The sequence below is a fragment of the Arthrobacter sp. 05T420 genome (assembly GCF_056396305.1).
This window is the reverse complement of the sequence record NZ_JBFTLG010000013.1, coordinates 115,343-162,562: the sequence shown is the minus strand read 5'-3', so window position 1 is coordinate 162,562 and position 47,220 is coordinate 115,343. Positions and strand designations below refer to the sequence as shown.

Sequence of the window (47,220 nt, the reverse complement as noted above, 5' to 3'; positions counted from 1 at the left end):
AAACGCCCGGTCCCATCCCGAACCCGGAAGCTAAGACCCACAGCGCCGATGGTACTGCACCCGGGAGGGTGTGGGAGAGTAGGTCACCGCCGGAACACCATTAACGGTCGAGGACCCCCAACCACGTTGGGGGTCCTCCCGCATTTAACGGCACTTCACAACTGACCCGCAGCAGGGGCCGTTTTGGAGGCCCAGAACGGCCCCTGCTGCCAGCCAGTTGGACAAGAACCGCCGACGAACCGGGCGCCGCCGTCGCCCCCATACGCGGGGGAGCCTCGCCGCAGGGGCGCCTCACTGCAGGTCACCAGACGAACACCATTGACGGTCGAGGACCCCCAACCACTTCGGGGGTCCTTGCGCATTTAAGCCCCAGACTGGACCTCAGTCACCAGACACGCCTCGTCAGCAGCCCACTGCGGACAGAGGCGGTGCAGGAGGTTGTGACACTTCCCACCGCAGGCCCTATTGAGGTGATGCCGTTAGCCGGTGGCCGGTTGCTCGCCTAGAATTGGGGGAGATGTACGGACTTCGAAGCGCTTGATTTCGGGTTGCGTAGGAAACGAAACACGGAACAGAGCGGCTGCGATTGCGCCAGTGGTCAGCTCTCAACAGGAGGAATCCCAGCATGGCTGAGCACAATGATGGCAACCGCGGCGGCAAGGCCCCCGACAACTCTGGCGGACGCAGTTCCGGTGGAGCCCCTTTCCGCGGCACGAGCAACTCGGGCGGCGATCCCCGTGGGTTCCGTTCCAGGGAAGACCGTGACCGCAAGCCGTATGGGGATCGTGCTCCGCGTGAGGGCGGCGGCGAGCGTAAGCCGTACAGCGGGGGTGAGCGTAAGCCGTACAGCGGCGGTGGCGCCGGGGGTGAGCGTAAGCCGTACAGCGGCGGTGGCTCCGGCGGTGAGCGTAAGCCGTATGGTGACCGTGCCCCGCGTGAAGGTGGCGGCCAGCGCAGCTTCGGTGGCGATAGCCGCCCGTCCTATGGTGACCGCAAGCCCTACAGCGCCGGCGGTGAGCGTAAGCCGTATGGTGACCGCGCTCCCCGTGAGGGCGGGGATCAGCGTAGTTTCGGTGGCGGCGATCGCAAGCCGTATAGCAGTGGCGGCGCCGGTGGCGAGCGTAAGCCGTATGGTGATCGTGCCCCCCGTGAAGGCGGTGGCCAGCGCAGCTTCGGTGGCGACAGCCGCCCGTCCTATGGTGACCGCAAGCCGTACAGCGGTGGCGGGGCTGGCGGCGAGCGTAAGCCGTATGGTGATCGTGCCCCTCGTGAAGGTGGCGGCCAGCGCAGCTTCGGCGGTGGCGATCGCAAGCCGTACAGCGGTGGCGACAGCCGCCCGTCCTACGGTGACCGTAAGCCCTATGGTGACCGCGCTCCGCGTGAAGGCGGGGGGCAGCGCAGCTTCGGTGGCGACCGTGACCGCAAGCCGTACAGCGGTGGCGAGAACCGCAAGCCGTTCGGCAACCGCGAGGACCGTCCGGCACGGAGCTTTGACCGTGGCGACTCAGGCCCCCGCCAGTACGGGCAGGACCGCCCGGAAGACCGTCCGGTGCGGGTGCCCAATGCACGCGATCTCCGCAGCGCCAACCGTCCGGACCGGGAGCGCTCACCGCAGATCGACGAGGACGTCACGGGCAAGGAACTTGACCGCGCCACCCAGCACCAGATCAAGACTCTCGAAGGCACCAGCGCCGAATGGGTGGCCCGCCACCTCGTCATGGCAGGACGGCTTCTGGACGAAGAGCCGGAGCTTGCCTTCCAGCACGCCCTGGCGGCCAGCCGCCGCGGCGGACGCCTTGCATCCGTCCGCGAGGCTGTTGGCCTGACGGCCTATGCAGCCGGCCACTATGGTGAAGCCCTCCGGGAATTCCGCACCTACCGCCGGATCAGCGGCTCCAACATGCACCTGCCGGTCATGGCCGACTGCGAGCGGGGCCTGGGCCGCCCGGACCGTGCCCTGGACATGGCCCGGTCCGACGAAGCCAAGGATCTCGACGCCCCCGGCAAGGTGGAGCTGGCCATCGTGGCCGCCGGTGCCCGCACCGACCTGGGGCAGCTCGACGCCGCGGTTTCCGAGCTGGAAATCCCGCAGTTGGACATCAACCGCGCCTTCTCCTACAGCCCTCGGTTGTTCCGCGCCTACGCTGACGCTCTGACGGGAGCCGGCCGCGGCGCCGAAGCCGGCAAGTGGCAACGCCAGGCCATCGTGGCCGAGAACGCGCTGGGCCTCGGGGAGGACGAGGAACCCGACATCATCGATCTCGGCTGGGACGAGGAAGAAGAGGCCCGCGAGGAGGATCGGCAGCGCCGCCTCCGTGCGCAGGAGAATGCCGACATGCACGCCGGAACTGAAGAGCGCTCCCCGCGTGCCGCCAGTGCTGCCGCCGCGGCAGAAGCCGCCGGCACAGCAGCTGGCCTGAACGCGACCGACGATGACGCGATCGACGACAATGCCATCGACAACAGCGCCGACGACGCCGAGGCTGACTACTTCGAGTCCGACGACGCCGAGTCCGACCAGGATTCGGTGGAGGCCGACGTGCTCGATGACGCCGATGGAGAAGCTGACTCCGAAGCGGACGCTGAATCCGAGGGGGAGCCGACGGCTGAAGCGGAGCAGGAACTCCTTGACGACTCAGAGACTGCCCAGCGTGAACGTGTGGAGGACTAGCCGAATGACGGATACCGCCCTGATTTCCACCTTTGATGCCCTGCTCTCCGACCTCGACGGCGTCGTCTATGCCGGCGCCCATGCCATCCCCGGCGCCGTCGAGTCGCTGCGCCGGCTGGCCGGTGTCGGCGTCGGGCTGGGCTACGTCACCAACAATGCATCTCGTTCTCCGGCGCAGGTAGCGCAGCATCTGCGCGATCTCGGCGCCCCCGCCGAGGACCATCAGGTGGTGAGTTCCTCGCAGGCGGCGGCAGCGCTGCTGGCCTCGCTGCTGCCGGCCGGGGCACACGTGCTGATCACGGGCAGCGCCGCGCTGGCCCAGGAAATTGAGCTTGTTGGCCTGGTCCCCGTCCGCGGCGCGGAGGATGACCCGGTCGCCGTCGTGCAGGGCTTTAGCCCGGACATTGGGTGGAAGGACCTCGCGGAGGCGTCGTACGTCGTCGCCGGCGGGGCGCTCTGGGTGGCGACCAACATGGACTGGTCCATTCCCCAGGCGCGTGGCATTGCCCCCGGCAACGGGACGCTCGTGGCCGCCGTGGCGGCCGCGACGGGCAAGAGCCCGCTCGTGGCGGGCAAACCTGAGGCGCCGCTGTTCCACACCGCCGCCAAGCGGCTGGCCTCGGACCGGCCGCTGGTGGTCGGTGACCGGCTGGACACCGACATCCTGGGCGGCAACAACGCCGGCTTCGCCACGGTGGCCGTGCTGACCGGAGTGGACACCAGGGAATCGATCCTCGCCGCAAAGTCGATGGAACGCCCCGATTTCCTCATCAATGACCTGACCGGCCTCTACGCGCCGTACCCTGCCGTGGAGCACGACGCCGGCCGGTTCAGCAGCGGCGCGGCCTCGGCGATCGTACGGGGGCAGTCCGTCCACATCAGCGGCGACCCCGCCGACCTCGATTCATGGCGTGCCGCCTGTTCGGCCTGGTGGGCCGCGAACCCTGAGACGACCAGCGCCTTGGCTCCGGTCCTCGAGTGGCTCGATCACTAGGCTGGAGACATGACCGAGCTAAACCAGCAACCAGACTCTGCGCTGAACCCCGCGCTGAACCAGGCCCTAAACCAGCTGCCAGCTGAGGCGGAGGCGCCGGACCTTGCGGCCGACGTCACCTGGCCTGACCTGGCGTCGCGGCAGCTCTCGGCAGAACCGTCCGGGCCCGCGGCACAAGAACAGCAGACGCAAGGACAGCGCGCAAACGTCCAGGACCAGGCCGTCAGCGTTGTGCTGGACCGTCTGGCGGCTCTGCGGCAAACGCCCGTGTCCGAGCACGGAGAAGTTTATGCAGGCATGCACGACGCACTGCTGGAGGCCCTGAACGAGGACGTGGCCGGCCACGCCGGCGTGGCGCGCCGGATCCATGCGGCGGGGGACGGGGGATCGTGAGCCGGCTGGACCAAGCGCTCGTCGGCCGGGGGCTGGCGAGGTCCCGGACGCATGCCGCCCGGCTGATTTCCGAGGGCAAGGTCAGCTCCGGCGGCGAGGTCCTCGCCAAGGCATCACTGCAAATCCCGGATGACGCCCCGCTGGACGTCACGGCCTCCGCCGAGGACGGCTACGTCAGCCGTGCCGGGCACAAGCTGGCCGGCGCGCTGGATGCCTTTCCCGCCGTCGACGTCGCGGGCAAACGGTGTCTCGACACCGGTGCCTCCACCGGGGGGTTCACGGACGTCCTGCTACGGCGCGGAGCCGCCCACGTGGTGGCTGTGGACGTTGGGCACGGCCAACTGGTGCCGGAAATCCGGAACGACGCCCGCGTTGCCGTGCACGAAGGACTCAACGTCCGGTACATGACGCCCGCGGAAATCGGCGGGCTGGCCGCGTTGACGGTGGCGGACCTGTCCTTCATCTCGCTGACCCTTGTGGTGGCGCCGCTCAGGGCCTGTACCGAGCCCGGCGGCGACCTCGTCCTCATGGTCAAGCCACAATTCGAGATCGGCAAGGACCGCCTGGGCCGGACCGGGGTGGTTACCTCGGAACGGGAACGCCGGATGGCCGTGGGCAAGGTGGCAGCTGCCGCCGCGGACGCGGGGCTCGAATTGAAAGGGCTCGCCCAGAGTCCGTTGCCGGGCCAGGACGGCAATGTCGAATACTTCCTGTGGATAAAACGCGCGATGTCGGAAGTCCCGCCTAAGATCGAGGAGCGGGACGCAGCCGTTGCTGCGTTGCTCGGAACAATCTGGCCGAACCACTAGTACCACCAGAAGGCGGAACCCGATGAGCAGGCGTGTCCTCATCCTTGCCCACACAGGGCGCGAGGAATCCCTCAAGGCTGCCTGGGAAGCGTGTGCCCTGTTGCACGAATCCGGGCTGGTCCCTGTGCTGCAGGAGAACGAGCTCGGGGACATGGTCCGCTTCTTCGGCCGGCTCGACCACCCCGTCGAGGTCCTCCACGACCACGTGAAGCTGCCAGAGGTGGAACTCGTCATGGTGCTGGGCGGGGACGGCACCATCCTCCGCGCTGCCGAGCTGGTCCGCGAAGTCGACGTGCCACTGCTCGGGGTCAACCTCGGCCACGTGGGGTTCCTGGCCGAGAGCGAGCGGGCCGACCTCGCCCAAACCGTCGAGTGGATCGCCAGCCGCGACTACACGGTGGAAGAGCGCATGACGATCGACGTCCAGGTCTGGGTCCGCGGACAGAAGATCTGGCACACCTGGGCCCTTAACGAGGCCGCGATCGAGAAAGGCAACCGGGAACGGATGCTGGAGGTGGTCACGGAAGTCGACGAACGCCCCCTGACCTCCTTCGGTTGCGACGGCGTGGTCCTGGCCACGCCCACCGGCTCCACGGCCTACGCGTTTTCCGCCGGCGGTCCTGTGGTGTGGCCCGAGGTTGAGGCCCTCCTGATCGTGCCGATCAGTGCCCATGCCCTCTTCGCGAAGCCGCTCGTGGTCTCGCCCCGGTCCAGGCTCGCGGTCGAGATCCTGAATCGGACCGACGCCCAGGGCGTCCTCTGGTGCGACGGCCGCCGCTCGGTGGATCTGCCGCCCGGCGCGCGCGTTGAAGTGACTCGCTCCGCGACGCCCGTGCGGCTGGCCAGACTGCGTCAGACCCCCTTCTCCGGCAGGCTGGTGCGCAAGTTCGAGCTCCCGATCCAGGGCTGGCGCGGCCCCATGCCGCAGGCCGAGGCGATCCACACCGGACCCATCCCGATCATCCGCACGCCCCGCCCCATGCCGCCGCTGCCCTCGCCGCGCCACTCGGAACCCGGTGACGCCCCCGATCCCTCGACTGATCCCTCAACCGAGAAGTGAACCATGCTTGAAGAACTGCGTATCCGCGACCTCGGCGTCATCACCGACGCCACCCTGCCGCTGGGCCCGGGCCTCAGCGTGGTGACCGGTGAAACCGGTGCCGGCAAGACCATGGTGGTCACCGCCGTCGGCCTGCTCCTCGGTGCCAGATCCGACGCCGGCGCAGTCCGTAGCGGGGCGAAGAGCGCCTCCGCGGAAGCCGTGCTGAAGCTCGACGCCGGGCACGCCGCCGTCGTGCGGTCCCGCGAGGCCGGGGCGGAGGTTGAGGAGTTCGACGGCGGTGTGGAACTGCTGCTTGCCCGCAGCGTCGGCGCCGACGGCCGCAGCCGTGCGTACCTGGGCGGACGCGCCGCGCCGGTCGGGGTGCTGGCCGAAATCGGCGAAACTCTCGTGGTGGTGCACGGGCAGTCGGACCAGATCCGGCTCAAGAGCCCGGTGGCGCAGCGCGGCGCCTTGGACAAATTCGCCGGCGAGAGTTTTGCGGGCACGCTGGCCGCCTATCAGGCCCTCTATGCCCACTGGCATGCCAGCCAGGGCGAGCTGGACGCCTTGCGCAGTGCCGCCCGTGAACGCCTCCGCGAGGCCGAGTCGCTGCAGGCTGCGCTGGCCGAGATCGACGCCGTGGACCCGCAGCCGGGGGAGGACGATTCCCTCAAGGCCGAGGCCGTGAAACTGGCCAACGTCGAGGAACTGCGCATCGCGGCCAGTGCAGCCCACCAGGCGCTCATCGCCGAGGACTTCGGCGAAGAAGCCGACGCCACCACCCTGGTGGACGCCGCCAAGCGCACCTTGGAGCATGTGGCCGAACACGACGAGGAGCTGGGCTCAGCCGCGGCGCGCCTGGCCGAGGTCGGCTTCCTGCTCAACGACATCGCCGCGGAGCTCGCCAGCTACCAGGCCGCCCTGGACACGGAGGGGCCGGAGCGGCTCGCCGAGATCGAGGACCGCCGGGCTTCTCTGGCCAAGCTGGTCCGCAAGTACGCGCCGAGCATCGACGAGGTGCTGGTCTGGGCCGAGGCCGCCCGGGCCCGGCACGAGGAACTGCAGGACGACTCCACCCGGATCGAATCGCTGGACGCCGAGGTGGCCCGGGCCGAAGCCGAGCTCCGGAAGAAGGCCGCCGCGATCAGCAAGGCGCGCACGAAGGCCGCCAAGGACCTCTCCGCACGGGTCAGTGCCGAGCTGACCGCACTGGCCATGGCCGACGCCACCCTGGTCATCAACGTGGAGTCCGCAGCCCAGCTGGGGCCGTTCGGGGCCGATGAGGTCTCCTTCCTGCTGCAGCCGCACTCCGGCGCGCCGGCCCGGCCGCTGGGCAAGGGCGCGTCGGGCGGTGAACTCTCCAGAGTCATGCTCGCCATCGAGGTGGTGCTGGCCGCCGTCGATCCCGTCCCGACGTTCGTCTTCGACGAGGTCGACGCCGGCGTGGGCGGCCGGGCCGCCGTCGAGATCGGGCGCCGGCTGGCGATGCTGGCCCAGCACGTTCAGGTCCTCGTGGTGACCCACCTCCCGCAGGTGGCCGCGTTCGCGAACCAGCACATCAGGGTCACCAAGACCTCCGTGCGGGGCGCCGACGGCGCTACCGCCACGGGCTTCACCTCCAGCGACGTGCAGCTGCTGGACGAGTCAGAGCGCGTCCGCGAGCTGGCCCGCATGCTGGCGGGCCAGGAGGACTCGGAATCAGCCCAGGCGCACGCACAGGAGCTGCTGGACGACGCCAAACTGCTGCCACAAATCTGAGCGGCCCGGCAGGGACGTCCGCAAGGATTCCCGCAGGGACCGCTACTAGGACAACAATCACATCGGGATCCCGCCAAGGAGCCCGTGGAAGGCCGAATTGATGATAAGCTCAAACCCCGTGGTGCAGCGATCAAACTCTCGTGTAAATTCCCGGTTTCCGGGCTCGTCCAAGACGACCAAACACATCTTCGTCACCGGTGGTGTAGCGTCCTCGCTCGGTAAGGGACTGACGGCTTCGAGCCTCGGCCACCTCCTGCGGGCACGCGGTCTGTCTGTAACAATGCAAAAGCTCGATCCTTATCTGAACGTGGATCCGGGCACGATGAACCCCTTCCAGCACGGCGAAGTCTTCGTCACTGACGACGGCGCCGAAACGGACCTGGACATCGGCCACTATGAGCGCTTCCTCGATGAAAACCTCGAAGGATCGGCCAACGTCACAACCGGCCAGGTCTACTCGACCGTCATCGCCAAGGAACGCCGCGGCGAATACCTTGGCGACACCGTCCAGGTCATCCCGCACATCACCGATGAGATCAAGCGGCGCATGCGGCTTCCCGCCGAGGGTAAGAACGCCCCGGACGTGATCATCACCGAAATCGGCGGCACGGTGGGCGACATCGAGTCCCAGCCGTTCCTTGAATCCGCCCGCCAGGTCCGCCAGGACATCGGCCGCGGGAACGTCTTCTTCCTCCACGTATCCCTCGTGCCGTACATCGGCCCGTCGCAGGAGCTGAAGACCAAACCGACGCAGCACTCCGTCGCCGCGCTGCGCTCCATCGGCATCCAGCCGGAGGCAATCGTGATCCGGTCGGACCGCGAAGTTCCGCAGCCGATGCGCGACAAGATCGGCCGCATGTGCGACGTCGACATCGACGCCGTGATCGGCTGCCCGGACGCACCGAGCATCTACGACATCCCGAAGACCCTGCACTCCCAGGGCCTGGACTCGTACATCGTACGCGCCCTGGACCTGCCGTTCAAGGATGTGGACTGGACCAGCTGGGACAAGCTGCTCGACGCCGTCCACAACCCGAAGCACGAAGTTGAGATCGCGCTGGTGGGCAAGTACATCGATCTGCCGGACGCTTACTTGTCCGTCACCGAAGCCCTGCGTGCCGGCGGCTTCGCCAACGACACCAAGGTCAAGATCCGCTGGGTCCCCTCTGACGAATGCGAAACCCGCGAGGGCGCTGTGCAGTCCCTGGCGGGCGTCGACGCCATCTGCGTTCCGGGCGGCTTCGGCATCCGCGGCCTCGAAGGCAAACTCGGCGCCCTGAAGTACGCCCGCGAAACCAAGCTCCCGGTCCTGGGCCTTTGCCTGGGCCTGCAGTGCATGGTGATCGAGTACGCCCGCAACGTGGTCGGCCTCGAGGGAGCGTCCTCGTCCGAATTCGAGCCGGACTCCAAGTACCCCGTCATCGCCACGATGGAGGAGCAGTTGGACATCGTCGACGGCAAGGGCGACCTCGGCGGCACCATGCGCCTGGGCCTGTACGAAGCCAAGCTTGACGAAGGCTCCGTCGTCGCCGAGACCTACGGCGCCACAAAGGTCAGCGAACGGCACCGCCACCGCTACGAAGTCAACAACAAGTACCGCGATCAGATTGCCGCCAAGGGCCTGTCGTTCTCTGGAACGTCGCCCGATGGCAAGCTGGTCGAGTTCGTGGAACTTCCCCGCGAAGTCCACCCGTACTACGTAGCCACGCAGGCGCACCCCGAGCTCAGCTCGCGGCCCACGCGCCCTCACCCGCTGTTCGCGGGCCTGATCGAGGCTGCCCTGGGGCACCAGCGGGCCGCCGACGCCGCGCCCTCTGCAAGTATCAGCGCCAGCGCCAAGGCCGATGCTCCGGCTGCTGCGCCGAAGCCCTCGTCGGCAGCAGTGTCCAAGTAATTTCCAACTGAATCAAAGGACGGCGCGATGCCCGGTATGTCTGAGACCCCCAATGCTGCACGGCAGGTTTCGGATGAGCCGAGCCCGCGCCGTCTTTTGTCTTCCCGGAAGGTTTACGAAGGCAGGATCTGGGACGTCGTCAGCGACAGTTTCCAGCTCAGCGACGACGGCGACACCCTGGTCCGGGACTACATTGACCACCCCGGTGCGGTGGCCATTCTTCCGATGAACGACGCCGGCGACGTGCTGCTGCTCCGGCAGTACCGGCACCCCGTCGGCATGGACCTCTGGGAGATCCCCGCCGGGCTGCTGGACGTCGAGGGGGAGGACTTCGTCATTGGCGCCGCCCGCGAACTGGCGGAGGAAGCGGATCTCGTGGCGGACCGTTGGAACGTGCTGGCGGACTTCTTCAACTCCCCGGGATCCTCCAGCGAGGCCATCCGCATCTACCTGGCCCGCGGCCTGAGCGAGGTGCCCGGACATGAGCGGCACGTGCGCACCGATGAGGAAGCCGAAATCGAACTGCACTGGACCCCGCTGGACGAGGCCGTGCGGGCGGTCCTTGACGGACGCCTGCACAACCCGTCCGCCGTCGTCGGCGTGCTGGCCGCTGCCGCCGCCCGCGGCGACAACTTCGAAAGCCTCCGCCCGGCCGACGCGCCTTGGCCTGCCCATCCCAGCCAGCGCCAATGACCGATGCGCTGACTGCCGAGCCTCCGGCCCCGGCACAACTTTCGGCCTCTGCGCAACTTCCGGATCCTGCTGAACTTCCGGACTCTGCTGAACTTCCGGACCCTGCGCAACCGGAGGCAGCCACTCCCGAACCGCCGCCCGCCCGGCGGCTCACAGCGATAGACCGCGCAATAACTGACTATTTGCAGCACATGGGCGTGGAACGCGGACTTGCGGCCAACACCCTCTCGGCCTACCGGCGGGACCTGGCCCGCTACGCCCGGCACCTTGCCCACGCGGGCCGGGAACGTCCCACCGAGATCACCCGGCACGACGTCACCGGCTTCGTCCAGGCCCTCTCCGACGGGTCTGACGGCGGCTCCGCCCTGGGCATCCGCTCGGCGGCACGGACGGTGGTGGCCGTGCGCGGACTCCACAAGTTCTGGGCCCTCGAAGGCGTCACGCCCACCGACCCAGCCAGCGACGTCCACCCGCCCATGCCCGGCAAGCGGCTGCCCAAGGCCATCAGCGTGGACGAGGTCACCCGGATCCTCGAGGCGGCCGGCACGGACACAGCAACCGGCCTGCGCGACCGCGCGCTGCTTGAGTTCCTCTATTCCACCGGTGCCCGCATCAGCGAAGCCGTGGGCCTGGACGTCGACGACATCTCCCTGCACACGCCCGAGCAGGCCGGCGAAGCCGATGGGCCGGCGATCGTCAGGCTGTTCGGCAAGGGCTCCAAGGAACGCCTCGTCCCGCTCGGCTCCTACGGGGCCCGCGCCCTCGACGCCTACCTCGTGCGCGGCCGGCCCCTGCTGGCAGCCAAGGGCAAGGGCACCCCTGCCCTGTTCCTCAACGCCCGCGGCGGCAGGATCAGCCGTCAAAGCGCCTGGACCATTTTGAAGGCGGCGGCGGACAAGGCCAACATCACCAAAGACGTTTCCCCGCACACCCTGCGGCACTCCTTCGCCACCCACCTGCTTGAGGGCGGTGCCGATGTCCGGGTGGTCCAGGAACTGCTGGGGCACGCCTCGGTAACCACCACGCAGGTCTACACCCAGGTGACGGCCGATACGCTGCGGGAGATCTACGCCGCCGCGCACCCGCGCGCCCTGGGCTAAGCCGCTGCTGCCCAGAGACTTCCTCCTCACAAAGAGTGACGTCGCCGGCTTCGACGGGTCGCGAGGCTCTACCTTGACCATATGCCGGGCGCCTGAGCCATAATCGAGCCGGGCACCAGAGCGGGGCCGCAGAGAAGAGCCGACGGATGGCGCCGCAGGAGCAGCCGCCGGAGCAGAGGAGTCCTCGAATGACGAAGTACCTGATCTCGTTTCCCGGTGAGGCCATGGATTTCCCTGAGGAGGACTTCGAGGCGGTGGTCGAAGCCTCGCATGCCGTCATCGACGAGGCCAAGGCGGCGGGCGTGTACGTCTTCGGCGGCGGGATCGATGAGGACGTGGACCCGGTGCTCGTGGCCGGTGACGGCACTGTCACCGAGGGCACGTACCCAGGCCACAAGGTGCCCAACGGCGGCTACACCGTTCTCGAGCTGCCCTCGCGGGAGGCGGCACTTGAGTGGGCCGCGAAGATTGCCGCCGCCTGCCGCTGCTCGCAAGAGCTCCGGCAGTTCCAATACGACCCGGCCAGCTGACGAGGGCAACCTCGGCCAGAGTCGATCGTGCGACTGCACCGCGGCTGGTTTCGGCAAAAATGTCGGTGGCTCCTGATTTGATTGGGGTATGGAAAGCAGCGCAGCATGGAGCGCGGAAACCTGGAGCGCGGAGAGCAGGGCGGCCCTGGAGGCCGTCGCCGCGTCCGCTGCCGAGCTTGCTGCGCTGACACGCGCCGGCGTTGGCAGGTCCGATGCGCCCGGCGCCGATCCGCTGTGTAATGCGGATCCGTTGCGGAGCCGGGCGGACGGGTGCCTGGACGGGCTCGCCGAGGTGGCCGGATGGAGGCCCGGACCGCGGCGCTGAAGGTGCGGCTGGCCGCCGACTACGCGCGGGCGACCGTGGCCCTGGCGCCGCCGGCGCCGTCCCCGCAGGACCGCACCGCCCAGGGAATGGCGCTGGTCGCCGAGCTCGCCTGTGTGCTGACCGTGAGCGAACGAACCGCCGGCGCCCTCCTGTCCGATTCCCGGGCACTGACCACGGCGCTGCCGCTGACCCTGGCCGCCCTGCAGGCCGGGACGATCTCCTGGCAGCACGCCCGGATCATCATCGACGAAACCAGCGAATTGGATCCCGCCGGAGCGGCCGGCCTCGAAGCGCACTTCCTGGACCCCGAAGCACCCAACCCGGCCCGCGGCTGCGAGGCCGGGGACCTCGTGCCGTCCCGGTTCCGGGCCAAGGCCCGCGCCTGGCGCGAACGCCACCACCCGGTCAGCATCGAAGAACGCCACACCAAGAGCGCCGAGGACCGGCGGGTCGACTACCTCCCGGACCGGGACGGCATGGCCTGGCTCTCCGCCCACCTCCCGGCCGACACCGCCGCGGGGATCTGGGAACGGACCACCGCCGCCGCCCGCGCCCTTCAAGGCCCGGACGAGGCCCGGACCCTCAGCCAGCTCCGCGCCGACATCACCGCCACCTGGCTGCTCACCAGCCATGGCACCGGCCCCGGCAGTGGCGGCACCGCCGACAGCGGCAGTGGCGGCAGCGGAACGGCCAGCGGCGGGAGCCCCGGCGGGGGCACAGCCGGCGCCGGCTGTGGAAGCGCCAGCGGCGGACTGGCGGCAGGCGGAACGGGCTTGGGTGCGAGTTTCGTCGGGGGTGTTCCGTCGCCGCGGGCGCAGGTCCTGGTCACCGTCCCGGTCCTTTCGCTCCTGGGCGTCACCGAGGAACCGGCGACCCTGGACGGGTACGGGCCGATCCCGCCGTCCATGGCCCGCCGGCTGATCGCCGACGGCGCCGGGTCCTTCTACCGGGTCCTGACCGACCCCCGGGACGGAGCCCCGCTGGAAATCGGCCGGACCAGCTACCGTCTCACGAGGGCCCAGCGGCACTGGCTCCGGCTCCGCGACGGCAGGTGCCCCTTCCCCGGCTGCGGCAACCACTCTTTGGACAACGAGGCGGACCACCTGCTGGCCTGGGCCGACGGCGGCACCACCGGCATCTCCAACTTGGGCCAGCCCTGCCCAAAGCACCACCGCCTCAAACACGGCTCCGCCTGGACACCGTCCGGGGCCAGCAAGGACCACCCGCCGGGCTGGACCTCACCGTCCGGACGGCACTACCCCAGCGAACACCAGGACTGGGAACCACCCGAATGGCCGGACGACATCCCGGCCACGGACGAAAGCCCAGACGATGGACTGCCCGCGGTCCTTGGCCTGACCGCAGGTCCGGGACGTCATGGCGAATTGGAGCCGCTTCCGGATGAGGATCCCGGACTGGAACTGCCGCCGGACCCCTTTCCGGACTGGCATGCCTTCACGGTCTGGGACGATTTCTCCGCCGCGGACACAGGTGATCCGCGCTGGTCCGAGCCCTTGGGAATTCCCTCGTTGGAAGACTGCCTTCTCTAACCAGCCTGATCGACCAGTAGGGGGCCGTTCGGCCGGATAATTTCGCCAGACTTTTTGTTGGTGTGGATTGTGACTCGTAGCGAGAGCTGGCGTTCTTTCGGGCTTGAGGGGAAGTGCCACTGAGGCGGAGACTTGGATTTACGCCCTCAGCCATTGCGTCCCCTCGCATTTCAAGCTGCTCTGCTTGCGACCTTTCGGCCGCCAGGTCCGCCTCGTTGGAGAACTCTGTCCGGGCGGATGTTGGCTCACGCAATTGCGAGTGAGTGAAAGTCTTTCCACGGCACGGATTGGGCGGTGTCTGGAACATGATTCTCAGACGACCGACGTGAGAAGAACTCCTCAGGAAGCAAATGAGAGTAAGCATCCAGCCCAGTGGATACGTGCAGTTCGCCGAGAGTAGCGGTGCGTTCGGGAGCGCGGCTCGCGGAGCGTGGTGGACCTCACAACATGCGCCAGAAATCTCGTTCCTGCGAACTTTTTTGCTGACCCGTGTAAGAAAATACCTTTCACTGGACACTTAGACATCTAGAAGGGAAGTCATCGATGTCCGGGGGAACCACCATGTTGGCTGCCAAAGAGCAAGCGTTCATTGATCTGCACACCCAGCACTCCGCGCGGGTATACCGCTACATTGCCTGCCGTATCAGTGACCGGCACCGCGCCGAGGAACTAGCTGCGGACGTCTTCAGAATTGCTTGGGAAAAGGAGCTGTCGGAACCGCCCGGCATTGGCTGGCTGTTGGCTACGGCCCGGAACGTGATCGGCAATGAGTACAAAGGCCGGCGACGCCGTCAGGAACTTATTGACAGGCTGAAAGAGGAGGCCCGCACCCAAGTCCCCGCCTCAAACGGTGGAGAAGGGGCGGCCGTGGCAGATGTGCTGGTGCAGCTCAGGGAGCGGGACCGCGAGGTCCTCATGCTCAGCTACTGGGACGAGCTGACCATCGCTGAACTGGCGCAGATGCTGGGATGTTCTTCTTCCGCCGCTGCGGTCCGCCTGCACCGGGCACGCCGGGCGTTCGCGAAAGCTGCGCCCTCATATCTCATGACCGAACGGAAGGACTAGCCATGGACCGCATCGAACAGCTCATGAAGGACGCAAAACCTCGGGTGGGAGCTCCAGACGCGGCGCCGGAAGGCGACTCTGCCCGATCGATTGCCTTTTCCACGGATCCGGACCTTGTTCGTTTGGCAGGGCGCACTCCGGCACGTCGCAATGCCGTGCGGGCTACGGCCGCAACTGTGCTGGCCGCTGCAGCTGTGGTTGGCGCAGTGGTTGTCGGCGGCCATCTGATGCCGCAACCGGCGCCCGGACCGGCCCAGACGGGCATCCCAACGCCGACTGCCTCCGCCAGCCCCTCGCCCGATTCCCCACGCCCCTCCACTGCCGCTCCTGCCGCCACTCCCACTCAAGCGAGTACCGCAGCCGGAGCCTTGAGCACCGGCGGCGTCGCGTGCACCATGGCCAACGTCGACCAGCAACGCAATGACCAAGTTCGGGCTATCAAGGCAGTACCCGCCGTTGAACGGCACTATTACACGGTGCTGGGCTGCGCCGGCGGATGGATCGCCTACTCCATTTCCGGTGACGGGATCCGGGCACTCCAGCTCGATGGCGGCAACGCCTGGTTCAAGATCGCCAAACTGCAGAACGGCCGATTCCTCTGCGATGTCCGGCAGGAGTGGTCCAGCGTATACAACTGGGAGTTCCAAGCCACGAACAACCAGGGACTCACCCCGCAGCAGGCCATGGACAAGGAATTCGCGGACAAGGGGATTCCGGTCGAACTGCGGCCACAGCTTGTGGGCGATGGTCCTGCAGCCGGATAGCCTCGGCAGCCAGCGGCAGCTATAGGCTGGAGCACATGAAGCTCACGCCTGTCACTCTTTGCTTCCCGCTCCGTGACGCGGAGACCGGCACCGAGGTGCTGCTGGGCATGAAGAGGACCGGTTTCGGCATCGGCAAGATCGTGGGCATCGGCGGCCACGTAGAGCCGGGAGAAAGCGACGCCGAGGCCGTGGTCCGCGAAGTTTGGGAAGAGGCCGGCATCGTGGTGCTCCAAGAGGACTTGACCCACGCCGGCCTCGTCGAGTTCATCTTCCCCGCCAGGCCTGAGTGGAACATGTCGTGCCGGCTCTTCACCACGCGGCGGTGGGACGGCGAACCTGCAGAGAGCCCGGAAATCACGCCCGAGTGGTTCGACTCCGGGTCGTTGCCGCTGGAGCGGATGTGGCAGGATGCGGCGCACTGGCTGCCCCCAGCGCTGGCAGGCGGAACGATCGACGTCGTCGTGGTCCTCAACGAGGACAACGAGACCGTCGCGTCAGTCCGGTATCCCTCCACGCAGCGGTGAACAGGGCTCCCGCGCCGCCGGTTTCCGCGACTCGAAATCGTGTTGCGGGCAATGCCGCGGCCTGACCGGTAGCCTGAGGTTCGAACATCGCGCCGCGGCGATCCACGCACTTCCATCGCACACCTGCGAGCGGCACACGGGCAATTTTGGGGGCAAGGCATGGACTCAAACAATCACGACCTTCCGGGTAGGGATCCCTGGGACGAGGAGCCGTCCAAGGACGCCGCGTCACGCCGGCACTGGCCGTGGGCGGCCGCCGTCGTTGCCCTCGCCGTGGTGGCCGTGGCTGGCGGAGTTGCCGTGGCCGGAAACATGGGATCCGTTGACCGGACTCCCGCGGCCGCCTCGACGGCCGCAGTGATCACATCGACAGCGTCCACTGCCCTCACGGCGACGCCGTCGCCGGACGCTGCGACGTCGGCGCCCGTATCGCCGTCGTCCTCCCCAACGTCTGCTGCGGCTGCCCCGGCACCGTCCGCCGGGGCCTGGCTGACCTTTACCAGCGCCGATTCGAAGGTCAGTTTCGACTACCCGGCCGCCTGGCGTGTCACCGACGTCTCCGGGGGTTCCGGTGGGGTCGATGTTGACGTGGCGAACGAGGCCGCTGTGGTGGTGGCATCCCTGCATTTCGGACCGTCCGGAGGGATCGGCGGCGCGTGCCAGGGCGCCGTTCCCTATACGGTGCTTGATTCGGCAGAAGTGGATCTTCCGCACCAGCCCGCCAAGGGCTCTGTCACGCCGAGGTTTGCCTTCCGGGCACTCCAGGAAAAGGACCGCGTCACGGCGTCCTACGGACTAACCGATACTCCGGCCGGCCAGAACGGCAGCACCTGCATGTTCTATAACGTAGTCACCGGGCCGCCCGAGTCGCCGCTGTTCTCCTTCGCCGATGCTTTCCAGGTCAATGTGGGGGGCTCGGAGGAAAATCCCACGCACAAGGGAGCCAAGACGTTCCCTTCGTTGGACGCAGCCCGGGCCTACATGAAGACCCCGGAGTACCTGAATGCAAAGCGGATGATTACCTCGCTGAAGATCAACGAGGGCTAGCAGGCTACGCACGGCAGCAAAGGGCGCGGGCCGTCCACCTTCAAAGGTGGCCGGCCCGCGCCTTTGCTTGCTGGCGTTTCTGCCGCAGAGGGCCCTCTTAGGCCAGGTGCCGTTCCTCGACGCCGTTGTACTCGCTCAACGGTCGGATCAGGGAGTTCGAATCCAGCTGCTCCATGATGTGCGCCGTCCAGCCGGTGATGCGGCTGGCGACGAACAGGGGAGTGAACGTCGCCGTGTCGAAGCCCATGAGGTGGTAGGTGGGTCCGGTCGGATAGTCGAGGTTCGGTTTGATGCCCTTCGCCTCGTCCATCGCCGTCTCGAGCCCGTTGTAGAGGCCCAGCAGCTCGGGCCGGCCGTAGTGCGCGATCATCTTGTCCAGGGCCGACTTCATGGTGGGGACCCGGGAGTCGCCATGCTTGTAGACGCGGTGGCCGAAGCCCATGACCTTCTTCTTGTGGGCCAGGGCGTTTTCCATCCAGGCCTTGGCCCGGACGTGAGCCTCTTCCAATGACTCCTCAGTCCGGATGCCGATCTCGTCAAAGGTGTGCATGACGGCCTCGTTCGCACCGCCGTGCAGCGAGCCCTTGAGGGCGCCGATGGCGCCGGTCACGGCCGAGTGCAGGTCCGAGAGCGTGGAGGTGATCACCCGGGCCGTGAAGGTGGAGGCATTGAAAGAGTGCTCGGCGTACAAAATCATGGAGACGTTGAACGCGTCAACCACCTCGGGGACGGCCTCCTCACCGAAGGTCATCCAGAGGAAGTTCGCGTCGTAGCCCAGATCCTCGCGAGGCTCCACCACATCCTGGCCATGACGGCGGCGCTGGTCGTAAGCCACGACGGCGGGCATCGCGGCGAACAGGTCGACGGCCTTGGCCAGGTTGGCTTCGCGCGAGGAATCCTCGGCCAAGGGGTGCCGGGCTCCCATGACCGACGTGGCGGTCCGGCACACATCCATGGGGTGCGCGGTGGTGGGCAGCGCGTCGATCACCTGTTTGACCACCGGGTCCAGGGCGCGGCCCGCACGTTCCCGGGCGGTGAACTCGGCCAGCTGGTCTGGAGTGGGCAGTTCGCCGTTCCAGAGCAGGTAGGCGACCTCCTCGAAGCTGCACTTGGCGGCCAGTTCCTGCACGGGGTACCCGCGATACAGCAGCGAGTTGGTCTCCGGGTTGACCTTGGAGACCGCGGTGTAGTCAACCACGACGCCGGCGAGGCCCTTTTTGATGTCCTGTTCAGCCATGCTGAAACTCCTTTGTCTCTGACGCCTGTACCGGCACGAGCCGGTGGTTCTGTGTGGGCTTACTTACCGGGGATCTGGAAATTGAACACCCCGGTGTCGAAACGGTTGTAAGCCTCATAATCAACAAGATCGTACAAACGCGCACGGGTCAGCATGCTCCCAACCTGTGCCTCCTGGGTTCCGTCGGCCTTAATCGATTCCAGAGTACGCTCCGCAGCGCCCATGGCACTACGGAGCAGCGTCACCGGATAGATCACCATATTGACGCCGACGCCGGCCAATTCCTCCACGGTGAACAGGGCACTCTGGCCGAATTCGGTCATGTTGGCCAGAATGGGGACGTCGACGGCGTCGCGGATGGCCTGGAACTCGCTCAGGTCCTTCATCGCCTCGGGGAAAATCGCGTCCGCACCGGCCTCGACGAGGGCCCGGGCGCGCTCCTGCGTGGCCTGCAGGCCGTCTGTGGCGCGGATGTCGGTCCGGGCCATGATCAGGAAGTTCGGGTCGCGCCGGGCGTCGGCCGCGGCCCGGATCCGCTTGGTGGCGGTGTCCAGGTCCACCACGTTCTTGCCGTCGAGGTGGCCGCAGCGCTTGGGATTGAACTGGTCCTCGATGTGGCAGCCGGCCAGGCCAGCGTTCTCGAGCTCCTGGACCGAACGGGCCACGTTCATGGGCTCGCCGAAGCCGGTATCGGCGTCGACGATTGCCGGCAGGTCGGTCATCCGGGCGATCTGCCCGGCGCGGGTGGCCACCTCGGTGAGGGTGGTCAGGCCGATGTCCGGCAGGCCGAGGTCGTTGGCGAGGACTGCACCGGAAATGTACACCCCGGCGAAGCCCTTCTCCTCGATCAGCCGCGCCGAGAGCGGGTTGAACGCGCCGGGGAACTGCTGAATCGTGCCAGAGGCGAGGAGTTCGCGGAACCGGATCCGCTTCTGCTCCGGCGTGACCTTCGAATACAACATTAGAAGAGTCCCTTCGGGGCCGCGGCGAGGTCGATCACGCCGTCGGCCGCCTGGATATTCAGCTGGTCCAGCTCGCCGGCGGCGAGCTTGGGGAGCCGGGCGGCAGCGGCGAGGAAGCGCTCGATCTCCTCGTCGGCCACCAGGCCGGCGGCGAGGGTGCGGAACTTGTTCACGTACTGCTCCCGCGCGAACGGCCGGGCGCCCAGCGGGTGGGCGTCGGCGACGGCGATCTCATCGGTGATGACGGTGCCGTCCGTGAGCGTGATCTCCACAGTGCCGCCGAAGGCCTTCTCGGCAATGTCCAGGGAGTGGTAGCGCCGGGTCCATTCCGGGTCCTCGACCGTGCTGACCTTGTGCCAGAGTTCCACGGTGTCGGGGCGGGCGGCGCGTTCCGGGGCGTAGGAGTCCACGTGGTGCCAGCGACCGTCCTGCAGGGCGACGGTGAAAATGTACGGGATCGAGTGGTCCAGCGTCTCGCGGCTGGCCGTGGGATCGTACTTCTGCGGGTCGTTGGCGCCGGAGCCGATCACGTAGTGCGTGTGGTGGCTGGTCTTGATCAGCACGGAATCGACGTTGGCCGGGTCCGTGACTTCGGGGTGTTCGCCGTTGAGCTTGCGGGCGAGGTCGATCCACGCCTGGGCCTGGTATTCGGCCGAGTGTTCCTTGGTGTACGTGTCCATGATGGCCCGCTTGGCCTCGCCTGCCTCGGGCAGCGGCACGGTGTAGGAGGCGTCCGGGCCGTCCAGCATCCAGGCGATCACGCCGTCTTCGCCCTCGTAGATCGGCACCGGGGAGGTCTGGCCGCGCATGGCACGGTCCGCGGATTCGACGGCCATTTTGCCGGCGAACGCGGGGGCGTGGGCCTTCCAGGTGGAGATTTCGCCCTTGCGGGACTGCCGGGTGGCGGTGGTGGTGTGCAGCCCCTGGCCGACGGACTGGAAGATGGTCTCGACGTCGAGTCCCAACAAGGTGCCGATGCCGGCGGCGGCGGACGGGCCGAGGTGCGCCACGTGGTCAATCTTGTGCTTGTGCAGGCAGATGGCCTTGACCAGGTTGACCTGGATCTCGTAGCCGGTGGCGATGCCGCGGATCAGGTCCTGGCCTCTGGAACCGGCGTGCTGGCCGACGGCCAGGATCGGGGGGATGTTGTCGCCGGGGTGCGAGTAATCCGCGGCCAGGAAGGTGTCGTGGTAGTCGAGTTCGCGGACCGCGACGCCGTTGGCCCAGGCGGCCCATTCGGGGGAGACGCGTTCCTCGATGCCGAAGACCTTGGAGCCCTTGCCGCCGGTGCTGGGGCCGTGGGTGAGGGCCTGGGCCCGGGCCGCGACGATCGGGGCCCGGTTCAGCGACGCGATGGCCACCGAGGCGTTGTCGATGATCCGGTTGATCACCATGTCGGTGACCTCATCGGTGACCTCCACGGGATCCGCGGCCACCTTGGCGATCTTGTAGGCGAGCTGGTCCTCGCGGCCCAGGTTTTCCTCGCTCTTGTAAACGCGGACGTGGTGTTCCTTAACCATGGTGCTCCCTTTGCTGAGGTGTATGGGTGGCTTTGACGTGCGAAAGGCTGCGGTGCAGGTGAAGCGTGGTGGCGGCCTCGGCCAGCCGCGGGTTACCGGCGGCGATCGCCTCGGCGATGGCGGCGTGCTCGGCGGCGGCGGCGGTGAGCCGGGCGGCGTCGTCCGCGGCCAGGCGCCGGACGCGCACGAGGTGGACGCGGAGGCTTCGCATCGCCTGGACGAGGTAGGCGTTGGAGATCGCGGCGTCAATGGCCGTATCCAGCCGTCCGACCAGCGCGTAGTAGTCGTGCAGGGCCGGATCCCGGCCACCGATCAGCTCCGGGGCCTGGAGCAGCTCGCGCCGGAGCTGTTCGAACGTCGCGGGGTCTCCGCGCTCGGCGGCCAGGGCGGCGGCCCTGCCTTCGAGGGTCTCGCGCAGTTCGAACAGTTCGTCGATGTCGTCCAGCGAAATGTCGGTCACGACGACGCCGCGGCCGCCCGTCGTCGTCAGGCCTTCGGCTGTAAGCCGGCTCAGGGCCTCCCGCAGCGGGGTGCGGGAAATGCCGAGGCGCTCCGACTGTTCGACTTCCGCGAGCACGGTCCCGGGCAGGAGACGCCATTCGATGATGTCGTCGCGGAGGGCCGCGTAGGCCTTGTCGCTGGCGCGCATCCTGCCCCCTTCGGTGACGGCTCTGTAACGGTGGAACATCAACAGTGTATACACGCGTGGCTGATTTGCCCAGCAAATCAGGCCACCGGCGGTGAAAAAGATGAGCTGTGTATACAGAAACTCTTGTAACGCCGGACCGCTCCGGTTTACCCTGTCTATCATCGGTTGCATCACAACGTCGTGGACAGGATGTACGTCATGGTCACCAAGAGCTACCAGGCCGCCTACGAACGGAGCCTGGATCATCCCGCAGAGTTCTGGCTGGAGGCCGCGGACGGGATCTCCTGGCAGACGCCACCGAGGCAGGCCCTCGATCCCAGCCGGGCACCGCTCTACGACTGGTTTCCCGACGGTGTCCTGAACACGTCCTATAACGCCCTCGATCGCCACGTCGCCCAGGGCAGGGGCGCGCAGGACGCCCTGGTCTACGACTCGGCGATGTTGGGCACGCAGCAGAGCTACACGTATGCGGAACTGACGGACCTCGTGGCCCGGTTCGCCGGAGTCCTGCGCCGCAGCGGTGTTGGTAAGGGCGACCGCGTGGTGATCTACATGCCGATGATCCCCGAGGCCGTGATCGCGATGCTGGCCACCGCACGGCTCGGCGCCGTGCACTCGGTGGTCTTTGGCGGGTTCGCCCCCAAGGAGCTCGCCGCCCGCATCCGCGACGCCGCACCCGCCGCGGTGGTCACGGCGTCCGGTGGCATCGAGCCCTCGCGGCGGATTGAATACCTGCCCGCCGTTGCCGAGGCCCTGGGCATCGCCGGCGCCACGGACACTCCGGTGCTGGTCAAGGCCAGGGAAGGCTTCGCCTCCACTGCGGCCTCGATGGCGGCCTCTACGCCGGCCGAACAGTCCGGCTGGCTCGACTGGGACGCCGAGATGGCCAACGCCGAGCCTGCCGCGCCGGTGGCTGTGGCGGCCACAGATCCGCTGTACATCCTCTACACCTCCGGCACCACCGGGGCGCCGAAGGGCGTGGTGCGGGACAACGGCGGCCATGCCGTGGCCCTGAAGTGGACCATGGAAAACATCTACGACGTCGGCCCCGGGGACGTCATGTGGACCGCCTCGGACGTCGGCTGGGTGGTGGGTCACTCCTACATCGTGTACGGGCCGCTGCTTGCCGGCGCCACCACGGTGCTGTACGAAGGCAAGCCGGTGGGGACGCCCGACGCCGGCGCGTTCTGGAGGGTCATCCAGGACCACAAGGTCAATGTGCTGTTCACCGCGCCCACGGCACTGCGTGCCATCCGGAAAGCCGACCCCGAGGGCCAGCTCGTGGACAACTACGACATTTCCAGCCTGCGGACCCTGTTCGCGGCCGGCGAGCGGCTGGACACCGACACCTTCCACTGGGCCTCCCGGGTCCTCGGCGTTCCGGTGGTCGATCACTGGTGGCAGACGGAGACGGGCTGGGCCATCTGCGCCAACCCCCGCGGCCTCGACGGGCTGCCGATCAAGGCTGGCTCGCCGAGCGTCCCGATGCCCGGCTTCCGGCTCAACATCGTCGACGGCGCGGGCGGCGACGTCGAGGCCGGCACGGAAGGCAACATCGTCCTGGGCCTGCCCCTGCCGCCCGGCACTCTGACCACGCTGTGGCGCAACGACGAACGCTACATCTCCTCCTACCTGCAGGCGTTCGAGGGCTACTACGCCACCGGCGACTCCGGCTACCGGGACGGGGACGGCTATGTCTTTGTCATGGGCCGAACCGACGACATCATCAACGTCGCCGGACACCGGCTCTCCACCGGCGCCATGGAACAGGTGATCGGCCAACACCCGGCGGTCGCCGAATGCGCGGTGATCGGCCTCTCCGATCCCCTCAAGGGCCAGCGTCCCAGCGGCTACGTGGTCCTCAAATCCGGGGTGGACATACCCGAGGACGTTTTGGCCAAGGACCTGATTGCCCTGGTCCGGCGGGACATCGGGGCCGTGGCGGACTTCAAGCACGTCACCGTGGTGGAGGCCTTGCCCAAGACCCGGTCCGGAAAGATCCTGCGAAAGACCATGCGGCAGATCGCCGACGGCGAGACCTACGTCGTGCCGTCCACGATCGAGGACGCCGGCGTGATCGACCGGCTGCTCGAAACCTTGCGCCCCGCCAATCCGGAGTGAGTCCCTCGTCGAGACGACACTTGGCGGCAATGTTTCCGGGAATCATTGCCGCCAAGTGTCGTTTCAATGACTGGAACCACGGCGGCGCGGCCCTAGATTGTACTGTTAGGGCCGCGGCCGAGTCCAGCGGTATTCGTTCTCCGGCCGGCCGGGGGCACCGTAGCGGGCGGCCCGGGAAACCGTTCCGGCGTCGGCGAGGTATTCGAGGTAGCGCCGGGCGGTAACCCGGGACATGCCGAGCGCCTCCATGACCTCGCTGGCGGAGACCGCCCCGTCCTGGTCCTTGATGTAGTCCTGGACGGATTCCAGCGTGGATACGGCCAGGCCCTTGGGCAGCGACACTTCGGAGGGGGCGCGCAGGCTGGCGAAGGCCTGGTCCACATCACTTTGGGACGCCCGGGATCCTGCGACGCCGGTCACCGGCGAAGCCAGTTGCTCGCGGAACTGCCGGTAGCTGGCGAGTTTGTCTGCAAACGTTGCGTAGGTGAACGGCTTGATCAGGTACTGGACCACACCGGTGGCCACTGCACTGCGGACGATGTTCAGTTCCCGCACGGCGGTGATGGCGATGATGTCCGCGAAGAGCCCGGCCGCCCGCATCCGGCGTGCGATGTCCAGCCCGTGCAGGTCCGGGAGATTCATATCCAGCAGCACCAGCTCCACCGGGTTGCCCGCCGCCGCGAAGTCCGTGAGCAGGCGAAGGGCGGACTGCCCGTCCGGCGCGGAACCCGCCAGGGTGAAACCGTCCAGCCTTTCGATGTAGGCGGCGTGCGCCGCAGCGGCGATGGGCTCGTCTTCGACGACGAGCACCCGGATGTCGCTCATGGCTGTCCCTCTTTTGTGACCGGCGGTGTTGTGGTCGGCAGCGTGACGCGGAACAGCGCCCCGGCCGGGCTGGTGATTGTCATGGTACCGCCCAGCCGCTGCACGGCCTGGCGGACCAAGGCCAGCCCAAGGCCGCGCCCGAAAGGCCCCGGCGCCTTGGTGCTGAAGCCGTGACGGAAGACGTCGTCCACGGCCGCGGGGTCGATGCCGGGGCCGCTGTCTTCCACGGTGATCTCGAGGGCGGTCCCGGTGGTCTCGACGGTCAGCTCCACGAGCCGGGGCGCCGGGGCCTCGGCCGCGGCGTCGATCGCGTTGTCCAGCAGGTTCCCGAGGATGGCCACGAGGTCCTGCACGGCAAGTCCGGTCACCGCCGTCGAACCCGACGTGTTCAAGGTCAGTTCGACGCCGCGTTCGTGCGCCTCGGCTGCCTTGCCCATAATCAGCGCACCGAGCACGGGTTCCTCGATGGAACTTACGAGGTCGTCCGTCAGCCGCTGGCTCAGTTCCATGTCCTTCGTGGCGAAGTCCAGCGCCTCGGGCGCCCGGCCCAGTTCCATGAGCGAGACGATCGTGTGGAGGCGGTTGGCGTGCTCGTGGGTCTGGGCCCGAAGGGCGTCCGAGAGCGTGCGCATGGTTTCGAGTTCGCTGCCGAGGGATTCGATTTCGGTGCGGTCGCGGATAGTGGCGACAGTTCCGTACACGTGGGCACCGGAAGCCGCTCCCCGCTGGCGGCCTGTGGCGGATGCAGGGCCCACCGCAGGGCCCTGGTTGACCACCAGGACCCGGGAGCCGGTCAGATGGATCTCGTCGAGCGCCGTCCGTCCGGATTCAAAGAGTTCCTTCAGGCTGGGTGCCAGCGGCAAGTCCGCGAGGGATGGCGCGGTCTGGCGCCCGCGTCCTGCGCCGGCGGCCGTACTGGCAGCATCCGTCCCGGCAGCGGCAGCGCCGTCGGCTGACTGCTTCGGCAACCCCAGCAGGTCGGCGGCCTGGTCGTTGTACATGACCACTTTGCCCTGCGGGTCGATGAGGATCACGCCCTCACGCACCGAATGCAGCACTGATTCGTAGTACGCGAAGAGCTGGCCGAGCTGTTCGGGTCCCCAGCCGCGGGTCACCCGGCGCAGATACCGCCCCAGCAGCCAGGATGCCAGCGAACCACCTGCCAGCAGCGCCAGGGCGATGGCCAGCACCGCCGGCAGCCTGCCGGAGACCGCCACATCTACCGTCCGGACCGTCACGCCCGCGGCCACGAGTGCCCGCACCTTCCCTTCCGCATCTTTGACCGGGGCGATGGTGCGCACAGACGGGCCGAGGGTTCCGGTCGTGACCTCCGTAAAAACCTGGCCGTTGAGGGCTGCGTCGATGGAACCGATGTATGGCTTGCCCAGTTCCTCATTGCGCGGATGGGTCCACCGCGTCCGGTCCGGGGCCATGATCGTGACGAAATCCGCGCCGGCATCGTTCATGACCTTCAGGGCATACGGCTGGAGCAGGGCTGACGGGTCGGCGGCGCTCGCCGCCTGCAGGACGAAGGGCGCGTCGGCCACCGTGGTGGCAATGCCTGCCATCCGGCGTCCGGCCTCGTCATAGGCCTGATCGCGTGCATCGACGAACGTGGCCGTGCCCACGATGGCCGTCAACGCCACGATGAACAGCAGATTGGCCGCAAACAGCCTGCGGGCGATGCTCCAGCGGTGGATCATCAACACCTTCCATGACCAATATGAACGCAAGGGTGATGCGCGTCACCTTGTCATCAATGATGGGGGTACACGCAAGAACGGACCGAGCGGACCACAGAGTGGGCCTCACGAAAGTCCAGCCTATCCAAGGAGAAACACCATGGCCTCTCAACGAGGAGAGTCGGCAGCACCGGCCGCAACGACGGCCAAGAAGCGCAAGGGACTGGACAAGTCCCACTACCTCTACATTGCAGTCATCGTCGCCGTGGTTGCAGGCGCCGTTGTCGGCCTGCTCTTTCCCGAGGTCGGCAAATCCCTGAAGCCGCTGGGCGACGGCTTCATCAAACTCATCAAGATGATGATCGGCCCCGTGATTTTCTGCACGATCGTGTTGGGCATCGGCTCCATTGCCAAGGCCGCCACGGTTGGCAAGGTCGGCGGACTGGCCCTCGTCTACTTCATGGTCATGTCTACCTTTGCCCTGGCGATCGGCCTCGTAGTGGGCAACCTGATCCACCCGGGTGAGGGCCTGAACCTCGCGCCCTACGATCCGAACAAGAAGGCGGCGGTCGACAGCACCGTTGACTTCCTGCTCGGCATCATCCCGGGCGACATTCCCGTGCTGCCGACGCTCCTCGCCGCGATCCTGGTCGGCTTCGCCCTGCAGAAGATGGGCCCGCAGGGAGCCCCAATCCTCAAGGCCGTGGGCTACGGGCAGGCCCTGGTATTCCGCATCCTCATCATGATCATGTGGCTGGCCCCCGTCGGAGCCTTCGGTGCGATCGCCGCCGTCGTCGGTGCCACCGGCTTCCAGGCCATCATCAGCATGGCCACCCTGATGGGCGCCTTCTACATCACCTGCGCCCTGTTCATCGTCGTGATCCTCGGCGGCCTGCTCAAGGTGGTCACCGGAGTCAGCATCTTCAAGCTCATGAAGTACCTCGGCCGCGAATACCTGCTGATCTTCTCCACGTCCTCCTCCGAGGCCGCACTGCCCCGCCTGATCGCGAAGATGGAACACCTCGGCGTGTCCAAGCCGGTGGTCGGCGTGACCGTCCCCACCGGCTACTCCTTCAACCTGGACGGCACCGCCATCTACCTGACCATGGCCGCGCTGTTCGTCGCCAACGCCATGGGTACGCCCTTGGACCTGGGCGCCCAGGTTTCCCTGCTGGTCTTCATGATCATCGCCTCCAAGGGTGCCGCCGGCGTCACCGGCGCCGGCCTGGCCACGCTGGCCGCCGGACTCCAGGCGCATGCCCCTCAGCTGCTTGGCGGCGTGGGCATGATCGTCGGCATCGACCGCTTCATGTCCGAGGCTCGTGCACTGACCAACTTCACCGGCAACGCCGTCGCCACGGTGCTGATCGGCACCTGGGTCAAGGAGATCGACGGCGAACGCGTGGACCGTGTCCTCGCCGGTGCCGAACCGTTTGACGAAGAGACCATGCTCGCCGGCCACAGCGGTGTACAGGACACCGTCGAAGAACCGGCACAGCCGGTCCTGGCGCACGCCTGAACCCTGTCTCTGAACCCCGTCGTTCAACAATGGCCGTCGTTCAACAACGGCCCAAGTTGAGCGGACACACCACCGCTAGATGACGCCCGAAGCGCCCGGCAGCTCAGCTGCCGGGCGCTTCGGCGTTCGAATCAGCCCCCGTCCGCGCCGAAATCTGTGCCGAAGGGGGTGACCACCGTCCGGCGGGGCGTCCCGGCGTCGTCGTAGTTCAGGGTGCTGACGCGGACGCCGTACAACGCCGAGAGTTGCGCATCGGCGAGGAGCGGCCCGGCAGGACCAGTCACCACACCCTCGGCGCCCATGAGGACCACCGAGTCTGCGAGGAACAGGGCGTGGTCCGGGTGATGGGTGCTCACCAGCAGCGACATCCCGGTCCGCACGAGTTCCCTCAGGAGTTGGAGCACCCGGACCTGGTTTTTCAGGTCCAGCCCGGTGGACGGCTCGTCCAGGACAAGGAGCCGCGAACCGCCCGCGACGGCCCGTGCAATGAGGACCAGCTGCTGCTCGCCCCCGCTCAGGGTGGGAAACAGCCGGTCGGCCAGGGCCGCGATCCCCACCCGGTCCATGGCCTGGAGCGCGGCAGCCCGGTCCCGGGTGCCGGGGGACCGGAAGACGCCGATGTGGCGGGCACGGCCCATGACCACCATGTCCAGGGCCGGGTAGCCGAACGTGCTGCCGCGGGCCTGCGGAACGTATCCGGCCGTCTCGGACCTGCGCACCGCCCCCTCCTGTACTGCCAGCAGGCCGGCCGCGCAGCGCACCAGTGTCGTTTTGCCGCTGCCGTTTGGTCCCAGAACCGCAGTCACGGTGCCCGGCGGCACCGAGAAGCTCAGATCCTTGAACACCCAGTTCTGCGGTGAGTAGCCAAACCCGGCCCCGCGCAGCTCAAGCACCGTCCCAGATCCTCTCCCGGTTCCGGCGCAACAGCACGAAGAAGACTGGTGCCCCGATCAGCGCGGTGAGGACGCCCAGCGGGATTTCGCCGGCCGTGGCGGTGCGCGCGATGGTGTCGATGGCGACGAGGTACGCCCCGCCGAGCAGGAATGAGACCGGCAGCAGGACCCGGTGGTCCGGGCCCACCCACATCCGCGCCAGGTGCGGGATGACCAGCCCCACCCAACTGATGACCCCGCTGACGGCCACGGCACCGGCCACCATGAGGGCCACGGCGGAGAGGACCGTCCAGCGCAGCGGCCGCGGCCGGAGCCCCAGGGCCGTGGCGTCGTCGTCGCCGAGCGAGAGGACGTTGACCCGCCACCTCAGCGCCAGCAGGACGACGCCGCCGGCGGCGATCGGAATGAGGGCCACGAGCACCTTCCCCCACGTAGCGGTGGAGACGCTGCCAAGCAGCCAGAAGACGATCGCGGGAAGGGTGGTGAACGGGTCCGCCAGATACGTCACCAGGGCCACCAAAGCGGAGAAGAACGACGCCGTGACGATACCCCCGAGGACGACCATGAGGATGTGGGCCCCGCCCCGGCCGGAGGTGATGAGGAAGACGATGGCCAGTGCCAGCAGCCCGAAGCCGAACGATCCGCCCACGAGGGCCACGGGACCCAGTCCCAGCAACAGGGCCAGGGCGCCCCCGAAGGAGGCCCCGGATGAAACGCCGATGACCTCAGGGCTGACCAGGGGGTTGCGGAACACAGCCTGCAGCGCGGCCCCGCCGATTGCGAGGCCACCACCGACCAGCAGGGCCAGCAGGACCCTGGGCAACCTGACCAGCAGCACCACGTTTTCCTCAGCCGCGGGCAGGGTTGATCCGATTGGAAATACCCGGGAGGCCAGGATTTCCGCGACATGGGGGAGGGACACGTTGTACCGGCCGCTGGCGAGTGCAAGGGCCGACACTGCGGCCAGGACGGCCAGGGAGAGCAGGCAGGGCCCGAGAACCTGGCGCAGCCCTGGTCCGCGGCGGCCGCCAAGGTATCCCGTGGTCAGAGGCTGGGCCTCACGAAGCATCGAACTGCCGGTAGTTGGCCGAGGCGCCATTGACGTCAGTCCACAGGATCTTGTCCATTTCCGGCGCTGACGGCCGGTGGCGGTACAGGAAATCGAAGTAGTCGCTCGTCTCGTCCCGCAGCGCGGACCGGTTGCCGGAGGGGAAACTGATGTCGCTGAGCCAACGCCACATGAGCGGCGATTCCTGGCTGGGGGGATCCCAGCGGTATCCGCCCAGCGGGACCTTGTAGACGCGCTTGGAACGCACGGCGGACACGCTTTGCCACACCGGGTTGCCGTAGAGGTCCCCGGGCATTGCTTCGTCGAAGTTCCCGAGGAGAATGACCTCCGGATTCCAGGCCAGGACCTGTTCGACGTCCACGCCCACCATGCCCTTGCCCTGGAGCCCCTGCGGGCCGGTTGCCGGATTGTGTGCGCCGGCGAGCTTGATGTAGAAGTCGTTGTAGCTGCCGTTTCCGGCGACCTTGAGCCCGCCACTGAACCTGTTGAAGTAGATGATGCCCGGGCCGCCGGTGGCGCGCGAGGCGGCCTCGGCCTGAATGGACTTCTGGTGCTCGTCACTGCGCGCCTTCATCTGCACAGCGCGGTCCGGCTGCCCCAGCATCGTTGCGAAGAGCGAGGTCCAGGTGTCCACGTCCTGCTGCGTCCCGGAGTTGGTGATTCCCAGGACTTTCATTCCTGCCTGTTCCAGCGAGGCTGTCAGTTGCGCATCGCTCCACTGGACCACGACGTCGGGGTTCAGAGCCCGGATGCTCTCGACATTGGGCGTGAAATCGGTCGTGGCGATGTCGTGCGGGATATTCAGGGCCTCCGGGTACATGGTGCCCATGATGCCGTCGCGCATGGCGGCCCAGGAGGCGTTGTGCATCCCGGCGAGATGGCTTGCGCCCTGGTCGACGGCGACCAGTAGAGAGGCGGCCGGCATGGGGATGGTCACGACGCGGGTGACCGGACGGTCGAAACTCAGCACGGTCCCGCGCTGGTCCGTCACCTGGATCCCGGCCGAACCGGAGGCGGAATTCGGTGGTGCCGTGCCAGACTGTGCCGTACCTGCCGACGGCGACTGTGGCGACGCGCTTCCCGGGGCACAGGAAGCCAAGAACAGCGCCCCTCCGCCGTAGAGGGCCGCTGCCAGTACTGATCGTCGGTTGGCTTCGGGGATGTTCATCGGCCTACCTCCCGGGAAGGACCGCACAGCGGCGGCCATCCGCTCCGCGCCGGCAACACCAATGATCCCGGGACGGCATTCCCTCACAGCATCTGCCGAATGCGCAGGGGTGTCAATGCATGTAACTCGGGCATTGTTAGTGGTCGGGGGCGGTGCTAGCCTCGCACTTATCCCCTGTGAAACGAGGCCACGGGATGCAAGTCAACGGCGCTCAACTCTTTGTCCGGTACGCATATCCGCCGAATTCGCGGGGCAGTTGCGGACCGCCTGACAGCGATGCGCTTTTGCACTACGGCCAGTCCGGGGTGACCGACGCGGGCTTGCGCGAACTTGCCAAGGGGTTCGCCGGTGCGTGGCCGTACCTGGAGCTCATCGCAGGTGCCACAGGCAACCCGGACCCGCTTGATTACGGGGTGGTGGAGGCCTATTGGGTGGGAAACGCGCTGCTGGACTCCGTGGGTGTGCGCAGCATCGGCAATTCCATGGAGGACAGGTTCCGCGCACGGACCGGCCATCAGTTTCCGCACCTGATGGAAGGGGTCATCGCCGGCGGCGTGCCGCACCACAGCTTCCATGTGCTGGAAATCTATCCGTGGCTCGGACTCCTGCGCGATGATCGACGCTCATCCACGGCACTGAACGTCCTTGACCAGTGCCGCATCCGGTGGGGCGAAGTGGTGGCCGTCGAAGGGGACAACGCCCTGGTGCGCTCAAGGCCCCTGGTTTGGGACGGAATAGCGCTCTCGCTCGGCGAGCCAGTGGTCGAGACAGCCAAGTACGCCGTGGCCGGGACCGGGTTCATCGCCGACCTCACGGCGGGCGACATGGTGTCCCTCCATTGGGACTGGGTATGCGACCGGCTGACGCCCGGCCAGCTCCACCGGCTCCAGCACTACTTTGCCCGCCACCTCAAGATCGCCAACTCCGGCGTGGAGCACCGCGGTGCCGCGATTGCCCTGGAACAGTGAAATCCGGACAGTGAATCCCGGATAGTGAATCCCGACAGTGAGCCCCGGACACCTGAGCAGGGAACAAGGCTAGGGAACGGTGTCGGTAGGGTCCGGGCCTCGGCCCATGAGCTCAAGTCCGTTCATCGCACGGTCGGCGCCATCCTGGTCCACACGCTCCAGGGCGAAGCCCATGTGGATCAGGACCCACGTGCCGCACTCCAACGGACCGTCGTCGAGAAGCCCGATGTTGATCTTTCGCTGCACGCCTGCCACATCCACGAGCGCCAGTTGCCCGTTGTAGCCGTCGATCACTTCAATAATCCGGCCCGGTATTCCCAAGCACATCCGCGCATCCTCCTCAGCCTGTTCTTCTCACCCTGCAGCATCTGGGCCCGCGCTCGCAGTCGCTGCGTCCGCGGACGATAGGCGGGCCGAGACCAAGGTGCGCACTGCCTCCACGGCTGCGGGGACGGCACGGGACACTTCCTCGGACAGTTCCATGCCGTCGTCTGTGCGCCCTGCGATGCAACCCACCAGGTAAGTCTCGGGCAGCGATCCGCCCAGGACGCGGAGGCGGCGCAGGACAGCCAACGGGTCCATGCCATGCGGATCGAACCCCGGGTTGACCGGCAGGCCGGCTGGCGTGAGCGGGCCGCCAGGCTCCAGATCCTCCGCCCGGATCTTCAGGATCCGGAGCGCCCCGGCGCTGGTGCTCCCGTCCGCCGGGGCCGGAAGCACATCCACGAGCACCAGCGCATCCACCCCGTCCAGGAGATCGTAGGCTAGGTGCAGCCCGCGGACCCCGTAGTCCCGCACCTGAACGTCCTCTGGCGCCCATCCGGGCAGGCCGGACACCTCCTCCGCCAGGCGGCGGGCGACGGCCGGTCCGAATCCGTCGTCGCTCAGGAACACGTTCCCGACGCCGGCCACGAGAACCCCGCTCACATCGGGCCTCACATCCTGGAAATTCGCACGTAGCGCTTGATGTCAGGAATCGAACGCAGTCCGACGACGGCTGCTGCCAGGCCCGCGGCCAGCAGGAGCACGACGGTCATGATGCCCAGACCTTTCATGATGATGGTTCCTTTCCGTTATCCGGGGGCGGCGCCGCGGTGAGCGGCACGAGCTCCTCGGGGGCGAAATACAGGTATCGGCCGTACCATTCCTGCAGTTCGGCCGCCGGGTCGGCCTCGAGGACCACCGCGACGTGCGTTCCGCCGTCGACGTCGAAGTGTACTCCTGTGACGCGCCCCGATTTCCCGGCGAAGAAGAGGTCCTGGGCATCGGCGCGGCGCAGCGGAACAACCCTCACCCGGCTGCCGCGAGAGACCGGGACGCCGTCGATGAAGACGGTGTCCGATTCCGGATCGACGGCGGCGTCCCGGGCCGGATCCCACCAGGGCGTATCGGCGCCGGTGGTCTCATCGCGGGTCTCGTCGGTGGTCTCGTTAACAGCACCGTCGCCCGGAACGGAGAATTCGGGGACGGAGAATTCGGGGCCGGAAAATTCCGTATCTGAATAGTCCGGGACCGCAAAGCCGGGGAAGTCTCCGTACCCGGAGGTCCCGGGTCCGCCCGGCGAACCGGTGTGCGGGTTCCGCAGGATGCCGTGCAACTGCTGCAGCTCCTCGGCTGTCATGTTTTCGCAGCGTTCGATGATCGCCGCCGCCCGGGCATCGGTTGACCGGGCCTCCGCCTTTTCCTCATCGGTCAGCGTGAGCACCCGCAGGGTCAGGATTTCATCGATCTCCGTCGCGTCGAACAGCTCCACGGTGCTCTCCGGCGCCACCGCGGGATGGTCATAAAGGATGATCGGGGACAGCAGCAGGACGTCGCGCTGCCCCTTGGGGCCGGCGAGCACGGGCCAGCAGCGGCGCTGGCGACAGGAAGCCGCCGCGGACGACGCCCACTCCGGCGGATCGATCACCGAGAGGAAGTCGGCATCGTGGACAGCGAGCAGGACATGGGCACCGATGAACGAGAGCTCGATGGCGGAACGTTTGTCGGCGGTGGCCGCCGCCGTGTTCTCGACCGTGACCCTGAGACGCCAGAGAGGGCCATGCGCCGGCACGGCCGTGCTGCCGGCAGCGGCCGGCACCTGCGCCGGCATCTGAGTCGGCACTTGCATCGCCATCAGGCGCAGCTCGCCGCTGAGGTGCCGACGCCGGCGCACCAGCCGGCCGGCCGTGGCGCCGTCGGCATCCAACACCGGCTCGATGGCCTCGGACGCCGGGACGTTGAGCGGCGCGCGCACGCCCGCGGCAAGCTGGCCCAGGCTGTACGGCCCGAGCGTGATCTCCTGATCCGTTGCCTCGTCCCAGCTGAGCCACCGGGACGCACCGACGGTCAGTTCTTCGACAGGCGTGAAACCGCTGTCATCCGCGCGCTCGGCGGACCGAGTCTGTAGGTGCAGGAAGCGAAGATGGACGTCCACCCGGGCTACGGGTCCCGGCTCGAGGAGGCAGTCGGCAGCCATGTCCGGCTCTTCACCGGTGCCCGCGGCTGCAGCGCCCGGCGGCCCAAGCACCCCGAACTGCCAGCGCGCCTGGTTCTTGGCAGACGAGGCGCGGTACGGGTACAGGAGGTACCCCTCATAGAGGACAGCGTCGGCGACGGCGCGTGCCAGGCTGAGGCCGGCGTTCACGGTACCGGGTCACCCGCCCCGGCCAGCAGACCCTCGATGGCGGCCTCCCAGGACGTCAGGCCGTGGACGGCCTTGTATTTGGCCAGGGCAGCCAGGACGTCGCGGTCCAGCCGTATCCATCCCTGGTTCGGGAAGAACGCGTCCATCAGCGCGCGCCAGGCCGCCACGGGCAGGGCGTACCGGGCTTCCCGGTCCCAGGGGATCTGCTCGACGCCGAAGCCCGCCGCGCCGCGGGTGAAGACTGTCCCGGAGAAGAGGAATTCCAGCGGAATGGTCCCGTCCCGCAGGGAGTTCAGGTACTTCGCCGCGGAGACCTCGAAGTCGAAGGTGCAGGGGAGCGGCAGTTCCACGTCAACGCTGTCCGCAAATCCCTGGACCAGAACGCCGCTGTGCATCCACATGAACGGCTTGAGCGTGATGGGCCACCGCCCGCGGCCGCCGAAGAGTTCCAGCAGCCCGGCTTCCTCGTCGGCGTCGTAACCGCGGCGCTGGGCCAGGATCCGCACCTGGCAACGCAGGGCCATGGCATGGATGGCGGCACCGCTTCGCTCCTGGATCCGCAGGCGAGCGCTCAGCTGGGGTGCGGCCGCATAGAGCTCCGGGGCGATATCCAGCACGCTGAATTCGAGGTCAACCATGGCGTGCCTCCGGGTCTGCTGCGGCCGGAGCGGGGGCGGGCCTGCTGCGGCTGCTGATCCGGTCGAAGAAACCGACGAGCTCCTGGCGGGACTCCTGGCCGCCGTCGAAGCCCTTCCACACCCGCCGCAGGCGGCCCACCAGCTCGTAGCACGCATCGATGGGGACCAGATGGCAGTCCGCCCGCTCCCGGTCGGGGCCGGGGGAGCGGATCAGCAGGGCCTCCGTGTCCGGGGCGAGCACGGTGATGGCCGGGTTGGCGGCCTGGACCGATGCCCAGGCGTTCAGGGGAAGTTCAGACTCCGTGGCGCCCGCCGGGCTCGGATAGAAAGCAGCGGTACGGCCTAGAGCGGAGTTGAAGAAGAAGAAGGCCAGGCCCACCGGGATTTCCAGCTCGTCCCATTGGGCAGGGCCGAGTTCGAAGGGCTCGAAGGAAAAGTAGCGGTCGGGGACGGAACGGTAGCGCAGTTGGGCCGACGAGTCCGTGAACAGGAGATAGCAGGGCCTGCACGTGCACAGCAGCGAGCGGCTCTCCATATCCACCACGTGCTGGTGGGCCTCCGCAATGGGCTCAGCACACATCTCGCAGCGCTCGCCGGCGGGCTGGGCCGGACGGGTGGAGGCTATCCTGCGCAGCACGGCGAGCGCCGACGCGCTGTTGATCCCGGCCCTGTTGATCCCGGCGCCGCTGACTCCGGCACTGCCGGGGTCTGTGCCGCTGGTCACAGCGGCTCCGCCGTGGTGGGGACGGCCACGGAGGGAACACCGTCGCGGAGCAGCAGTGGAAGGGGATCAAGATGAAGCGCCTTGTCCTCGAGGCAGGCCCCGGCCTTCCGGACGTCGAAGTGGCTGCGGCAGTGCGGGCAGCGCAGCAGCCCGCCGCCTACCGGGGCGGCCAGCGCCCGCTGCAGCGAGGCGCCCGGCATGGAGTGGGTGCAACGGGGGCACCGGTCCACGAACGCGTAAACGTCCGGGCCGATCCGGCACGTGAGCACCTCGACGCCGGCCACCAGGAACCCTGCGACGCCTCCGGACTCCAGCTCGGCGAGGGCGGGGACCGCCTGCCATGCGCCGGAGGCCGGCGTGGCGGCTCCGTGGGCCGCCCACTCCGGCGCGTCGCCGGGTGCGCCGGCGCCCGGCGGGCCGCCCAACCCGTCCAGCCGCGAGCGCAGGGCGCCGACCGGGATCAGGGCAGGAACGGAGGCGGGGGCCGCCTCCTCCACCTCGATGCCGGTCACCTCGGGCGCCGCGGTTTCAATGGCGTCCTCGACGGCGAGTTTGAGGGTGACCGACGACGACGGACAGCCTTGGCAGCTGCCCAGGAGCCTCAGCCGGACCACGCCTTCTTCGCTGATGCCGAGCAGTTCCACATCCCCGCCGTGCGAGCCGAGGTAGGGCCGGACAGAGTCGAGGGCTCCCGCGACTCTCCCGGGCAGGTCCACGGGGTGCAGCCCGTGGATCAGCAGTAGGCCTGACACCAACGGGTCGGACGTGAGGGCGGAGACCGTTCCGGGGCCGAGCACACCCTGCGAATCCAGCACTTGCAGGATCCGTTCCAGCCCGGCACCGTACAGCTCCGTTACCTGCCGGACCAGTTCCTCTGCCCGGTCCCGGGCCACAGGACCGCCGGAACCCAGCGCATCGAGGAGGGAACTGATCCGTTCACCTGCCGAGCCCAACAGATTCTCCCGGTCCATGGCTGACTACTCACCGGTCAGCGACTGCGTCGGGGAGTGCAGCAGGTCCAGCGTCTGCCCATCCCCTAGATACATGTGGACGCCGCACGGCAGGCAGGGGTCGAAGCTGCGGACGGTGCGCATGATGTCGATGCCCTTGAAATGATCGCGGTCGTTCTCCTCGAAGATGGGCTGGCCCTGTACCGCGTCCTCATAGGGACCCGGCGTTCCCTCGGAATCGCGCGGGCTGGCGTTCCACGGCGTCGGCGGGTAGGGATGGTAGTTGGCGATCTTGCCGTCGCGGATCACCATGTGGTGTGAGAGCACGCCGCGGACGGCTTCCGTGAAGCCGCAGCTGATGGCTTCATCCGGCACCTCAAAGGACTCCCAGGTCTTGGTGCGGCCCGCCCGGATCTCCTCGAGGGCCTTTTCGGCGAAGTGCAGTGCCGCGGCGGCTGCGTAGGCCTGGAAGTAGGTCCGCGCACGGTTGCGCTCCAGTGTGTTGCTCCACTGTGGGATCTTCCATTCCAGAGTCACCGGGCCCTTCAGCGCAGTCTTGGGCAGCTCGATCTGGACGCTGCTGCCCGTTGACTTCAGGTAGCCGGTGTCGACCAGTCCCGCGAGGGCGGTCGACCAGAGCCGGGCCAGCGGGCCACCGCCGGTATCGAGCGCCAGGTTGCTTTGGCCGTCAGACCACCGCGGTGACATGACCCAGCTGTACTTGTCCTCCAGGTCGCGCTTCTGCGGCCGCGGATTGGTGTGCTGGTTCCAGGGGTGCCGGCGGTCCACCGGATTGCCCAGTGGATCGCGGGTGACGAACATTTCCTGGTCGCCCCAGTCCTCGTAGTACGACGAGCCCAGCATGATCCGGATTCCCAGGTTGATCCGCACCAGGTCCGTGGTCACGAGTTTTCCGTCCACCACGACGCCGGGGGTGACGAACATCTTCCGGCCCCACTCCGTCATGTCCTTGTAGGCGAAATTGCAGAACTCCGGATCCTGGAAGGAGCCCCAGCAACCCAGCAGGGTGCGCCGCAGCCCCACCTGCTCGTACCCGGGCAGGGCCTCGTAGAAGAAATCGAAGAGGTCATCGTGCATCGGCACGACCTTCTTCATGAACTCCACGTAGCGCATGAGTCGCGTGAGGTAGTCCGTCATCAGCTGGATGGTCGCAACGGTGCCCACGCCGCCGGGGTAAAGCGTGGAGGGATGGACATGCCGGCCCTCCATCAGGCAGAACATTTCCCGGGTCATCCGGCTGACCTGCAGCGCTTCGCGGTAGAACTCCCCGGTGAACGGGTTCAACGAGCGCATGATGTCCGCGATGGTGCGGTAGCCGTGGTCGCCTGCGTGCGGGGCCGGCGTGTTCTCGGCTTTGGCGAGCACCGACGGGTTGGTTTCGGAGACCATCTTCTCGCAGTAGTCAACGCCGACCAGGTTCTCCTGGAAGATGTTGTGGTCGAACATGTACTCGGCGGCCTCGCCCAGGTTTACGATCCATTCGCCGAGGTGCGGCGGCTTCACCCCGTAGGCCATGTTCTGCGCGTAACAGGAGCAGGTGGCGTGGTTGTCGCCGCAGATTCCGCAGATCCGGCTCGTGATGAAGTGGGCGTCCCGGGGGTCCTTGCCGCGCATGAAGATGGAATAGCCGCGGAAGATCGATGACGTGCTGTGGCATTCCACCACTTGATTGTTCTTGAAGTCGACCTTGGTATAGATGCCGAGGCTCCCGACGATCCTTGTGATCGGGTCCCAGGCCATCTCCACCAGGTTCTCGCCCGCGGAACCGTCCGCCGGGGGCATCGGAATCGTCGAAGTCATTGCATTGCCTCTCTGCCTAGCGTCCCTACCAGGTCCGCTTGGCGCCGGTCAGCAGATCATTACCGGGTTTGCGCCAGCGTGGTTCCTGGTCCAGCGTGTGCTTCGTGATGTTCCGCAGTGTCCTGATGGTCTTGCCGTAGGGCATGACCGACGCGGTAGACAGCTTGCCGCCAGGAGGTTCGTCCATGAACGGCATGAACTTGTCCGGGAATCCCGGCATCGTGCAGCCGATGCAGATACCGCCCACGTTCGGGCACCCGCCGATTCCGTTCATCCAGCCACGCTTGGGCACGTTGCACTTGACCACAGGTCCCCAGCAGCCGAGCTTGACGATGCATTTCGGGGACCCGTATTCGGTGGCGAAGTCGCCCTGTTCGTAATATCCCGCGCGGTCACATCCCTCGTGCACCGTCTGGCCAAACAGCCATGTTGGCCGGAGCGCCTCGTCAAGGGGAATCATGGGTGCCTGCCCGGTGGCCTGGTACAGCAGATACGTCATGGTTTCGGACAAGTTGTCGGGCTGGATGGGGCAGCCCGGGACGCACACGATCGGGATCCCGGCCTTGGACTTCCAGTCATAGCCGAGATAGTCGGGCACGCCCATGGCCCCGGTGGGGTTCCCGGCCATGGCATGGATGCCGCCGTAGGTCGCGCAGGTTCCCGCCGCGATGATGGCCGTCGCCTTGGGGGCCAGCCGGTCCAGCCACTCGCTGGTGGTGATCGGCTGTCCGGTGTCGAGGTTGTTGCCGAAGGCCGCCCAGTAGCCGCCCGGGGCGTGCAGGTTCTCATTCGGGATGGACCCCTCAACCACCAGCACGAAAGGTTCCAGCTCGCCGCGGTCCGCCTTGCGGAACCACTCGAGGAAGTCGTCGGCCCCCTGCTGCGGGCCGCATTCGAAGTCGATCAGCGGCCAGTGCATGGCGATCTTGGGAAGTCCGGGAAGTGCACCGAGGGCTATCTCCTCGACACTTGGCTGGGTTGCCGCCGTCAGGGCCACGGAGTCACCGTCGCAGCTGAGTCCGGCGTTAATCCACAGCACGTGGATCAAAGTTTCTTCCGCTTTCAATGCAGTAGCTGTAGGCATCGTTGCCTCCTTCGGAGCCCCGCCCTGCGGCTGCGGCTCGAATGTTGCGTCAGCAGGTCAAACGCGTAATCCACCGGAGCGCGGCGCGCCCCCGGCGGCAGCCGCCGCCAGATGGGGATTCTTCCGGATCCACTCCAGCCAGCCATCCATGCCGTCGCCGGTGGTAGCTGACAGGGTCAGGACGTCGACGCCGGGATTCAGCTGGCGCGCCTGGCGCACGCAGCGTTCGACGTCGAACTCCACATAGGGGAGCAGGTCTGCCTTGTTGATGATCACCAGGTCGGCAGCAAGGAACATGTGGGGGTATTTCTGCGGTTTGTCATCGCCCTCCGTAACTGAGATCACGACGACCCTGGCCGATTCGCCGAGGTCGAACAATGCCGGGCACACCAAGTTGCCCACGTTTTCGATGAAGAGTGCCGAGCCGGGCACGGGGTCCAGCGCGTCCAGGGCGCGCTGCAGCATCCCGGCATCGAGGTGGCAGCCTGCTCCGGTGTTGATTTGGATCACTGGGCGCCCCGTGGACCGTATCCGGTCGGCATCCAACGACGTCTCCTGGTCCCCTTCGATGACACCGATGTCCAGTTCCCCGGCCAGTTCCTGAATAGTCCGCACCAGCAGCGTGGTCTTGCCGGCCCCGGGGGAACTCATGACGTTAAGGGCCCGAATGCCGCGTCCTTCCAGCCATCCACGGTTGCGTGCGGCGAGGAGGTCATTCTTGGCGAGAAGATTCTCTTCCAACGAAATGACGGTCCGTCCGTCCGGCGCGTGGCTGTGAACATGGTCGTGATCGTGCGGATGGTCGTGGTCGTGGTCGTGATCGTGCGGGTGTTCGTGATCGTGATCGTGGGGGTGCGGATGCTCGTGCGGGGCTGCAAGGGGGTGTAACGTTCCCTCGACATCGGAAACCCTGGTCCCGGCGTCGTCGCCGCATCCGCACGTGGCACACATGTCTACGCAACCTCCACCGAGGTGACCACGAGTTCCCGGCCACTGACGATTTCGACATCGGCACTGCCGCACGGACAGAGCAGAAACATGTCCTCAAGGACGAATTCGTCGCGGCAGCTTCGGCACCTGGCCCGGCCCTCGGACTCATCGATCGTGAGGACTGCCCCGGCCAGCGGCGTGTCAGCTGAAACGACTTCGAAGCAAAAGCGCACGGCATCCGGCAGGACGCCGCTCAAGGGGCCAATCCGCAGGTTAACGCCCGTGACGGGGCGGTCGCCGGTCCGGTTCAGGACCGCCTCCACAAGACCTTCGGTAATCGCAAGTTCATGCATGAGCCGTTGCCACCTCGTCGTTTCAATGTAGGCCCGCAGGGTACAAACTTCAATACGCCCGCTATAGCCCCGCCGTACCCCCGCAATAGGGTCGCGAAAGGGTCGCGGCCGCCGGTCGCCGAGCCCGCCGGCCGCGCCTGCCGCCTCCCTTTAGCCGGTTCCGGCACAGCTGCCAGCGTGCTCCGGCCGCCGTGCCCGGCCGGGAGTGCAACCTTCGACTTCAACCAGAACGTCAAGGCACAGCGGCTGCCCCGGTGTCAAGGTCCGGCGAATACCGTGTCGGGCGCTGTAACCTTGGGAGGAACGCGCTGGGCTCTGAGAGCCCGGAGGCGGCAATATGAAGCACGACAATCACCGTCATCGAAAGTGTGGATAGATACGTGAGCAGCGAGCAGGGTTCAGCAACTCTGGAAGGCATCGAACTCGACCTGGAAGACGCCGTCATGGGCCCCACCGGGCGGCCCCAGCGCGACTTTCCGGAGCCCGCACCGCTGTCTTCCCACGGCCCTGCGCGGGTCATCGCCATGGTGAACCAGAAGGGCGGGGTGGGCAAGACCACGTCCACGATTAACCTCGCCGCTGCCCTGGCCGAATACGGCCGCCGCGTGCTCTTGGTCGATTTCGATCCCCAGGGCGCCCTGTCTGCCGGCCTGGGCACGAACCCGCATGAGCTCGATCTCACCGTGTATAACGTGCTGATGGACCGCAAAGTGGACATCCGCGACGCCATCCAGAAGACCGGCGTGGAAAACGTGGATCTGCTCCCGGCCAACATCGACCTCTCCGCCGCCGAGGTGCAACTGGTCAACGAAGTGGCCCGCGAGCAGGTCCTGGATCGGGCACTGAAAAAGGTCGAGGACGACTACGACGTCGTCCTGATCGACTGCCAGCCCTCACTCGGGCTTCTCACCGTCAACGCGTTGACAGCCGCCCACGGCGTCATCATCCCGCTGATCTGTGAATTCTTCGCCCTGCGCGCCGTGGCGCTGCTCGTTGAAACCATCGACAAGGTCCAGGACCGCCTCAACCCGCGCCTGCAGGTCGACGGCGTGCTCGCCACGATGTATGACGCCCGGACCCTGCACGGGCGCGAAGTGATCGCCCGCCTGGTGGAGGCCTTCGGTGACAAGGTCTTCGAAACCGTCATCAAGCGCTCCATCAAGTTTGCCGACGCCACGGTTGCCGCGGAGCCCATCACCACCTACGCGGGCAACCACGTCGGTGCCGACGCCTACCGCCGCCTGGCCAAAGAGCTGATCTCGCGCGGCGGCGCGCCCTAGCCAGGATCGTGGCAGGCGTCTCCTCTCCGCCAGCGGATCTCGACATGCCAGCGAGTCCTGACGTGCCGGTTGAGCTCGACACACGCGCGAATTCCACGCAGTCCATCGGCCCGGCCGTCCCGGCAGAGCCGGGCGTCACCGCAGCACCTGACCTCCCAGCACCTGATTTCCCGGCGCCGTCCGGGAAGAAGCCCGGATTCGAAGTGCGGCTGGCCAACTTCACCGGCCCGTTCGACCTCCTGCTCGGCCTGATCTCCAAGCATCAGCTGGACATCACCGAGGTGGCGCTGTCCACGGTCACGGACGAATTCATCAAGTACATCCGGGGCCTGCAGCAGCTGGGGGAGGAATGGGCCCTGGATGAAGCCAGCGAATTCCTGGTGATTGCGGCCACACTCCTGGATCTCAAAGCTGCCCGGCTGCTGCCCGCAGGCGAGGTAGAGGACGATGAGGACATCGCCCTGCTCGAGGCCCGGGATCTCCTGTTCGCCCGTTTGTTGCAGTACAAGGCCTTCAAACACGTGGCCGGCATGATCGGCTCCACACTTGAGCTGGAAGCCCGGCGGTATCCCCGGCAGGTTGCCCTGGAGGGACACTTCGCTGCCCTGCTTCCGGAACTCCTTTGGCGGCACACCCCGGAGCAGTTCGCTTCCCTGGCCGAGGCGGCCCTCAAACCGAAGGACGCGGCCCCTACGGAAGTCGGCCTCGCGCACCTGCACGGTACGCCCGTGAGCGTCAAGGAACAGGCCGAGCTGCTCGGGAACCGGCTGCGGCTGGGGACACCGCTGACGTTCCGGGCGCTGATCGCCGACGCCGAATCCACGCTGGTGGTGGTGGCGCGGTTCCTGGCACTGCTGGAGCTGTTCCGCGACCGCGTGGTGGGCTTTGACCAGTTGCTCCCGCTGGGCGACCTGACCGTGCACTGGACGGCTGATTCCCACGGGTGGAGCAGCGAAAACCTGAGTGAAGAATACGAGGACAAGCCGTGAACGAACGATTGCCGGACACCGAGCCGGACACGCGGCCGGACGTCGCGAATCTTCCCGGTGGGGCCCGCGCGGCCCTCGAGGCTGTCCTGATGGTGATCGACGAACCGGCCACGGCCACGGCCCTCGCCGCCGGACTGGACCTGACGGTGGACGTCGTCGAGGGTCTGCTGGAGGAACTGCAGCGGGAGTATAACGGCTATACTGTTAATGCCCCGGATGTGGACGATGCCAGCCATAGCAGCAGAAATGACGGCTTCAGCGCCACCGCCCGGGGTTTTGAATTGCGGAATATCGCCGGAGGCTGGCGGATCTATTCCCGCGCTGAATTCGCCGATATCGTTGGCGAATTCGTGCTGGACAGACAGACAGCCAGGCTGACGCAGGCGGCGCTCGAAACGCTCGCCGTCATCGCTTACCGCCAGCCCGTATCAAGGGCGCGGGTGTCTGCAATTCGAGGAGTCAACGTTGACTCTGTCGTGCGGACGCTGACGCAGCGGGGGCTGATCGAGGACTCGGGAACCGATCCCGAATCTGGAGCAATCCTGTACCGCACGACGTCGTATTTCCTGGAGCGAATGGGAATCGGCTCGGTGGCGGAATTGCCGCAGCTTTCACCCCACCTTCCGGGGCTTGAAGGCATCGAAGAGTTTTACGACGCTGGAAGAATGTAGGCAGGAACTACTGCCTGCGCACGAGTATCCACCAGGGCAGAATCATTTTGCCCCGTCGGCGGGTGTTGTCGGGAGACAGCGGCCGTCGGCCAACAAACGAAGGACGGGTCATGACACAGGCGGGACGCCAGGGTTCACCACGTAACAGTTCGGGACGTAACAGTGCCGGACAAAATTCAGCGCAGGGCTCAGGCCGCGGCGCACAGGGCGGCTCAGGCCGCGGCGCCCAGGGTGGCGGAAGCCGCACTGGGGGAGCCGGATTCAAGGGCGGCGGAGACCGCCCCTTCAAGCACCCCAAGCCTCGCGAAGAGGCCTTCATCGATCCGGACCTGCAGGGTCCCGACGGCGCGCCGTCGGCTGCCCGCCCGGCTTCCGCTGACTGGAAGTCCAAGGCGCCCTCCGGCAAGGAAGCAGCCCGCAAGGCGGCCGCCCGCAAGCCCGGCTTCGGCAAGGCCCCCGGCACCCCCGGTGCCCTCAAGCCCAAGCCTCGCACCGGTGCCGCCAAGTTCGCCGGTCCCCGCGCGTTCGGCAGCGAACGCTTCGGCCAGAACCTTGGACCGGTCCGCAAGCCGGCCCGCAACCGCGGTCCGCGCCGCGAGGTGCCGCAGTCTGAGCTGCACGACGCCGACGGCACCCGCCTCCAGAAGGTCATGGCCTCCGCCGGAGTCGCCTCACGGCGTGTCTGCGAGGAAATGATCGCCGAGGGCCGCGTCGAGGTCGACGGCCAGGTGGTCACCGAGCTCGGCGTGCGCGTTGACCCGAAGTCGGCAGTAATCCACGTCGACGGACTGCGCATCCAGCTGGACGAGAACATGGTTTACATGGTCTTCAACAAGCCCAAGGGCGTTGTCTCCACCATGGAGGACCCGGACGGCCGCCCGTGCATCAGCGACTTTGTCCGCAACCACCATGGCGAACGCCTGTTCCACGTGGGCCGGCTCGACGTTGCCACGGAAGGGCTGCTGCTCCTGACCAACGACGGCGAGCTCGCCAACCGCCTGACGCACCCGTCTTATGAAGTGCCTAAGACCTACCTCGTGCAGGTCCGCGGGCCGTTCCCGCAGGGGATCGGCGCCGAGCTCAAGGCCGGCGTCGAGCTCGAGGACGGTATCGCCTCGGTGGATTCCTTCAAGCTCGTCGACTCGACCCCGGGCCACGTGCTGATTGAGGTCGTGCTGCACTCGGGCAAGAACCGGATCGTCCGGCGCCTGTTCGACGCCGTCGGCTTCCCCGTCCTGCGCCTGGTGCGCGTCAAGGTCGGCCCCATCGGGCTGGGCGACCAGCGCCAGGGCAGCATCCGCAACCTCGGCAAGCAGGAAGTCGGCCACCTGCTGGCATCTGTGGGGCTGTAAGCGTGTCCGCCTTCCGCACGCACGGCCGCGGCCACCTGAACGGCCCGGTGGTCGTCTTGGGCTCCGGGCTTCTGGGCACCAGCATCGGGCTGGGGCTGCGGGGGCGCGGTGTCGTTGTGTTCCTCTCTGATCCCTCGCCAACCAACCAGGCCGTCGCCGTAGACATCGGCGCCGGCCTGCCATTGGCACGCCTGAACACGACACAACCTGACTACGATCAGCCGGAGCTCGTCGTTGTGGCTGCGCCGCCGGATGTCACGGCGGACGTCGTTGCCAACGCGCTCCGGGACTACCCGCACGCCGTCGTGGTGGACATCGCGAGTGTGAAGGCGTCCATCCTGGCCGATCTCCGCAGCCGCGGCGCTGACCTGGGCCGTTACGTGGGGACTCACCCCATGGCCGGGCGCGAGAAATCCGGTCCCGTCGCTGCCCGCGGCGAGCTGTTCACGTCCATGCCATGGGTTGTGTGCCCGGCGGAAGAGACTCTGCCGGAGTCCCTGCAGGTGGCGCGTGCGCTGGCCGGCGACCTCGGCGCCGTCGTATCCGAATTCGCCGCTGACGAACACGACGAAGCCGTCGCGCTCGTCTCACACGTGCCGCAGGTGATGTCCTCGCTCGTGGCCAGCCGCCTGCAGGGCACACCCCTGCACGCCCTGTCCCTGGCGGGAAACGGGCTGCGGGACGTCACCCGGATCGCAGCAAGCGATCCCACGCTCTGGGTGCAGATCCTGGGCGCGAACGCGGACAAGGTGGTGGAGATCCTGCACGGAGTCCGCGAGGACCTCAACCGGCTCATCGGCACCCTGGAGGCCCCCACGGCTCCCGGGGCCCGGCTGGACCTTGCCCAGCTGTTCAGCGAAGGCAACGCCGGCCAGTCCCGGATCCCGGGCAAGCACGGTGGACCCCCGCAGGCCTACGCATGGCTGACGGTCCTGGTCGATGACACGCCCGGACAGATCGCGAAGCTCCTGACCGAGATCGGCGAGATCGGCGTCAACGTCGAGGACCTCCGCCTGGACCACTCCTCGGGACAGAATGTGGGCATGGTGGAAATTTCCGTCCTGCCCAACAAACACGACCTATTGATCGAAGCCCTCAACGACCGCGGATGGCAGGTACTCCAGTAATGACCCAGGAACTCATCGAGACCGTGGACGTGCTCCGGCCCGGAAAAAGCCTAGTGGTTGCCATCGACGGCCCCTCCGGTTCCGGCAAATCCAGCGTCAGCAAGGAAGTGGCCCGCCGGCTCAAACTGGCCTACCTCGACACCGGAGCAATGTACCGCGCCCTGACGTGGTTCTGCCTGGAGAGCGGCACGGACCTGGACGATGCCTCGGCCGTCGAAGTCGCGGCCGAGGCGCTGCCCCTGGACATCAGCACGACCCCGCAGGAAGAGTACGTCCGCGTCGGCGGGCACGATGTCACTTTGGCCATCCGTGAACCCGCCATTTCCGCGGCGGTCAGTGCCGTTGCCACCACCCTGGGCGCGCGTACAGAACTGATCCGCCGGCAGCGCGAGCTGATCGAAAAGCACCACCGCCGCATGGTGGTCGAGGGCCGGGACATCACCACCGTCGTCGCGCCCCATGCCGAGGTGCGGATGCTGCTGACCGCGAGCGAGGAAGCACGGCTTCGCCGCCGCGGCATCCAGCTGGGCGGCAGCCAGAATGCCGAGCAACTGGCAGCCCAGGTCACCCACCGCGATGCCAAAGACTCCACCGTTGTGAACTTCACCACGGCCGCCGACGGCGTCGTCACCCTGGACTCCTCGGAGCTGGACTTTGACGAGACGGTCCAGGCCGCCCTCGATATCGTCGAGACCGTGGTCAACCACACCGCCGTTCCACGCCGGGCCATCCACGGTGACTGAGGGGCGCACCGGACGGCCGGCGGGCGTGCCCGCCTCCGTGCCCGGCCACTGGACGACGGCGTGGAGCCGGCCTGTGGGCTGGATCCTGGACCACCTCGTCTACCGCACCTCGGTCACCGGACGGTCCAACGTCCCGGCGGCCGGGCCCGTCATCTTCGCG

44 protein-coding genes, 1 rRNA gene and 2 pseudogenes (1 of these 47 running past the window's edge) are annotated in these 47,220 nt (G+C 67.3%); 26 read left to right on the top strand and 21 right to left on the bottom strand.

What is annotated here, in order from left to right:
- The 16 genes and pseudogenes from rrf to AC1DEM_RS14040 form a co-directional block, all read left to right on the top strand.
- Positions 1-95, top strand: a 5S ribosomal RNA gene (gene rrf, locus AC1DEM_RS14115); the annotation flags it as partial.
- Between the two features lie 530 nt (positions 96-625).
- A complete protein-coding gene (locus AC1DEM_RS14110; protein ID WP_476884943.1) occupies positions 626-2,671 on the top strand; it encodes a tetratricopeptide repeat protein in 2,046 nt (681 codons plus the stop codon).
- 4 nt (positions 2,672-2,675) lie between these two features.
- A complete protein-coding gene (locus AC1DEM_RS14105) occupies positions 2,676-3,665 on the top strand; it encodes an HAD-IIA family hydrolase (protein WP_476884942.1) in 990 nt (329 codons plus the stop codon).
- A 9-nt stretch (positions 3,666-3,674) separates the two neighbouring features.
- Entirely contained in the window at positions 3,675-4,058 is a 384-nt protein-coding gene (locus AC1DEM_RS14100; RefSeq protein WP_476884941.1) for a hypothetical protein, read from the top strand.
- Positions 4,055-4,867: a TlyA family RNA methyltransferase gene (locus AC1DEM_RS14095; protein ID WP_476884940.1), complete on the top strand. Its 813-nt coding sequence runs from the start codon at positions 4,055-4,057 to the stop codon at positions 4,865-4,867. Before AC1DEM_RS14100 ends, AC1DEM_RS14095 begins: the two co-directional genes overlap by 4 nt.
- 22 nt (positions 4,868-4,889) lie before the next feature.
- Entirely contained in the window at positions 4,890-5,927 is a 1,038-nt protein-coding gene (locus AC1DEM_RS14090; protein WP_476884939.1) for an NAD kinase, read from the top strand.
- A gap of 3 nt (positions 5,928-5,930) precedes the next feature.
- On the top strand, positions 5,931-7,667 hold the full coding sequence (gene recN / locus AC1DEM_RS14085; RefSeq protein WP_476884938.1) for a DNA repair protein RecN: 1,737 nt from the start codon (positions 5,931-5,933) through the stop codon (positions 7,665-7,667).
- A 100-nt stretch (positions 7,668-7,767) separates the two neighbouring features.
- Positions 7,768-9,561, top strand: a complete 1,794-nt coding sequence (locus AC1DEM_RS14080) for a CTP synthase (protein ID WP_476884937.1) — start codon at positions 7,768-7,770, stop codon at positions 9,559-9,561.
- 27 nt (positions 9,562-9,588) lie between these two features.
- Complete coding sequence (locus AC1DEM_RS14075; protein WP_476884936.1) at positions 9,589-10,254, top strand: NUDIX domain-containing protein; 666 nt, start codon at positions 9,589-9,591, stop codon at positions 10,252-10,254.
- A gap of 158 nt (positions 10,255-10,412) precedes the next feature.
- Positions 10,413-11,354: a site-specific tyrosine recombinase XerD gene (gene xerD, locus AC1DEM_RS14070; protein ID WP_476884950.1), complete on the top strand. Its 942-nt coding sequence runs from the start codon at positions 10,413-10,415 to the stop codon at positions 11,352-11,354.
- A gap of 188 nt (positions 11,355-11,542) precedes the next feature.
- Positions 11,543-11,884 (top strand): YciI family protein, encoded by a 342-nt coding sequence (locus AC1DEM_RS14065; RefSeq protein ID WP_476884935.1) that lies wholly within the window; start codon positions 11,543-11,545, stop codon positions 11,882-11,884.
- Between the two features lie 88 nt (positions 11,885-11,972).
- Positions 11,973-13,759: pseudogene (locus tag AC1DEM_RS14060) on the top strand (HNH endonuclease signature motif containing protein).
- A 561-nt stretch (positions 13,760-14,320) separates the two neighbouring features.
- Positions 14,321-14,824 (top strand): RNA polymerase sigma factor, encoded by a 504-nt coding sequence (locus AC1DEM_RS14055; protein ID WP_476884934.1) that lies wholly within the window; start codon positions 14,321-14,323, stop codon positions 14,822-14,824.
- Positions 14,825-14,826: 2 nt separating this feature from the next.
- A complete protein-coding gene (locus AC1DEM_RS14050) occupies positions 14,827-15,588 on the top strand; it encodes a hypothetical protein (RefSeq protein ID WP_476884933.1) in 762 nt (253 codons plus the stop codon).
- A gap of 35 nt (positions 15,589-15,623) precedes the next feature.
- Positions 15,624-16,112 (top strand): 8-oxo-dGTP diphosphatase, encoded by a 489-nt coding sequence (locus AC1DEM_RS14045; protein ID WP_476884932.1) that lies wholly within the window; start codon positions 15,624-15,626, stop codon positions 16,110-16,112.
- Positions 16,113-16,271: 159 nt separating this feature from the next.
- Positions 16,272-17,159: a hypothetical protein gene (locus tag AC1DEM_RS14040; RefSeq protein WP_476884931.1), complete on the top strand. Its 888-nt coding sequence runs from the start codon at positions 16,272-16,274 to the stop codon at positions 17,157-17,159.
- A 97-nt stretch (positions 17,160-17,256) separates the two neighbouring features.
- Here AC1DEM_RS14040 and AC1DEM_RS14035 read toward each other — a convergent pair whose 3' ends face one another.
- From AC1DEM_RS14035 to AC1DEM_RS14020, 4 genes are read right to left on the bottom strand one after another with little or no spacing between them, the layout of a single operon-like run.
- Complete coding sequence (locus tag AC1DEM_RS14035; protein ID WP_476884930.1) at positions 17,257-18,396, bottom strand: bifunctional 2-methylcitrate synthase/citrate synthase; 1,140 nt, start codon at positions 18,394-18,396, stop codon at positions 17,257-17,259.
- 59 nt (positions 18,397-18,455) lie between these two features.
- Positions 18,456-19,358, bottom strand: coding sequence for a methylisocitrate lyase (gene prpB / locus AC1DEM_RS14030; protein WP_476884929.1), 903 nt, complete (start codon positions 19,356-19,358; stop codon positions 18,456-18,458).
- Positions 19,358-20,878, bottom strand: coding sequence for an MmgE/PrpD family protein (locus AC1DEM_RS14025; RefSeq protein WP_476884928.1), 1,521 nt, complete (start codon positions 20,876-20,878; stop codon positions 19,358-19,360). Before AC1DEM_RS14025 ends, prpB begins: the two co-directional genes overlap by 1 nt.
- Positions 20,871-21,527, bottom strand: coding sequence for a GntR family transcriptional regulator (locus AC1DEM_RS14020; protein ID WP_476884927.1), 657 nt, complete (start codon positions 21,525-21,527; stop codon positions 20,871-20,873). The genes AC1DEM_RS14025 and AC1DEM_RS14020 overlap by 8 nt, the downstream gene beginning before the upstream one ends.
- A 198-nt stretch (positions 21,528-21,725) precedes the next feature.
- Here AC1DEM_RS14020 and AC1DEM_RS14015 point away from each other — a divergent pair, with 198 nt between their 5' ends.
- The gene (locus AC1DEM_RS14015; protein WP_476884926.1) at positions 21,726-23,648 is read left to right on the top strand and encodes an AMP-binding protein; all 1,923 of its coding nucleotides are present in this window, start codon (positions 21,726-21,728) and stop codon (positions 23,646-23,648) included.
- A 105-nt stretch (positions 23,649-23,753) separates the two neighbouring features.
- Here the strand turns inward: AC1DEM_RS14015 and AC1DEM_RS14010 are convergent, their stop codons facing one another.
- On the bottom strand, positions 23,754-24,473 hold the full coding sequence (locus AC1DEM_RS14010) for a response regulator (protein ID WP_476884925.1): 720 nt from the start codon (positions 24,471-24,473) through the stop codon (positions 23,754-23,756).
- Positions 24,470-26,176 (bottom strand): sensor histidine kinase, encoded by a 1,707-nt coding sequence (locus AC1DEM_RS14005; RefSeq protein ID WP_476884924.1) that lies wholly within the window; start codon positions 26,174-26,176, stop codon positions 24,470-24,472. Before AC1DEM_RS14005 ends, AC1DEM_RS14010 begins: the two co-directional genes overlap by 4 nt.
- 139 nt (positions 26,177-26,315) lie before the next feature.
- Here AC1DEM_RS14005 and AC1DEM_RS14000 point away from each other — a divergent pair, with 139 nt between their 5' ends.
- Positions 26,316-27,674, top strand: a complete 1,359-nt coding sequence (locus AC1DEM_RS14000) for a cation:dicarboxylate symporter family transporter (RefSeq protein WP_476884923.1) — start codon at positions 26,316-26,318, stop codon at positions 27,672-27,674.
- A 131-nt stretch (positions 27,675-27,805) separates the two neighbouring features.
- Here the strand turns inward: AC1DEM_RS14000 and AC1DEM_RS13995 are convergent, their stop codons facing one another.
- Genes AC1DEM_RS13995 through AC1DEM_RS13985 form a run of 3 tightly spaced genes read right to left on the bottom strand, consistent with a single transcriptional unit; the run spans position 27,806 to position 30,804 of the window.
- Positions 27,806-28,567, bottom strand: coding sequence for an ABC transporter ATP-binding protein (locus AC1DEM_RS13995; protein WP_476884922.1), 762 nt, complete (start codon positions 28,565-28,567; stop codon positions 27,806-27,808).
- Positions 28,560-29,636 carry a FecCD family ABC transporter permease gene (locus AC1DEM_RS13990; RefSeq protein ID WP_476884921.1) on the bottom strand — a complete coding sequence of 359 codons (1,077 nt, stop codon included), beginning with the start codon at positions 29,634-29,636 and terminating at the stop codon, positions 28,560-28,562. Before AC1DEM_RS13990 ends, AC1DEM_RS13995 begins: the two co-directional genes overlap by 8 nt.
- Positions 29,626-30,804, bottom strand: coding sequence for an ABC transporter substrate-binding protein (locus tag AC1DEM_RS13985; RefSeq protein WP_476884920.1), 1,179 nt, complete (start codon positions 30,802-30,804; stop codon positions 29,626-29,628). Before AC1DEM_RS13985 ends, AC1DEM_RS13990 begins: the two co-directional genes overlap by 11 nt.
- 194 nt (positions 30,805-30,998) lie before the next feature.
- Between AC1DEM_RS13985 and AC1DEM_RS13980 the strand changes: the two genes are divergently transcribed.
- Entirely contained in the window at positions 30,999-31,772 is a 774-nt protein-coding gene (locus AC1DEM_RS13980) for a DUF6390 family protein (RefSeq protein WP_476884919.1), read from the top strand.
- Between the two features lie 69 nt (positions 31,773-31,841).
- Here AC1DEM_RS13980 and AC1DEM_RS13975 read toward each other — a convergent pair whose 3' ends face one another.
- The 12 genes and pseudogenes from AC1DEM_RS13975 to AC1DEM_RS13920 form a co-directional block, all read right to left on the bottom strand.
- A complete protein-coding gene (locus AC1DEM_RS13975) occupies positions 31,842-32,099 on the bottom strand; it encodes a HypC/HybG/HupF family hydrogenase formation chaperone (protein WP_476884918.1) in 258 nt (85 codons plus the stop codon).
- Between the two features lie 27 nt (positions 32,100-32,126).
- Entirely contained in the window at positions 32,127-32,699 is a 573-nt protein-coding gene (locus AC1DEM_RS13970; RefSeq protein ID WP_476884917.1) for a hydrogenase maturation protease, read from the bottom strand.
- Positions 32,700-32,707: 8 nt separating this feature from the next.
- Complete coding sequence (locus AC1DEM_RS13965) at positions 32,708-32,827, bottom strand: DUF6893 family small protein (RefSeq protein ID WP_377988209.1); 120 nt, start codon at positions 32,825-32,827, stop codon at positions 32,708-32,710.
- Positions 32,824-34,398 (bottom strand): hypothetical protein, encoded by a 1,575-nt coding sequence (locus tag AC1DEM_RS13960; protein ID WP_476884916.1) that lies wholly within the window; start codon positions 34,396-34,398, stop codon positions 32,824-32,826. The genes AC1DEM_RS13965 and AC1DEM_RS13960 overlap by 4 nt, the downstream gene beginning before the upstream one ends.
- On the bottom strand, positions 34,395-35,036 hold the full coding sequence (locus AC1DEM_RS13955) for a DUF6084 family protein (protein WP_476884915.1): 642 nt from the start codon (positions 35,034-35,036) through the stop codon (positions 34,395-34,397). Before AC1DEM_RS13955 ends, AC1DEM_RS13960 begins: the two co-directional genes overlap by 4 nt.
- Positions 35,029-35,760, bottom strand: coding sequence for a DUF5947 family protein (locus AC1DEM_RS13950; protein ID WP_476884914.1), 732 nt, complete (start codon positions 35,758-35,760; stop codon positions 35,029-35,031). Before AC1DEM_RS13950 ends, AC1DEM_RS13955 begins: the two co-directional genes overlap by 8 nt.
- A complete protein-coding gene (locus AC1DEM_RS13945) occupies positions 35,757-36,731 on the bottom strand; it encodes a NifU family protein (protein ID WP_476884913.1) in 975 nt (324 codons plus the stop codon). Before AC1DEM_RS13945 ends, AC1DEM_RS13950 begins: the two co-directional genes overlap by 4 nt.
- A 6-nt stretch (positions 36,732-36,737) precedes the next feature.
- Positions 36,738-38,531 (bottom strand): nickel-dependent hydrogenase large subunit, encoded by a 1,794-nt coding sequence (locus AC1DEM_RS13940; protein WP_476884912.1) that lies wholly within the window; start codon positions 38,529-38,531, stop codon positions 36,738-36,740.
- Between the two features lie 25 nt (positions 38,532-38,556).
- Positions 38,557-39,615 carry an NADH-quinone oxidoreductase subunit B family protein gene (locus tag AC1DEM_RS13935; RefSeq protein WP_476884911.1) on the bottom strand — a complete coding sequence of 353 codons (1,059 nt, stop codon included), beginning with the start codon at positions 39,613-39,615 and terminating at the stop codon, positions 38,557-38,559.
- Between the two features lie 57 nt (positions 39,616-39,672).
- Entirely contained in the window at positions 39,673-40,356 is a 684-nt protein-coding gene (gene hypB, locus AC1DEM_RS13930; protein WP_476884949.1) for a hydrogenase nickel incorporation protein HypB, read from the bottom strand.
- 87 nt (positions 40,357-40,443) lie between these two features.
- Positions 40,444-40,566, bottom strand: a pseudogene (locus AC1DEM_RS13925) (hydrogenase nickel incorporation protein HypB); the annotation flags it as partial.
- A 2-nt stretch (positions 40,567-40,568) separates the two neighbouring features.
- Positions 40,569-40,898: a hydrogenase maturation nickel metallochaperone HypA/HybF gene (locus tag AC1DEM_RS13920; RefSeq protein WP_476884910.1), complete on the bottom strand. Its 330-nt coding sequence runs from the start codon at positions 40,896-40,898 to the stop codon at positions 40,569-40,571.
- 380 nt (positions 40,899-41,278) lie between these two features.
- Between AC1DEM_RS13920 and AC1DEM_RS13915 the strand changes: the two genes are divergently transcribed.
- From AC1DEM_RS13915 to AC1DEM_RS13885, 7 genes are all read left to right on the top strand, one after another.
- Complete coding sequence (locus AC1DEM_RS13915; RefSeq protein ID WP_476868002.1) at positions 41,279-42,178, top strand: ParA family protein; 900 nt, start codon at positions 41,279-41,281, stop codon at positions 42,176-42,178.
- 44 nt (positions 42,179-42,222) lie between these two features.
- Positions 42,223-43,167 carry a segregation and condensation protein A gene (locus AC1DEM_RS13910; protein ID WP_476884909.1) on the top strand — a complete coding sequence of 315 codons (945 nt, stop codon included), beginning with the start codon at positions 42,223-42,225 and terminating at the stop codon, positions 43,165-43,167.
- A gap of 89 nt (positions 43,168-43,256) precedes the next feature.
- Complete coding sequence (gene scpB / locus AC1DEM_RS13905; RefSeq protein ID WP_476884948.1) at positions 43,257-43,838, top strand: SMC-Scp complex subunit ScpB; 582 nt, start codon at positions 43,257-43,259, stop codon at positions 43,836-43,838.
- A 110-nt stretch (positions 43,839-43,948) separates the two neighbouring features.
- Positions 43,949-45,190 carry a pseudouridine synthase gene (locus AC1DEM_RS13900; protein ID WP_476884908.1) on the top strand — a complete coding sequence of 414 codons (1,242 nt, stop codon included), beginning with the start codon at positions 43,949-43,951 and terminating at the stop codon, positions 45,188-45,190.
- Between the two features lie 2 nt (positions 45,191-45,192).
- Entirely contained in the window at positions 45,193-46,317 is a 1,125-nt protein-coding gene (locus AC1DEM_RS13895) for a prephenate dehydrogenase (protein WP_476884907.1), read from the top strand.
- Positions 46,317-47,060 carry a (d)CMP kinase gene (gene cmk / locus AC1DEM_RS13890; RefSeq protein WP_476884906.1) on the top strand — a complete coding sequence of 248 codons (744 nt, stop codon included), beginning with the start codon at positions 46,317-46,319 and terminating at the stop codon, positions 47,058-47,060. Before AC1DEM_RS13895 ends, cmk begins: the two co-directional genes overlap by 1 nt.
- A gap of 73 nt (positions 47,061-47,133) precedes the next feature.
- A protein-coding gene (locus AC1DEM_RS13885; protein ID WP_476884947.1) for a lysophospholipid acyltransferase family protein crosses the window boundary here: on the top strand, positions 47,134-47,220 show its 5' portion. It continues 594 nt past the right edge of the window; the window shows 87 of its 681 coding nt (coding positions 1-87); its start codon is at positions 47,134-47,136; the stop codon falls past the right edge of the window.

What these genes read in the sequence shown, in the direction of transcription:
- AC1DEM_RS14110 (WP_476884943.1), top strand. Translation starts at nt 626, where the DNA reads ATGGCTGAGCACAATGATGGCAACCGCGGCGGCAAGGCCCCCGACAAC.
- AC1DEM_RS14105 (WP_476884942.1), top strand. Translation starts at nt 2,676, where the DNA reads ATGACGGATACCGCCCTGATTTCCACCTTTGATGCCCTGCTCTCCGAC.
- AC1DEM_RS14100 (WP_476884941.1), top strand. Translation starts at nt 3,675, where the DNA reads ATGACCGAGCTAAACCAGCAACCAGACTCTGCGCTGAACCCCGCGCTG.
- AC1DEM_RS14090 (WP_476884939.1), top strand. Translation starts at nt 4,890, where the DNA reads ATGAGCAGGCGTGTCCTCATCCTTGCCCACACAGGGCGCGAGGAATCC.
- recN (WP_476884938.1), top strand. Translation starts at nt 5,931, where the DNA reads ATGCTTGAAGAACTGCGTATCCGCGACCTCGGCGTCATCACCGACGCC.
- AC1DEM_RS14080 (WP_476884937.1), top strand. Translation starts at nt 7,768, where the DNA reads ATGATAAGCTCAAACCCCGTGGTGCAGCGATCAAACTCTCGTGTAAAT.
- AC1DEM_RS14075 (WP_476884936.1), top strand. Translation starts at nt 9,589, where the DNA reads ATGCCCGGTATGTCTGAGACCCCCAATGCTGCACGGCAGGTTTCGGAT.
- AC1DEM_RS14065 (WP_476884935.1), top strand. Translation starts at nt 11,543, where the DNA reads ATGACGAAGTACCTGATCTCGTTTCCCGGTGAGGCCATGGATTTCCCT.
- AC1DEM_RS14055 (WP_476884934.1), top strand. Translation starts at nt 14,321, where the DNA reads ATGTTGGCTGCCAAAGAGCAAGCGTTCATTGATCTGCACACCCAGCAC.
- AC1DEM_RS14050 (WP_476884933.1), top strand. Translation starts at nt 14,827, where the DNA reads ATGGACCGCATCGAACAGCTCATGAAGGACGCAAAACCTCGGGTGGGA.
- AC1DEM_RS14045 (WP_476884932.1), top strand. Translation starts at nt 15,624, where the DNA reads ATGAAGCTCACGCCTGTCACTCTTTGCTTCCCGCTCCGTGACGCGGAG.
- AC1DEM_RS14040 (WP_476884931.1), top strand. Translation starts at nt 16,272, where the DNA reads ATGGACTCAAACAATCACGACCTTCCGGGTAGGGATCCCTGGGACGAG.
- AC1DEM_RS14035 (WP_476884930.1), bottom strand. Translation starts at nt 18,396, where the DNA reads ATGGCTGAACAGGACATCAAAAAGGGCCTCGCCGGCGTCGTGGTTGAC.
- prpB (WP_476884929.1), bottom strand. Translation starts at nt 19,358, where the DNA reads ATGTTGTATTCGAAGGTCACGCCGGAGCAGAAGCGGATCCGGTTCCGC.
- AC1DEM_RS14025 (WP_476884928.1), bottom strand. Translation starts at nt 20,878, where the DNA reads ATGGTTAAGGAACACCACGTCCGCGTTTACAAGAGCGAGGAAAACCTG.
- AC1DEM_RS14020 (WP_476884927.1), bottom strand. Translation starts at nt 21,527, where the DNA reads ATGCGCGCCAGCGACAAGGCCTACGCGGCCCTCCGCGACGACATCATC.
- AC1DEM_RS14015 (WP_476884926.1), top strand. Translation starts at nt 21,726, where the DNA reads ATGGTCACCAAGAGCTACCAGGCCGCCTACGAACGGAGCCTGGATCAT.
- AC1DEM_RS14010 (WP_476884925.1), bottom strand. Translation starts at nt 24,473, where the DNA reads ATGAGCGACATCCGGGTGCTCGTCGTCGAAGACGAGCCCATCGCCGCT.
- AC1DEM_RS14005 (WP_476884924.1), bottom strand. Translation starts at nt 26,176, where the DNA reads ATGATCCACCGCTGGAGCATCGCCCGCAGGCTGTTTGCGGCCAATCTG.
- AC1DEM_RS14000 (WP_476884923.1), top strand. Translation starts at nt 26,316, where the DNA reads ATGGCCTCTCAACGAGGAGAGTCGGCAGCACCGGCCGCAACGACGGCC.
- AC1DEM_RS13990 (WP_476884921.1), bottom strand. Translation starts at nt 29,636, where the DNA reads ATGCTTCGTGAGGCCCAGCCTCTGACCACGGGATACCTTGGCGGCCGC.
- AC1DEM_RS13985 (WP_476884920.1), bottom strand. Translation starts at nt 30,804, where the DNA reads ATGAACATCCCCGAAGCCAACCGACGATCAGTACTGGCAGCGGCCCTC.
- AC1DEM_RS13980 (WP_476884919.1), top strand. Translation starts at nt 30,999, where the DNA reads ATGCAAGTCAACGGCGCTCAACTCTTTGTCCGGTACGCATATCCGCCG.
- AC1DEM_RS13975 (WP_476884918.1), bottom strand. Translation starts at nt 32,099, where the DNA reads ATGTGCTTGGGAATACCGGGCCGGATTATTGAAGTGATCGACGGCTAC.
- AC1DEM_RS13965 (WP_377988209.1), bottom strand. Translation starts at nt 32,827, where the DNA reads ATGAAAGGTCTGGGCATCATGACCGTCGTGCTCCTGCTGGCCGCGGGC.
- AC1DEM_RS13955 (WP_476884915.1), bottom strand. Translation starts at nt 35,036, where the DNA reads ATGGTTGACCTCGAATTCAGCGTGCTGGATATCGCCCCGGAGCTCTAT.
- AC1DEM_RS13945 (WP_476884913.1), bottom strand. Translation starts at nt 36,731, where the DNA reads ATGGACCGGGAGAATCTGTTGGGCTCGGCAGGTGAACGGATCAGTTCC.
- AC1DEM_RS13940 (WP_476884912.1), bottom strand. Translation starts at nt 38,531, where the DNA reads ATGACTTCGACGATTCCGATGCCCCCGGCGGACGGTTCCGCGGGCGAG.
- AC1DEM_RS13935 (WP_476884911.1), bottom strand. Translation starts at nt 39,615, where the DNA reads ATGCCTACAGCTACTGCATTGAAAGCGGAAGAAACTTTGATCCACGTG.
- AC1DEM_RS13920 (WP_476884910.1), bottom strand. Translation starts at nt 40,898, where the DNA reads ATGCATGAACTTGCGATTACCGAAGGTCTTGTGGAGGCGGTCCTGAAC.
- AC1DEM_RS13910 (WP_476884909.1), top strand. Translation starts at nt 42,223, where the DNA reads ATGCCAGCGAGTCCTGACGTGCCGGTTGAGCTCGACACACGCGCGAAT.
- scpB (WP_476884948.1), top strand. Translation starts at nt 43,257, where the DNA reads ATGGTGATCGACGAACCGGCCACGGCCACGGCCCTCGCCGCCGGACTG.
- AC1DEM_RS13900 (WP_476884908.1), top strand. Translation starts at nt 43,949, where the DNA reads ATGACACAGGCGGGACGCCAGGGTTCACCACGTAACAGTTCGGGACGT.
- cmk (WP_476884906.1), top strand. Translation starts at nt 46,317, where the DNA reads ATGACCCAGGAACTCATCGAGACCGTGGACGTGCTCCGGCCCGGAAAA.